Annotated in this window: 51 protein-coding genes (1 of these 51 running past the window's edge); 27 read left to right on the top strand and 24 right to left on the bottom strand. The window is 48.2% G+C overall.

Annotated features, from left to right (window positions below; translation table 11 throughout):
* Positions 1–3,973 carry the 5' end (the start) of a Calx-beta domain-containing protein gene (locus H6G46_RS18645; RefSeq protein ID WP_010872264.1) on the bottom strand. It extends 5,078 nt beyond the left edge of the window, so the window shows 3,973 of its 9,051 coding nt (coding positions 1–3,973); it begins with the start codon at positions 3,971–3,973; the stop codon falls past the left edge of the window.
* A 383-nt stretch (positions 3,974–4,356) separates the two neighbouring features.
* Here H6G46_RS18645 and H6G46_RS08545 point away from each other — a divergent pair, with 383 nt between their 5' ends.
* The 3 genes from H6G46_RS08545 (at position 4,357) to H6G46_RS08555 (ending at position 7,034) form a co-directional block, all read left to right on the top strand.
* The gene (locus H6G46_RS08545; protein ID WP_010872263.1) at positions 4,357–5,466 is read left to right on the top strand and encodes a TRAP transporter substrate-binding protein; all 1,110 of its coding nucleotides are present in this window, start codon (positions 4,357–4,359) and stop codon (positions 5,464–5,466) included.
* A gap of 127 nt (positions 5,467–5,593) precedes the next feature.
* Positions 5,594–6,583 (top strand): hypothetical protein, encoded by a 990-nt coding sequence (locus tag H6G46_RS08550; protein WP_020861640.1) that lies wholly within the window; start codon positions 5,594–5,596, stop codon positions 6,581–6,583.
* Between the two features lie 181 nt (positions 6,584–6,764).
* Positions 6,765–7,034, top strand: a complete 270-nt coding sequence (locus H6G46_RS08555) for a YciI family protein (protein ID WP_010872261.1) — start codon at positions 6,765–6,767, stop codon at positions 7,032–7,034.
* A gap of 45 nt (positions 7,035–7,079) precedes the next feature.
* On the opposite strand, the gene psbN is transcribed toward H6G46_RS08555, so the two are convergent.
* A complete protein-coding gene (gene psbN / locus H6G46_RS08560) occupies positions 7,080–7,211 on the bottom strand; it encodes a photosystem II reaction center protein PsbN (protein ID WP_010872260.1) in 132 nt (43 codons plus the stop codon).
* Positions 7,212–7,296: 85 nt separating this feature from the next.
* On the opposite strand from psbN, the gene psbH reads away from it, so the two are divergent.
* From psbH to H6G46_RS08600, 8 genes are all read left to right on the top strand, one after another.
* Complete coding sequence (gene psbH / locus H6G46_RS08565) at positions 7,297–7,491, top strand: photosystem II reaction center protein PsbH (RefSeq protein WP_010872259.1); 195 nt, start codon at positions 7,297–7,299, stop codon at positions 7,489–7,491.
* Positions 7,492–7,815: 324 nt separating this feature from the next.
* Positions 7,816–8,358 (top strand): cytochrome b6-f complex iron-sulfur subunit, encoded by a 543-nt coding sequence (gene petC, locus H6G46_RS08570; protein WP_020861638.1) that lies wholly within the window; start codon positions 7,816–7,818, stop codon positions 8,356–8,358.
* Between the two features lie 112 nt (positions 8,359–8,470).
* Positions 8,471–9,457 carry a cytochrome f gene (gene petA, locus H6G46_RS08575; RefSeq protein WP_010872257.1) on the top strand — a complete coding sequence of 329 codons (987 nt, stop codon included), beginning with the start codon at positions 8,471–8,473 and terminating at the stop codon, positions 9,455–9,457.
* 174 nt (positions 9,458–9,631) lie between these two features.
* Positions 9,632–10,048 (top strand): DUF3110 domain-containing protein, encoded by a 417-nt coding sequence (locus H6G46_RS08580; RefSeq protein WP_041425796.1) that lies wholly within the window; start codon positions 9,632–9,634, stop codon positions 10,046–10,048.
* Between the two features lie 157 nt (positions 10,049–10,205).
* Positions 10,206–11,123: an N-acetylmuramic acid 6-phosphate etherase gene (gene murQ, locus H6G46_RS08585; protein ID WP_010872255.1), complete on the top strand. Its 918-nt coding sequence runs from the start codon at positions 10,206–10,208 to the stop codon at positions 11,121–11,123.
* Positions 11,124–11,176: 53 nt separating this feature from the next.
* Positions 11,177–12,688, top strand: a complete 1,512-nt coding sequence (locus H6G46_RS08590; RefSeq protein WP_010872254.1) for a site-2 protease family protein — start codon at positions 11,177–11,179, stop codon at positions 12,686–12,688.
* A gap of 31 nt (positions 12,689–12,719) precedes the next feature.
* Positions 12,720–13,103 carry a hypothetical protein gene (locus H6G46_RS08595; protein WP_070097961.1) on the top strand — a complete coding sequence of 128 codons (384 nt, stop codon included), beginning with the start codon at positions 12,720–12,722 and terminating at the stop codon, positions 13,101–13,103.
* A gap of 180 nt (positions 13,104–13,283) precedes the next feature.
* Entirely contained in the window at positions 13,284–13,757 is a 474-nt protein-coding gene (locus H6G46_RS08600) for a M67 family metallopeptidase (RefSeq protein ID WP_010872252.1), read from the top strand.
* Here H6G46_RS08600 and H6G46_RS08605 read toward each other — a convergent pair.
* Complete coding sequence (locus H6G46_RS08605; RefSeq protein WP_010872251.1) at positions 13,740–15,515, bottom strand: N-acetylmuramoyl-L-alanine amidase; 1,776 nt, start codon at positions 15,513–15,515, stop codon at positions 13,740–13,742. The two genes, H6G46_RS08600 and H6G46_RS08605, sit on opposite strands and share 18 nt — an antisense overlap.
* A 119-nt stretch (positions 15,516–15,634) precedes the next feature.
* Here H6G46_RS08605 and uvrC point away from each other — a divergent pair, with 119 nt between their 5' ends.
* Positions 15,635–17,515, top strand: coding sequence for an excinuclease ABC subunit UvrC (gene uvrC, locus H6G46_RS08610; RefSeq protein WP_010872250.1), 1,881 nt, complete (start codon positions 15,635–15,637; stop codon positions 17,513–17,515).
* Between the two features lie 53 nt (positions 17,516–17,568).
* Here the strand turns inward: uvrC and H6G46_RS08615 are convergent, their stop codons facing one another.
* The 6 genes from H6G46_RS08615 to fabG form a co-directional block, all read right to left on the bottom strand.
* A complete protein-coding gene (locus H6G46_RS08615; protein ID WP_010872249.1) occupies positions 17,569–17,964 on the bottom strand; it encodes a clan AA aspartic protease in 396 nt (131 codons plus the stop codon).
* A gap of 76 nt (positions 17,965–18,040) precedes the next feature.
* Positions 18,041–18,373, bottom strand: coding sequence for a hypothetical protein (locus H6G46_RS08620; protein ID WP_020861632.1), 333 nt, complete (start codon positions 18,371–18,373; stop codon positions 18,041–18,043).
* An 87-nt stretch (positions 18,374–18,460) separates the two neighbouring features.
* Positions 18,461–19,687, bottom strand: coding sequence for an AarF/ABC1/UbiB kinase family protein (locus tag H6G46_RS08625; RefSeq protein WP_010872247.1), 1,227 nt, complete (start codon positions 19,685–19,687; stop codon positions 18,461–18,463).
* A 20-nt stretch (positions 19,688–19,707) separates the two neighbouring features.
* On the bottom strand, positions 19,708–20,214 hold the full coding sequence (locus H6G46_RS08630) for a hypothetical protein (protein ID WP_010872246.1): 507 nt from the start codon (positions 20,212–20,214) through the stop codon (positions 19,708–19,710).
* A gap of 228 nt (positions 20,215–20,442) precedes the next feature.
* Positions 20,443–21,252: an aminotransferase class IV gene (locus H6G46_RS08635; protein WP_010872245.1), complete on the bottom strand. Its 810-nt coding sequence runs from the start codon at positions 21,250–21,252 to the stop codon at positions 20,443–20,445.
* A complete protein-coding gene (fabG, locus tag H6G46_RS08640; RefSeq protein WP_010872244.1) occupies positions 21,252–21,995 on the bottom strand; it encodes a 3-oxoacyl-[acyl-carrier-protein] reductase in 744 nt (247 codons plus the stop codon). The genes H6G46_RS08635 and fabG overlap by 1 nt, the downstream gene beginning before the upstream one ends.
* A 117-nt stretch (positions 21,996–22,112) precedes the next feature.
* Here fabG and H6G46_RS08645 point away from each other — a divergent pair, with 117 nt between their 5' ends.
* The 3 genes from H6G46_RS08645 to aat all read left to right on the top strand — a co-directional run bounded on the left by H6G46_RS08645 (position 22,113) and on the right by aat (position 25,073).
* Positions 22,113–23,405: an aldo/keto reductase gene (locus H6G46_RS08645; RefSeq protein ID WP_010872243.1), complete on the top strand. Its 1,293-nt coding sequence runs from the start codon at positions 22,113–22,115 to the stop codon at positions 23,403–23,405.
* A 105-nt stretch (positions 23,406–23,510) separates the two neighbouring features.
* Positions 23,511–24,422, top strand: coding sequence for a lipoyl synthase (lipA, locus tag H6G46_RS08650; RefSeq protein ID WP_010872242.1), 912 nt, complete (start codon positions 23,511–23,513; stop codon positions 24,420–24,422).
* Positions 24,423–24,476: 54 nt separating this feature from the next.
* Positions 24,477–25,073, top strand: coding sequence for a leucyl/phenylalanyl-tRNA--protein transferase (gene aat / locus H6G46_RS08655; RefSeq protein WP_010872241.1), 597 nt, complete (start codon positions 24,477–24,479; stop codon positions 25,071–25,073).
* A gap of 173 nt (positions 25,074–25,246) precedes the next feature.
* Here aat and H6G46_RS08660 read toward each other — a convergent pair whose 3' ends face one another.
* Both H6G46_RS08660 and gap read right to left on the bottom strand, forming a co-directional pair.
* The gene (locus H6G46_RS08660; protein WP_010872240.1) at positions 25,247–25,822 is read right to left on the bottom strand and encodes a Uma2 family endonuclease; all 576 of its coding nucleotides are present in this window, start codon (positions 25,820–25,822) and stop codon (positions 25,247–25,249) included.
* Between the two features lie 623 nt (positions 25,823–26,445).
* Complete coding sequence (gene gap, locus H6G46_RS08665; protein WP_014407094.1) at positions 26,446–27,465, bottom strand: type I glyceraldehyde-3-phosphate dehydrogenase; 1,020 nt, start codon at positions 27,463–27,465, stop codon at positions 26,446–26,448.
* A 32-nt stretch (positions 27,466–27,497) separates the two neighbouring features.
* Between gap and H6G46_RS08670 the strand changes: the two genes are divergently transcribed.
* Both H6G46_RS08670 and H6G46_RS08675 read left to right on the top strand, forming a co-directional pair.
* A complete protein-coding gene (locus H6G46_RS08670; RefSeq protein WP_041428172.1) occupies positions 27,498–27,677 on the top strand; it encodes a hypothetical protein in 180 nt (59 codons plus the stop codon).
* 148 nt (positions 27,678–27,825) lie between these two features.
* Positions 27,826–28,254 carry an Npun_F0494 family protein gene (locus H6G46_RS08675; RefSeq protein WP_010872238.1) on the top strand — a complete coding sequence of 143 codons (429 nt, stop codon included), beginning with the start codon at positions 27,826–27,828 and terminating at the stop codon, positions 28,252–28,254.
* A 116-nt stretch (positions 28,255–28,370) separates the two neighbouring features.
* Here the strand turns inward: H6G46_RS08675 and H6G46_RS08680 are convergent, their stop codons facing one another.
* Entirely contained in the window at positions 28,371–29,816 is a 1,446-nt protein-coding gene (locus H6G46_RS08680; protein WP_010872237.1) for an LCP family protein, read from the bottom strand.
* A gap of 320 nt (positions 29,817–30,136) precedes the next feature.
* Between H6G46_RS08680 and H6G46_RS08685 the strand changes: the two genes are divergently transcribed.
* Positions 30,137–30,286 (top strand): hypothetical protein, encoded by a 150-nt coding sequence (locus H6G46_RS08685; RefSeq protein ID WP_158299072.1) that lies wholly within the window; start codon positions 30,137–30,139, stop codon positions 30,284–30,286.
* A gap of 26 nt (positions 30,287–30,312) precedes the next feature.
* On the opposite strand, the gene H6G46_RS08690 is transcribed toward H6G46_RS08685, so the two are convergent.
* Positions 30,313–31,497, bottom strand: coding sequence for an LptF/LptG family permease (locus tag H6G46_RS08690; protein WP_010872236.1), 1,185 nt, complete (start codon positions 31,495–31,497; stop codon positions 30,313–30,315).
* Between the two features lie 252 nt (positions 31,498–31,749).
* Between H6G46_RS08690 and H6G46_RS08695 the strand changes: the two genes are divergently transcribed.
* Positions 31,750–32,043, top strand: a complete 294-nt coding sequence (locus H6G46_RS08695) for a hypothetical protein (RefSeq protein ID WP_242018591.1) — start codon at positions 31,750–31,752, stop codon at positions 32,041–32,043.
* Positions 32,044–32,131: 88 nt separating this feature from the next.
* On the opposite strand, the gene H6G46_RS08700 is transcribed toward H6G46_RS08695, so the two are convergent.
* Positions 32,132–32,443, bottom strand: coding sequence for a hypothetical protein (locus H6G46_RS08700; RefSeq protein WP_010872234.1), 312 nt, complete (start codon positions 32,441–32,443; stop codon positions 32,132–32,134).
* Positions 32,444–32,528: 85 nt separating this feature from the next.
* On the opposite strand from H6G46_RS08700, the gene H6G46_RS08705 reads away from it, so the two are divergent.
* Entirely contained in the window at positions 32,529–32,741 is a 213-nt protein-coding gene (locus H6G46_RS08705) for a chlorophyll a/b-binding protein (protein ID WP_010872233.1), read from the top strand.
* A 157-nt stretch (positions 32,742–32,898) separates the two neighbouring features.
* Positions 32,899–34,047, top strand: coding sequence for a carboxynorspermidine decarboxylase (gene nspC / locus H6G46_RS08710; RefSeq protein WP_020861624.1), 1,149 nt, complete (start codon positions 32,899–32,901; stop codon positions 34,045–34,047).
* A 22-nt stretch (positions 34,048–34,069) separates the two neighbouring features.
* Here the strand turns inward: nspC and H6G46_RS08715 are convergent, their stop codons facing one another.
* The 6 genes from H6G46_RS08715 to H6G46_RS08740 all read right to left on the bottom strand — a co-directional run bounded on the left by H6G46_RS08715 (position 34,070) and on the right by H6G46_RS08740 (position 40,665).
* On the bottom strand, positions 34,070–35,842 hold the full coding sequence (locus H6G46_RS08715; protein ID WP_010872231.1) for an NFACT family protein: 1,773 nt from the start codon (positions 35,840–35,842) through the stop codon (positions 34,070–34,072).
* Positions 35,843–35,935: 93 nt separating this feature from the next.
* Positions 35,936–36,334 (bottom strand): glycine cleavage system protein GcvH, encoded by a 399-nt coding sequence (gene gcvH / locus H6G46_RS08720; RefSeq protein ID WP_010872230.1) that lies wholly within the window; start codon positions 36,332–36,334, stop codon positions 35,936–35,938.
* A gap of 97 nt (positions 36,335–36,431) precedes the next feature.
* Positions 36,432–37,328: a M23 family metallopeptidase gene (locus H6G46_RS08725; RefSeq protein WP_223211350.1), complete on the bottom strand. Its 897-nt coding sequence runs from the start codon at positions 37,326–37,328 to the stop codon at positions 36,432–36,434.
* A gap of 48 nt (positions 37,329–37,376) precedes the next feature.
* Positions 37,377–38,828, bottom strand: coding sequence for an Asp-tRNA(Asn)/Glu-tRNA(Gln) amidotransferase subunit GatA (gene gatA / locus H6G46_RS08730; protein ID WP_010872228.1), 1,452 nt, complete (start codon positions 38,826–38,828; stop codon positions 37,377–37,379).
* 127 nt (positions 38,829–38,955) lie between these two features.
* Positions 38,956–39,207: an RNA-binding protein gene (locus H6G46_RS08735; protein ID WP_010872227.1), complete on the bottom strand. Its 252-nt coding sequence runs from the start codon at positions 39,205–39,207 to the stop codon at positions 38,956–38,958.
* Between the two features lie 228 nt (positions 39,208–39,435).
* Positions 39,436–40,665, bottom strand: a complete 1,230-nt coding sequence (locus H6G46_RS08740; RefSeq protein WP_010872226.1) for an FAD/NAD(P)-binding oxidoreductase — start codon at positions 40,663–40,665, stop codon at positions 39,436–39,438.
* Positions 40,666–40,853: 188 nt separating this feature from the next.
* Here H6G46_RS08740 and H6G46_RS08745 point away from each other — a divergent pair, with 188 nt between their 5' ends.
* Positions 40,854–41,630, top strand: coding sequence for a TIGR00297 family protein (locus H6G46_RS08745; protein ID WP_010872225.1), 777 nt, complete (start codon positions 40,854–40,856; stop codon positions 41,628–41,630).
* 14 nt (positions 41,631–41,644) lie between these two features.
* Positions 41,645–42,280, top strand: coding sequence for a Holliday junction branch migration protein RuvA (ruvA, locus tag H6G46_RS08750; protein ID WP_010872224.1), 636 nt, complete (start codon positions 41,645–41,647; stop codon positions 42,278–42,280).
* 16 nt (positions 42,281–42,296) lie between these two features.
* On the opposite strand, the gene mscL is transcribed toward ruvA, so the two are convergent.
* On the bottom strand, positions 42,297–42,734 hold the full coding sequence (gene mscL / locus H6G46_RS08755; protein WP_010872223.1) for a large conductance mechanosensitive channel protein MscL: 438 nt from the start codon (positions 42,732–42,734) through the stop codon (positions 42,297–42,299).
* Positions 42,735–42,860: 126 nt separating this feature from the next.
* Between mscL and H6G46_RS08760 the strand changes: the two genes are divergently transcribed.
* The 4 genes from H6G46_RS08760 (at position 42,861) to H6G46_RS08775 (ending at position 52,917) form a co-directional block, all read left to right on the top strand.
* The gene (locus H6G46_RS08760; RefSeq protein ID WP_010872222.1) at positions 42,861–44,231 is read left to right on the top strand and encodes an AAA-like domain-containing protein; all 1,371 of its coding nucleotides are present in this window, start codon (positions 42,861–42,863) and stop codon (positions 44,229–44,231) included.
* Between the two features lie 305 nt (positions 44,232–44,536).
* Entirely contained in the window at positions 44,537–50,473 is a 5,937-nt protein-coding gene (locus H6G46_RS08765; protein WP_010872221.1) for a translocation/assembly module TamB domain-containing protein, read from the top strand.
* A 180-nt stretch (positions 50,474–50,653) separates the two neighbouring features.
* The gene (locus H6G46_RS08770; RefSeq protein ID WP_020861621.1) at positions 50,654–51,103 is read left to right on the top strand and encodes a hypothetical protein; all 450 of its coding nucleotides are present in this window, start codon (positions 50,654–50,656) and stop codon (positions 51,101–51,103) included.
* 296 nt (positions 51,104–51,399) lie between these two features.
* Entirely contained in the window at positions 51,400–52,917 is a 1,518-nt protein-coding gene (locus H6G46_RS08775) for a hypothetical protein (protein ID WP_020861620.1), read from the top strand.
* A gap of 102 nt (positions 52,918–53,019) precedes the next feature.
* Here H6G46_RS08775 and H6G46_RS08780 read toward each other — a convergent pair whose 3' ends face one another.
* The 3 genes from H6G46_RS08780 to H6G46_RS08790 form a co-directional block, all read right to left on the bottom strand.
* Positions 53,020–53,901 (bottom strand): phosphatidate cytidylyltransferase, encoded by an 882-nt coding sequence (locus H6G46_RS08780; RefSeq protein ID WP_010872218.1) that lies wholly within the window; start codon positions 53,899–53,901, stop codon positions 53,020–53,022.
* Between the two features lie 133 nt (positions 53,902–54,034).
* Positions 54,035–54,628: a precorrin-6Y C5,15-methyltransferase subunit CbiT gene (gene cbiT / locus H6G46_RS08785; RefSeq protein ID WP_010872217.1), complete on the bottom strand. Its 594-nt coding sequence runs from the start codon at positions 54,626–54,628 to the stop codon at positions 54,035–54,037.
* A gap of 241 nt (positions 54,629–54,869) precedes the next feature.
* Positions 54,870–57,401 carry a glycogen/starch/alpha-glucan phosphorylase gene (locus H6G46_RS08790; RefSeq protein ID WP_020861619.1) on the bottom strand — a complete coding sequence of 844 codons (2,532 nt, stop codon included), beginning with the start codon at positions 57,399–57,401 and terminating at the stop codon, positions 54,870–54,872.
* Between the last annotated feature and the right edge of the window lie 270 nt (positions 57,402–57,671).

Genomic DNA, 57,671 nt, shown 5'->3' on the forward strand with positions numbered 1-57,671 from the left:
TAATGCCATTGGCGGCAGAGTTGGCGGCGCTGATAATAAAGTCATCGAAACCGTCATTATTGATGTCGCCCGCATTGACCACGTTGGTGCCAGCGTTATCTGCAATAGTGAAGTCCGGCTGTAAATTCGGGTCAGAGGGGGTGCCTCCCCCCAGGTTGGACTGGTTATAAAAAGCTTGCCCATTGAGAATCAGACCATTACTGCCATTGAGTTGACCTAGGTTCAAAGAACCATTTAAACCGGTGCCACCAAAGGCAACATAGACCTGACCGCCATAGGCTAGAGGCTTACTATCCGCATCTTCGCTACCAGAATAATCTACCGGATTGGCCTGGGGTGCCCCCAATAATAGATCAAAGACACCATCGCCATTGATGTCAGCCACGCCTAATCCTGTTCCGATTTGGCCGATCCCTGTATTTAGAAGAAAGCCGTCACTGCCTAGATTGTCCAAATTCAGGGAGGGGGTGTTACTGTTCAGGGCATTTTTAATGGCCGACCCAAATACTACATAAATGGTATTAATGGCAGGGGCACTGATAATCACATCTGCTAGACCGTCCCCTGTCACGTCGGCGATCGCCGTTTTAAAGCCCGCCGCATTACCGGCTTGATTGGACTCCAAAACTAAACTAGAAGCCGTAGATAAATCAATAGTGCTTTGACCCTCGACGTTGCTACCCCGCAGAATATAAACTTTACCCGCAGAATTTTGCACTGAATTTTGAGGAGCTCCCAACACCAGATCACTCAACCCGTCACTGTCTAAATCCGCCGTCGCCATGGCCGTTCCCAATAGGCTTTGACTCGCTCCCTGGATAATGACCCCATTAGTACCATCAAGACTATCCAAGGATAGACCTTGATCCCGAATGCCAATGGTCGGATTACCATAGACCACATAGACGGCACCATTGCCCCCATTTTTGGCCGGTGCGCCTACCAAGAAATCATCCGTGCCATCACTATTTATATCTCCCCCTGGGGCGATCGCCATACCAGCTTGGGCTAGGGGATCTGCATTTAAGATGAAACCACTGTCAATTTCAGATAGGCTGGTTGGCTCATCCTCAATGGTTGTTACCGTTGCAACGAGTTCTAATCTGGTATTCCCCAAACGCAAACCATCTAGGCGGAGGTGAGCACCTTCATGGTCACTAGTGATGACCACCCGAAATTTTTCTGCCCGGCGTTCGGTAATGTCATCATCTAGGATTGCAATCCGAATCTCCTTGAAAACTTCCCCTGGAGCAAAGGTCAGGGTTCCAGCCTGGGCTACATAATCAGCCCCCGCTGTGGCAGAACCATCTACAGTACGATAATTAAAGCTCACCGCTTCTTGAATATTCCCGGTGCGACGCACAAGCAAAACAGCTTCGCCATCGGTTTCTTTTACCCGAATAGGTGAAACTTGGAGTTGACTGGAGCCTTGACTATTGTTGTGGGGAATTACTAAGCGCAAATCACTTTCCGCCACAACACTGTTGTGGGTTGGCTGATCAAAAGCAGAATTAACTGTTTGATTGCTGATGCTGTTGCTAATTTCGATCGCCTCCGCCACGGTTTGGAAAGTGGTGAGGTTTGATAAATCCGGCGCAAATAGAACCGCAGGAGTCCACTGGGCAAATTGCTGATTATAGCTACTATAAAAAATACTTATGCCATCATCGGCAGCAGGATTCACCTCTGTCCAGAATATTGTCGCTTCGCCGCCCACCGTTGCAGATACGGGCGTTTCTAATAAACGCAGGTCACCGCTAGCTACGATTTGAGCATTACTCCAGCTTGTTCCATTCCAAAAAGAACTGTAAAGTACATCATTCTTAGTGTCACCGCCATTGGTATATAGTCCGGTATCTGGTATCAGGGTATCCGCTACGACCCAGGATAGAAGTAATGCGCCATTCGCCAGTTGAGTTAGGGTCAAAGCCTGGGGAGTTTTAATGTCTGGGTTAATGGGTATGGCATCGCTCCAAGTAGCGCCATTATCATTGGAGGTTGAATAGAACAACGTACTGGCCGCAAGGGATTCAACAAACTCAGGCCGGTTAACGCTTCCATCGGGATTAAAAATATCAGGACTGGCATTACTCCAAACCACCAATAGTTGCCCCGTTACCGTTGTGCCGATGACCGGGTTAAAGTTCATGCCGGCACTGTTGGGAATCACTAAAGGATTGCTCCAGGTATTGCCGCCATCGGTGGATTTCGCCAGTAACACCTGGGACAGACTTTCATTATGGGTATTTTTCACCCAGGTAGCATAAAGATTGCCATCACTCGCTACAAGAATACTGGGGGAGGTGTCATCGGTCAGATTAGAACCAACACTAGTGCCATCAAGGGGATTGCCCGCATAGATCGCAGTACTTCCTTGGATAAAATCAGGGTTAATGCCAACTAGCAAATCATCGGCATTGAGGGTAGTCGACAAATTTTCTGCAATCAAGCTGGGATTATCGAAGTTTTGCTCAACTTTGAGGGTTGTGGACCATTTTTTACCAAAAAGATTTAGCCCTAGTGCGAGTGTTTCTTCTAAGCTATCAAATCCGACGTTAGGGAAAACTTCAAAGTTTGCCAGGATCTCTAGCTTGCTTTCAAAATCAAAAGCCGTAAAGCCAAGCAAGGCCAGCTTTAATTTGCCTGATAATCCAGTGCCAAAGCTAAGAAGACCAGTGTTTTCCACGCCGGGAATCAGTGCTAATTCCGCTGGACTTGGAGCTTCTAAACCAGGGGGCGGCGCAAGCAAATTGTCTGCGGCTTGGTCCGAATTGATTAGCCAGTAGAGTTGGCTGGGGTCATCTCCAGGCTGGGCCGGAGTGCCATCAGCCCGCACCAAGGAATACCAATATTCAACAGTTGTATTTTCTGTCTGAGTTTCAGCTAGGGTTGATCCCCCCGTGACTAGGGCTTGGGGGGTAAGATCAAAATCTGTACTCCATTTTTGTTTGAGCGTAAAAGCCAAATCAAAAAGCAATCCCAACTGAACTTCAGCATCGAGGAGAGAAATCGGAACTCCACCTACAGAAAAACCAATGTCATAGGTGGTTTTCCCTGGTAATAAATTACGTTCGTATTCTCCCCTGAGCCTCAGGGCATCGGATGCAGAAAAAGTATTGCCATCCCCGTTAAGTAAAAAATCTAGTTGGAGTTTCCCCTGTAGACGACCTTTGAGGGAAACCTTGTTTTTACCGAAGCTCAGTGCCCCGGACAGTTCATCCTGCAGTTGCAAAAAAGCAGATAGCCCTGGATCACCCGAATTAATCAGGTTCGTAAAGTTGATCCCCCCCCCTAGGGCAAGGGCATTTTTGAATTCCAATTTGCCGTTAAAAAAAGATAAAGGAAGTTGATACTCTTTTTTGTTTTCTTTCGTGATTAAAAAAGTTCCTGGAACTTGTATATCTCCATCTCCGAGGGCCAAGGTGGGGGAAGCATTGGGAGCAATAAAATTACTGGGATTGAGAGGCTTGACCTGGGTGAGGGTGTTATGGAGTGTTTCTCGGTTTCTGAGGTCTATGACTTGGCTGTATAAATCTCTGTCAGCTTGGGGATCATCTAAGTCAATTTTTTCGGTGATTAGGAGCAGATTACCGTCGGCAGTGGTCTGCAACCGCATATTTTCATCACTCACTGCGTCATCGGTGAGCTTGAATGTTTGGCCCCAGTTATATTGCCCTAGGCTATTGAGAATGCCGCTAGCGCCATGAATATCGCTGTTATTTCCTTCTCCTTCGATCCAAGAAATAAAAATCCCCTCTACGGAACTTCCTGTTTCTTCCCCTTGGCTTCGTACTCCTGTGGTAATTTTAAGTTCTTTGGCACTGACACTATTGGCGATCGGAGCAGATTCCCGCCACCGCCCGACAGAAGGGTCGTAGTAGGCGTGGTAAATGACGTTATTTTGGTTCCAAACTAAATGTGTAAAACCGTTCGAGTCAACGGCGATCGCCGGAGTCTGGGTAGAGGCAGCCATAAATACCTTATGTAAGACAGAGGAAAAACAGGATGTTGAACAAAGTAGAAAGTACTTATGTCTATGACCGGGAGGTGGAGGTCTTCGAGAAAATTATCCAGAGCCGTAGATAAATTATCATTATTCTTTAGGAAAGTCTCATAACCATTGCTTAACCATCTTCTGTGCCGATGCTACATTCCAAGATTTAAGCAGCAATTTCTAGGAAGCTAAACCCTTCATTTGTAGGGTTTTTCCCAGTAATTTCCCTTTCTGCTTCCAAAGCCGCCGCCTATTCCATCACCCAGGCATTATGGAAGCTTTGCCAAAAATGTGGTCGAGGTCAGCTTTGACTAGAAAATTACGCCTTATAATTCAGAGCTAAATAATGGGGAATATCAGTTATGAAACATTCACGGAGAAATTTTCTCGCTTTGGCAGGGGCCAGTTCCCTTCTGGCGATCGCCGCACCAAAACTATTAGCCGAGGGCATTCCCCAGGAAATTTTAAACAAAATTTTGCCTCTGCCTGGTAAGTATGGGGAGTATTATAGCCAAGCAAAAATTCGAGCTTTCCATCTTCATAATCAACCCGACACTAGCCCTCTCCATAAAGCCCTAGAAGAACTGTGGCTAGAAGTATTTAAGCAAACGGAGGGAGAACTTTTTGTTTCCCCCATTCCCCACGACGCTTCCATTCCCGCTGGCGATCCCCAAGCAGTACAGTTCATTACCGGAGGACGTTTTGAAATTGTCAGCGTTGCTGGGCCCATCATCGACAAAGTAGCTCCCGATGTCATTGGTGTGCAAAATATTCCCCTCCTTTATCAATCAGCCCAAGACGTTTTTGAAATTATTAATCAGTCCCTCTTTGCGGAAGCTCTTAATGGCTCGGTAGCCCAATATAATTTAACTTATTTACGGAATGGCACGTTTAACAACGGCATGAGAATTGTCACTTCCATTGCCAGTAAGCCAATTTATAAACTAGAAGATTTTCAAGGGTTAAAGATCAGGATTCCTCCTTCCAATGACATGGCAATGACCATGGAAGCTCTAGGAGCTGTTCCCGAAAAAATCACCATGAATCAAGTCTTTCGCGCTTTAGAAAATGGCACAGTGGAGGCCCAGGAAAATCCTTCATCTGTAGCATTAGGTTTTAAATTATATGAGGTAACCAAATATTTAAACATGACTAACCATGCTTGGTCTGGTTATAACACGTTTTTCAACACCAGTTTTTGGGAGAGTCTTTCCCCTACTGTTCAGGCGGTAATCAAGGAACTTCTGCCGGTTTATCAGGCCAAACAAATCAGAGCTCAGGAAGAATACAACCAGCAAGCTTACCAACAATTAATTGGTAAATTAGGCATGGTGCAAACTAAACCTAATTTATCCCAAGCTCCGCAAAAGCTAATTGAAGTTTATCGGTTTATATATAGTCAATTAAATTCCCAAGCTCAATCTCTGATCAAAAATAAGCTAGAAGAGAAAACTGGTATCAAGTTTGCTTGAAATTTTCAACAACTTCACGGCTAATTTATATTAACTATTCCCTGGTTAAAATCAAGGTATGAAGCATATATTTAGGTTTAAAAATTATTTTTTCCATTCTAAAAACAATCAATTGAAGCGTTTGCTGTTGGTTGCGTTTCTCTTAACTGGTCTATGGTTGACTCCCCAGCAAGGAAGAGTCTGGGGTCAAGAACAACCTTTTGTGGTTAAAAAAATTGATCTTAGTCAGTATGGAGCTGCGGCTTCCATTGCCCAAGATCCAGAGTCAAAACAGCTAGCCATTGGCTTTTATAATTGCAACTTGATTTTTCTCGATGCTAATTTAAACCAAGATCAGAAAAATAATTTATTTCTTAAAAACTGTAAACGTTTTTTTCGGGCTAGGTATGGGGAATTTGGCTCGATCCCTTTCCTTATTTCTTCTATCTACACTGGAAGCAGTGTTTTGCATAACTCCCAGGAAAATTTTGATATTCCCCTCCATAAAGCGGCGGTAACAGATTCATTAATTCTCCAAGATTATCTATTATCATCTTCTGATGATGGCTCAGTGACCATTTCACGATTAATCAGTCTTTCCCCCCCGGAGGTTAACACCTTCAAGCTTTACCAATCTATTGGTGTTGCTAGAAATCTAGCTTTTACCCACACCTCCAATCCAGAAGTTGGCAAAGTTGCTGTTAGTTACGATACGGGGGAAATTGCTATTTTTAATATTGATCATGATACAGCCCGTAACCCCGTTGAACCTAGCACCTTTAAAACAATTAACAGCCGCATCAACACTTTCAAATTTACTCCCGATGGCGCCAAGCTACTAATTGGTTACTTTACCGGAGAGTTAGTAGAGCTAGATTTAGCCACCGGTGCCCATAAAACCCTTGCAAAAGTAAACTCATGGCTGAACGCTTTGGATATTAACTCTGAAAATTTAGTGGCGATCGCCGATGATCAAGGCTTTGTTAAAATTATTTCCTTAACCACGGGAAAAATCGTCGAAGAACATAAAATTTCTACTACAGGTATTAACGCTGTCATTTTCACCGATGACCAGACAGTGGTTGCCGCCGATGCCACTGGCATGATTTACCAAGGAAAATTGGCCGGCTCCAATTAGGTAAGGCAACTGCCGTCTCAATGTGCAATGCGGTCTAGTGCTTGCCCAAAATTATTTTGGGAAACTCCCAAGCCATGATTAATGACGATAGCTGGCCAAGAAGGGAAACCTCCCTCCGTTATGATTTAGAATTCTTAGGTAACTTTTATGTATCTGTTGCTGAGAAAGGAGTGTGTAACCAGTGGCTAAGTATGTGCTTTGGGGAACCTATTGTGACAACGTGGAAGAAAAAAGAGCCCCCCACCGTCAAGCACACCTAGATGGACTGAAGGTCCAAAAGGAAAGTGGTGTGTTGGTTACCATTGGACCTACCAAAGATTTACGGCAGGTTTTTGCAATTTACGACGCGCCAGACCAGGACACGGTGGAAAAGTTGGTGCAAGGAGATCCTTACTGGCAAAACGGCATCTGGACAGAGTATGAAGTCAAAGAGTGGATTCAGGCTTTTTAACAGCGAACTAGTGTTTAAATTAAAGACCCTGACGGACTGGTCTGCTTAGTCTTCGTGGTCATCGAAGGGATCACCCAACTCAGCGGACGGAGGGCCAAAGGAAGTGTACACAGCCAGACCAGTGATGGCGATGAGAATGACAGCAAAAGTAATGCTAAGAACTGTTGCGGATTCCATGGGGTAAGATTGATAGTTGTTTCTGTTGTCTTATATTATTACAGAACATTACAAAAACTCATTTAGTCATTTTTACGGGAAGTCTATGGCACAGCGCACTCGGTTAGGAGATATCCTCAGACCCCTCAACTCGGAATACGGTAAGGTCGTACCGGGCTGGGGCACCACTCCTGTCATGGGGGTATTTATGGCTCTTTTTCTGGTTTTCTTACTGATTATTTTGCAGATTTATAACTCTTCTCTGATTCTCGAAGGCTTTAGCGTGGACTGGGCTGGTTAATGGGGGGTTGTTGACATATTCCTGACCCAATTTAATCCCAACTTAATTTTGGTTAACTTTCTTTAGATCCCGCCCCGCCGGGATTTTTTTGTCTTATGGAGCATAGGGGGCCACAAACTGTCATTGGCTAGTCAGGGAATATCGCCCAAAGCCTTGTCTAGATGGGCTGGCGCGTTTTCTGTCATAATCGAACAGGACTTGTTACATTTTTTATTGCAAATCCCCGGGGTAGCGGTAACTTAGCCGGCCTGCCTCTCTGTAACGATGTTGCCGGGGTTTCTCCGGTGAATGTTAGTAAAAATCCTTAAATTTAGACGGTTCATTATGACACAGATTTCTGGCTCCCCTGATGTCCCCGATTTGGGTCGGCGTCAGTTTATGAACTTATTGACCTTCGGTACGATCACTGGGGTGGCGGCCGGGGCCCTCTATCCAGCAGTAAAATATTTGATCCCCCCCTCCAGTGGTGGTTCGGGCGGTGGTGTAACGGCCAAAGATGCCCTTGGTAATGATGTTAAGGTGACGGAATTTTTGGCTTCCCATAACGCTGGCGATCGGGTGTTGGCCCAGGGGTTGAAGGGCGACCCGACCTATATTGTAGTCCAGGGGGATGACACGATCGCCAACTATGGTATTAATGCGGTGTGTACCCATTTGGGCTGTGTAGTGCCCTGGAATGCCAGCGAAAACAAATTTATGTGCCCTTGTCACGGCTCCCAGTACAACGCTGAAGGTAAAGTGGTCCGTGGCCCGGCTCCCCTCTCTTTGGCTTTGGCCCACGCTACCGTTACCGACGACGACAAATTAGTGCTCAGCACCTGGACCGAAACCGATTTCCGCACCGACGAAGATCCCTGGTGGGCTTAGGTTTAGCTTTGCTATCCGTTGAGTAAGCAACACTGTTGTAATTTTGTGTAATTGTCTGAGACTGGTCTTTTTCCCCTACTGTTCACCTAAACCTAATCCGTTCAACTTAACGATGAGAAACCCTGATACTTTGGGGCTGTGGACGAAAACCATGGTTGCTCTGCGCCGCTTCACGGTGTTGGCGATCGCCACAGTCAGCGTCTTTTTGATCACCGACCTTGGTCTGCCCCAGGCCGCCTCTGCCTATCCCTTTTGGGCCCAGGAAACAGCGCCTTTGACCCCCCGGGAAGCCACTGGCCGTATTGTTTGTGCTAACTGCCACCTCGCCCAGAAAGCGGCAGAAGTGGAAATTCCCCAGGCAGTTTTGCCAGACACCGTGTTTGAAGCAGTAGTCAAAATTCCCTATGATCTCGATAGTCAGCAGGTACTAGGAGATGGTTCCAAGGGTGGCTTAAACGTTGGAGCCGTGTTGATGTTGCCCGAAGGGTTCAAAATTGCTCCCCCCGATCGCCTGTCCGAGGGACTTAAAGAAAAAGTTGGCGGCACCTACTTCCAGCCCTACCGGGAAGACATGGAAAATGTGGTCATTGTTGGCCCCCTGCCCGGTGAGCAGTATCAGGAAATCGTTTTCCCCGTGCTATCCCCCGATCCTGCCAAGGATAAAAGCATTAACTACGGTAAATTCGCTGTCCACCTGGGGGCCAACCGGGGCCGTGGACAAATTTATCCCACTGGTTTGCTGAGCAATAACAATGCCTTTAAAGCCCCCAACGCTGGCACCATTTCAGAAGTTAACGCCCTTGAAGCTGGTGGTTACCAACTGATCCTCACCACTGCCGACGGTACAGAAACCGTGGACATTCCCGCCGGCCCCGAATTGATTGTCAGTGCCGGTCAAACTGTGGAAGCTGGGGAATTTTTGACCAATAATCCCAATGTGGGCGGTTTTGGCCAGAAAGATACGGAAGTAGTGCTGCAAAATCCCACCCGCATTAAATTCCTTGTACTCTTCTTGGCGGGGATTATGCTCTCCCAAATTCTGTTGGTGTTGAAGAAAAAACAGATTGAAAAAGTTCAAGCTGCCGAACTTAATTTCTAGTTCATTTCTCCACCGGATTATCCCGTCATAGGGGCGGAGCCTAGGTTCTCCCCTGGGGGCCATCGAAGAATGCTCAGCTTGAGTTATGTCGTCGGTGGCCCCATTGATTTTTGCAGAACTGCCCTAGCTCGATATGCTGGTAGGAATAGACAACTTTTAGATTTTGCTGACTCTATGCGTGTTTACGTTCTTTTATTCAACGCAGGTACGGATAATGAAGGCATCCACACCGTACAAATGGGGGGACGCAATAAAATTTTGATGTTCACTTCCGAGGACGATGCCACCCGTTATGCCCTGCTTTTAGAGGCCCAGGATTTCCCGCCCCCCTCCATTGAAGCCATGGATTCCCGGGACATTGAAGAATTTTGTCAAGAAGCTGGCTATGACTGCGAGGTTGTGGCGGAAGGCATGCTGGCCATTCCTCCGGAAAAAAATGTGGCGGAACCGGAATGGGACCCGGATGGGGTTTTGCAGGCGGCCCGGGAAGCCCAAAACACTGACCAAGGCGAGGGAGAAGAAAAGCCAGACAACGAATTTTCCGATGCTGAACTAGAAAATATTCGCCGTCGTTTGGAGGGGTTGTTGTAGAAAAATTGTGGACATGTCCTTTCTGGTTTTAACTAACCCTTTTACTAACCATAATTTTAAAGCTTAGTCCCAGTTAATTGACTAAATTTGGTTTGGTTGATTTTGTTTAATCTCTAATTTGTTTTTTCTTTCCCCGATCATCTTTCTCCCATCCCCCATGCCTATGGAAATCTTAGAAGAGCGCGGTCATTTATTAACAGAGCAGACCAATCCCCAAAGTCAAAATTTGGACCAGTTGTCCAGCCTGGAATTGGTAGATTTATTTAACCAACAGGATCAACTGACAGTGACGGCGATCGCCGGGGCGAGGGAAGATTTAGCGGCGGCCATTGAAATTATTAGTGATGCTTTGGCTAAAGGGGGGAGACTTTTCTACATTGGCGCAGGTACCAGTGGCCGGTTGGGGGTGTTGGATGCGGTGGAATGTCCCCCCACTTTTTGTACACCATCGGAGTTAGTGCAGGGAATTTTAGCCGGGGGAGCCAGTGCGTTACTCCGCAGTTCAGAAGGTTTAGAAGATATTGCGGCAGATGGGGCCCAGGCGATCGCCGACCATCGCATTACCCAGTTGGACGTGGTGGTGGGAATTACGGCCGGGGGTACGACTCCCTATGTCCATGGAGCGTTAGATGCGGCCAGGGCCCGGGGGACGAAAACGATTTTTATTGCTTGTGTACCGGAAAGCCAAGCTCCTTGCCAAGCAGACGTGAATATTAGACTTTTAACCGGGCCAGAAATTTTGGCCGGTTCCACCCGCTTAAAAGCGGGCACAGTGACCAAAATGGCCTTGAACATCCTGTCTACTGGAGCCATGGTCAAGTTGGGCAAAGTTTACGGCAATCGTATGGTGGATGTGGCGGTAACTAATCGCAAACTGGAAGACCGAGCCATTAGAATTTTGCGAGATTTAACCGATTTAAACCGAGAGGAAGCGGCTGAATTACTGGTCGCCAGTGGCCAACGGGTTAAGTTAGCTTTGTTAATGCACTGGTCTGGTTTAAGTGCAGAATCTGCCCAGGCTCAACTCGATCGCCATGGGGGAAATTTACGCCAGGCCATGGATGCTGCTCCCTAATCTTCATCAACCCCAGCTGAGAAATAATTCTAATTTCCACACTTGTTTTACCCATGCCCACTACCCTAGACCAGTTTTTAGTCCCCATTGTCTTCGCCATTTTTGCCCTGGCGATCGGTGTTTTAGTCTGGGGCTATCGGCGGGCTAAACCCTTTGGCAAATTGGGAAAACTGGCTTGGCTCCAGTCGGTGGTGCTGATGGCCCCTTGGCTATTATATTTTGTCCTTTTTAGTTTTGGTTTATCCATCAGTTTGCCCGCAGTGTTGGTTTTGCTTTTGGTGTCGGGGGGCATTTACATCTATCTGGGTCGGCAAATGCGGGAAGAAGGACAAGCGGAACTGTTGCGCCAAAAGGCAGCCCAACGTCTGCAAGATTTGGCCAATGGGGCAGATAAAACCACTGTGCTCGGTGACAGCACGGCCAACACAAACTTAGAAGAAACTTCCCCCATTCCCCCGGAAGATTTGGCCATTATTAAAGGTATTTTTAGCATTGATAGCTTTTTTGCCACGGAAACCATTGCCTACCAGGAAGGGGCAATCTTTAAAGGTAATTTGCGGACGGAAGCGGAGGATGCTTTCGGTAAACTATCGGGCAAACTGAAGGAATTAATGGGGGAAAAATATCGCCTTTTCCTAGTGGAAGGGAGTGAAGACCGCCCCGTGGTGGTGATTTTACCCAGTACTAATGACCCCCAACCCAGCACCTTGGCCCAGAAAAATTTGGCGGTGGTGTTACTGGTGGCCACCATTGTGACTACGTTAGAAGCCAGTGCGGCCCTGTTGGGCTTTGACTTAGTGGACAATTGGCAACGGGTGGGAGAAACAGTTCCCCTGGCGATCGCCGTGGGTATTATTTTGCTAGCCCATGAATTAGGTCACCTCTGGCAGGCGAAAAAATGGGGAGTCAGGTTGAGTTGGCCTTTCTTGCTACCCAACTGGCAAATCGGCTCCTTTGGGGCCATTACTCGTTTTGAATCCCTTTTACCCAGCCGCAATGCCCTCTTTGACGTGGCGATCGCCGGGCCGGCCATAGGGGGATTAGTTTCTTTACTATTTTTGATCGTGGGACTGAACTTATCCGGGGGCAATAATTTATTTCAACTGCCGGTGCAATTTTTGCAAGGTTCCCTGTTGGTGGGCACGTTAGCTAAATTAATTTTGGGCAGTGCTCTAAAAAGTAGTGTGATTTCCATCCATCCTTTGACGGTGTTAGGTTGGCTCGGTTTGGTAATTAATGCCTTAAATTTATTACCCGCTGGGCAACTCGATGGGGGCCGCATTGTCCAAGCCATCTACGGCCGTAAAGTAGCCCGCCGCACCACCATTGCCACCCTAGTTATTTTGGGGGCTGTTTCCCTATTTAACCCCGCCAATCCCATTCCCCTCTATTGGGCGATCGTGGTTTTATTTTTGCAACGGCAATTGGAACGCCCCAGCTTAAACGAGTTGACGGAACCGGACGACACCAGGGCCGGCTTGGGTTTACTAGCCCTATTGTTAATGTTGCTGACCCTGATTCCCTTTAGCCCCAACTGGGCCTTGAGGCTAGGCATTGGCGGTTAATGGACTTCCAATAGTGAAAATTTCAACATCCATGCCCCATCGTTTAATGCCCGACCAGTGTTTAAGTAAACCCGCCTATCGCCTTTACCAAGCGGGGGTCTATGGTCGTTGGACAGTGGTGGCCTTGCTGTGGCTAACCCTTGTTCCCTGGTCTATTTGGCAGTTTCGCCAAGATATTGCCCTGTTACAGGACCATTTCACCTGGGTTGCTATCCGTTATGGCTTTGCCTTTCAGTTAGTACCTGCTTTTACTTTGTTTGGCAGTATTGGTTTTACCGGGGCGGTATTGATTCGCCAAAGTTGCCATATTCTTTGGGGTCTATCCATTAAGGAAAGGAATAATCTCATTCGAGGTACGGCTAGAATTCGTAAAATTGGTCCCCGCCATCTCCTCTGGCGTTGGTTATTCCGTTAAAGCAGGCAGGATTTTTCAACCTTTTTGCAAAATTGTTGATAGTCTAAAAGCCTCTTTTAAAAGCCCCCAACCCACCCAACTTTGGGGAGAAACTGGGTAAAGTTTCCTCAGTATTACCGGAGTAATTTAGGGGCGGAATCAAACTTTCTGAAGACCTTCCAAAACGAAAAATTAGCAAAAGTGGTCCAACTAAGTCTGAGTCAAGTTCACCAAGACCAAATTTATCGCCATGGGGAACGGTGTTATCCGGAGGAATGTTGTGGTCTTTTACTGGGGAAAATATTAATTGGAGAAAATGGTCATCGCCATTGGCAAGTAGTCGAAGTACAGCCAACGGAAAATTGCTGGGGTGATGTGGAAGAATTTCAGCAGAATAATCATCAGGGAAATAAGTTACATTACTTTGCCATTGACCCCAAAGTTTTGCTTTCCGCCCAAAAAGATTGCCGCCAAAAAGGGTTAAGCATTATCGGTATTTTCCATTCCCATCCCCATGGCCAGCCCATACCGTCAGAATTTGATCGGGCCATTGCTTGGCCAGAATATATTTACCTCATTGCTTCCGGTGAAAATGGAAGGTTCAATACCAGTAGAAGTTGGTACTTAAACGAAGCAGGAAACTTTATGGAAGTGGACTCAACGTTGTTGCTGTAACCAGGTGGTAATGCCCGTCGCTAAAGCCTGCACCAATTGTTCCTGGGCTTGGGCATTGGTAATCCACTCGAATTCCTGGGGACTAATCATAAACCCCAATTCCAACAACACTGCTGGGGCAATGGTGGGACGGGTTAAAGCCAAATTATTCCAGTAAACTCCGTGGGAATTTCTGCCTAAATTTTCCACCAAATACCGCTGTAAAAAATTAGCTAAATCCGCTGCTTGGGCATTGTACCAAAATGTACTAATGCCATCGGTTTCGTTGGGATTACCGCTATCGGGTAAGGCATTGTAATGGATGGAAAGGGCGATCGCCGGTTGCACTTGGGCAATCTGGGTTTGGCGATCGACTAAAGAGACAAATTCGTCCCTGGTACGGGTGAGATGGACATTAGCCCCTTGGGATTTGAGGCGATTAGCTAAACGTTGAGAAATGAGTAAGTTAATGTCTTTTTCTGCATAGCCAGTGGGCCCCACTGCCCCCGCTTCACTACCCCCATGGCCCGGATCGAGCAGAATTTTTACTCCCTGCAAGTTACCGGGTTGGGAAGAAATACGGGGAGGATGACGCAAAGACAAAATTAGCGTAGTGCCCTCATAACGCAGATCGTAACCCCACTGTTGATCAGTCTTAAAAGTGAAATAATAATCAATCCGATCTGGACTAATTTGTTGCCAGGTCAAATTACGAATAATAGGATCATTATCGAGGCGGATAGTGTCAGTTTGGGCAGTGGTATTGTAAAGACTTAAAGTCAGTCCCATTTCAGTTTGATGTACTGTTACTGGCACCGGCAATTGCAAGGGAAAACGCATTTCTGTACGATCGCCAAAAACTTGGTAACCCACACTGCGAATTAGGGAACGAGGCGGAGCTTGGCTCGGTAAAGTACGGGTTTCATCTGCTTTAATCCAGCCGCCATAGTCTAACCGCAACCAGTCCCCATCCTGGCCAGTGACGCTAGCTTGACTACCCTGGGGTAAAGGAGTTAACCGGGAATAATCGGTGCCAGGGCCTGTGCGGGCAACCCCCGTTTGACTGGTAACCACAATTACCTGGGGGCGATCGCCATTGAGCAAAGTAACGCTACCGGGGCCAGGAGTGGAAAAGTTTTGTCCCCGCCATTGCAGATTAAATTGAGGCGTTCCCAATTGGGCAGGTAAGTTAGTCACGTTGAAACTTTGACAGCCTTTATACTGATCCGCTGCTGTAACTTGGGGCTGATTTTCTCCGTGCAAAATGGTGTTATTGGGCGGTAACTGTACCACATTGCCCTGGGGGGTGAGGGGAATGGTTTGGCCCGCCAAGGTCACCGTGGCCATGGCATCCGTAGGGGCGATCGCCGTAAAGCAAATTGGTTCGCCAGCAGGACGACTAATGGGCACAGCGGGGGTGAGGGAGCCGGCGGCAAAACCACCTTGGGGGGACAATGTGGGGCCAGTGCCAATGCGGGTAATGGTACGCTCAATCCGTTGGGACTCTGCTTGAAAAACAAACTGATTTTCCCCCATCTTGAGAGGGATTACAGGGGCAAAATTGCCTTGGGCACTGCGTTCAATGGGCTGGCCATTGAGGGTAACGGTCACATTTGGAGCGGCAGAACCAATGAAAAAAATCGTCGGGCTACTGGTTTGGTGATTTTGGGGTGGATAGGCCAAAAATAAGGGCTGACTTTGGGCTACAGCCGGCATAGTGAAAACCACCGCTGCCCCCACACCAATCATTGTTCCCAACCAAGATTCCATTGCCATCATTGCAAAAAATTCCCGTTTTAAATCAGCCAATTGTATTAATTAACCCAGCCCAGACGCAAATTGCCAAGCCCTAGTTTTCCCTTCTACCATAGAAAAACATTCGCTCTTTTGCTTAATCAATGGTTGCTACTGTTTCCTCTACGTCTCTTCTTGAACAACCAGAATTATTAGAACGGCGTCTCCAGGAAATTCCCCAAGAGCCGGGGGTTTACTTCATGGGCGATCGCCAAGGAGAAATTCTCTACATCGGCAAGGCAAAAAAATTGAGAACTAGGGTTAGATCCTATTTTCGGGATTCCCAACCCCACACTGCCCGCATTGCTTTGATGGTGCAACAGGTAGCGGAAATTGAGTTTATTGTCACCGATACGGAAGCGGAAGCTTTAGCCTTAGAAGCTAATTTAATCAAACAACACCAACCCCATTTTAATGTTCTGCTTAAAGATGATAAAAAATATCCTTATGTGTGTATCACCTGGTCAGAAACCTATCCCCGTATTTTTATTACCAGAAAACGCCGTTTAAACCAGGCTAAGGATCGTTACTACGGGCCCTATGTGGATAGTTTTAGTTTACGGCAAACATTGCGATTAATACAACGTATTTTTCCTCTGCGGCAACGTCGTCAGCCCCTATTCAAACATCGTCCTTGCTTAAATTATGACATTGGCCGTTGTCCTGGAGTTTGCCAAGAATTAATTACCCCAGAAGACTACCGCCAAACCTTACAAAAAGTCGCTATGGTTTTCCAGGGACGTACCCAGGAACTACATCAATTGTTAACGCAACAAATGGAAAAGGCGGCGGCAGATTTAAAGTTTGAACAGGCGGCTCTAATTCGGGACCAAATTAATTCCCTCGGTAAACTCAACGCTGATCAAAAAGTTTCCTTACCCCAGGACACCATTTCCAGAGATGCGATCGCCGTGGCCAGCGATGGACAAATTAGTGCCATTCAACTTTTCCAAATTAGGGCGGGAAGATTGGTAGGAAGGCTGGGATTTTTCGCCGATGGAGTGGAGTCGGAGTTGGAAAAAGGGGAAGTATTACAGCGGGTTTTGGAACAGCATTATCAACAGGTCGAAGCGGTGGAAATTCCCAGCGAAGTCATTCTGCCCTGTGCTTTACCTGATGGAGAATTGCTCAATGATTGGTTAACTAGCCAACGGGGAAGAAAAGTAACTTTTAACCTCCCCCAAAGACAAACCAAAGCTGAGCTATTGGAAATGGTGGAACGTAACGCCCAGTACGAGTTAGAGAGGTTACAAAAACAGACTGCTAAAAACGTTACAGCGCTAGAAGATTTAGCGGAAATTTTAAATTTAGAAACTTTGCCAAAACGCATTGAAGGTTATGATATTTCCCACATTCAGGGTTCTAATGCTGTAGCTTCCCAAGTTGTATTTATTGATGGAGTGCCAGCCCAACAGTATTATCGCCATTATAAAATTAAAAACCCGTCCATTAAAGTCGGTCACTCTGACGATTTCGCCAGTTTGGCAGAAGTTATTATCCGCCGTTTTCAATCCTCTGTAAAAGGCAAAAAAAATCAACAGGATTGGCCAGATTTAATTATGATTGATGGCGGTAAAGGTCAACTATCAGCGGTGGTTAAGGTGCTGAAGAAAATGGATTTGCTGGATAAATTTACGGTGGTCAGTTTAGCGAAACAAAGGGAAGAAATTTTTCTACCGGGAGAATCCCAACCCTTGCCCACCCACGCGGAACAACCTGGAGTGCAATTATTACGCCGTTTGCGGGATGAAGCCCATCGCTTTGCGGTCAGTTTCCACCGTCAACAACGGCTTAGTAAAAGTCGGCGATCGCGCTTGGATGAAATTCCTGGTTTAGGTTTTAGTCGCCAAAAACAATTGTTAGCCCATTTCCGTTCTTTGGATTATATTCGGGAGGCCAGTGTCAAACAATTACAGGAAGTACCAGGTATTGGTCCCCAGTTAGCCCAGACAATTTATGATTACTTTCATCCGGTTAATTCATAATCTTTGTTAGTCACATATTGCTTAACTAATTTAGCTATTAATTAATGATTAATTTAAATCTCCAGTGCAGTTTTTACCAGCGCCGCAGGAATATTAGGACTTTCAGGATTGACGGTAATGGTTTGTGAACGGGGACTAATAACTAAATCCATATCTTCCAAAGGAACAGCCCCTAGCAAAACTGCATCCCCTAAGACTAGGGCTCCAGTAAAACAATTACGATTACCAAACCTCACTTGCACTGGTCCCACATAATCAACTAGTCTTTTTTTGCTGTCGGCAGTAGTAACTTCCCGTTGTTCCAACGTTTCTAACTTAAGTTGAATCACAACATGCTCAGGAATACAAAGTGTAATCGCCCCTGTATCAACTAAGGCATTGACCTTCATTGGTTGTAGAGCCTGTTCTTTGGGATTGATAAGCTCAATATTGGCATAAACTAAACCCATTTTTTAACCTCAAGGTAAACTGTAATATTTTGACCCTAATCTGGCAAACATAACCTTTTTTCAGATAGTCTAACTACTATTTTAATCTTCCCGATCGCAGGATGCTAATTACCAACCAAAAACCAATTACCGTAGCTGCCACAAACAAAATATTGGCAATTAAAGTTAGCTGTTGATCATTGCCAGTGGAAAGAATTGCCGCCCCCATAATTAGAGAACCAAGCACAATACTAAAAGATAAACGGTTAGCGGACTTATCGATGGTGCGACGCACTGGCTCCAACCCCTCTAGCCGCACATTCCATTGCAAAGTTTCCGTAGTTAGGCGATCGAGTAACACGTCCATTTGCCTGGGGGTTTTAAGGGAAACTGCTTTAAGATCTAATACTGTTCTTAATGCTGTCTGCAAAGGATTAGTGCCAAACAGTTGCCGACGGAAAAGATCGGTAATGAGGGGATTAATTTCAGTGAATAAATTTAACTCAGGATTAAATTGTCATCCAGCGCCTTCTAAATTGGCTAAACATTTAGCATACAATCCTAAACAGGCGGGAACTTTGAGTTTATTCACTCTGGCAATGCGGAGAAATTCATAAACTACTTCACTGAAGTTAAATTCTGACAAACTTAAGTCATAATATTTCCGCAACATGCGTTCGTAATCCACCTCTAGCCGCTGGAAGTTAACGCGACCAACCGATTCTGATAACTCCACCGTTAACTGAGCACAACGTTTGGCATCCAAATCAACGATCGCCAATAGCATTTCCGTTAACAATTGCCGGGTGCGGGGATCAAGGCGACCCACCATGCCGCAGTCAATGAGGGCTAAACGACCATCTGCTAAGTAAAAAATGTTGCCGGGGTGGGGATCCGCATGGAAAAAACCATCCACATAAAGTTGTTGGAAAAAGGCCCGAAATAATAGGGTGGTAATTTCCTTTTTCTTTTCAGCAATGTCTTTATCACTGGGGGGTTGGGTTAAATCTGCGGTTAAGATTGGCACTCCATCCAGCCATTCCAACACCAGGAATTTTTGGTTTGTTAACTCCCAATAAACCTTTGGAATTACTAATTGATTGGGATCAAACCAGGTGGTTTTTGCTAGGTTAGTCCGCAAATTATTGGTATAAGCCGCTTCTGTATCAAAATTTAATTCTGCTTTGACCGTTTGGGTAAATTCATCGGCGAGTTTAACAATGTCGTAATTCTGACCAAATTCCGTCAAGGCCAATAATTCAGCCACATCTTTGATCAATAAACTATCCTGTTCCACAATCACATCAATGCCGGGCCGTTTAACTTTAATGGCAACGGTTTCTCCGCTTTGCAAAACCGCTCGATGGATTTGACCAATGGAGCCGGCGGCAATGGGTTCAGACTCAATTTCTTGAAACGTTTCCCCCAGGGGTTGGGGAAATTCCCTCTGCAACAAGTCCTCGATCGCCGACCAGGGCAGGGGAGGCACATTGGATTGGAGGGCGGTGAGGGCGTTGATATAACGGGGGGGTAAAAGGTCTGGCCTGGTGCTGAGCAGTTGCCCCAACTTGATATAAAACGGCCCCAACTCGACGAGGATTTTGGTGAGAACTTCCGGTGTCGGAATTTGTGGTTCCCCCACTTTCCCCAGGGTTAAGAGGCCGTTCATATAGTCCCAGCCGTTGCTGAGCAATACTTTAATGATCTCGCCACGGCGATCGCCGGCTTGAGGTAAGGCAAACATTAAATTTCACTAGAAATTGGTCAATGGCGCACTGCTCCCTTGTAAGACCAGCGTAGGAGAGTTAGTCCCACCGCCAATTTAACTAATTCTAGTCCCCAATAGAGCCAGTGCAAGGGCATCATGGCCGCCGGCATTTCCCCTGTACTGGTAAAGCTGGCCATATCAAAGCCCAAATCAGTGATAGCGGGGGTCAGAATATAGGTATAAACAATGGCGATCGCCAACAAAACAACGGCTAAAATGCGGCTGAAACGTTGCCCTGAGACCGAGAAAAATCTCTGTTGATGGAGCAAAAAGCAACCAGACAGCACTAAACCGGCAAATAATAGTTCTAAGTGATTAAAAACAGAAAATAGCAAATGGCCAGCACTGATAAAACCCGGCTCGGCCATCATCCCGGCGGCGGACAGACTGGGCACCACCAGCAAATCCATCACCAAGCTACCAGTGAGCCACATGGCCAAACTGCCCATCACGAGCAGGGGCCAATCCACCATGGCAACGGTTAATTTAGCGGTACGGTTCATAGATCACCTCACTCTGGTTTACAGAGTTATATTTAAAATTCAACTAAAATTCAACAACATTCAATCAAACTGGAATAATGGGGCAAAAATTACCCAAGAAATAATTGCAGATACCTTCATTATTGGCAGGGGATTTAGTTCCGAGGAAAAAATTGAGATGGATCTTTACAGAATCGGAATAAATTAGGTCTTTTCGTAATTTTTGTTTACGTTGTCTTGAGTAAAAATTCAGCAATTCGTTACCCAATACCTAGCTAATAGGTAATATTCCCTACTCCGGGCAGAAGCAAAATTCAACCATGGTTGCCCTTTCTCTCCCACCTGATTGATGGGGACAATTTCGACGCCGCTATTGCAGTAGGCCAACCCCTGAAAGGTACGGACCAAATCCTTTGACCACCGATCGCCGTGGATAGTTACGCCCTGATTCTCCAACCATGTCCGCAAATAGTGGAGAGTAATGCCTGGTAATTGTTGTCCTGTTAAAAGGGGCGTAAAAAATTCACCGTCCCGCCAACCCCAAAGATTACCCGTCGCGGTTTCCAACCAATGGCCATTAATATCGGTCAAAATGGCTTCCTGGGCATTATTTTCCTGGGCAATACGTTGGGCCAACCAAGGGGCTAAATAATTGCCCGTTTTCAATTCTGCGAGGGAACGTTGGTAACGACCGGGGGGCATCAACCAAGCTTTAATGCCTAATTGTTGCCTTTGTTGCAAATCCTCAGTCAATTCCCGCCCCGTAATTAATACTTGACCAGAAGGAAAACAGATTACACGCAGGATCGGGTAATGCTGACTCAAATGCCGAGCCGCTTGCTCTATCTGTTCCCAATCCGGTGCAGGCCATTGCAGGGCAAATAAACTCTGCTGTAGGCGATCGCCATGGTCAGCCCAGTGAGTGAGGGGATGGTCGAGCCATTGTTGGTAAACCCTCAGGGTGGTAAACACCGTCGCCCCATACAACAACCCCGGATCGTTAACTGGTAAAGAGATTACCTCCTGCTCAAACCATTGTCCATCCCACCAGTACAACATTAGAACATTACCATGCCGCCATCCACATTAAATGTTTGTCCCGTGATATAGGCCGCTGCTGGATCTGTGGCTAAAAAACGGATGGTGCCCGCCACTTCCTCCGGTTGACCATAGCGAGCCAGGGGAATAAATTGCAAAATTGGCTCTGCATTGAGATTTTCCGTCATATCCGTGGCAATGAAACCAGGAGCTACGGCATTGACAGTTACCCCCCGACTGGCCAACTCTTTGGCAACGGTTTTAGTAAAACCAATTACCCCAGCCTTAGCGGCGCTGTAGTTAGCTTGCCCCGGATTCCCCATCATGCCCGCTACAGAAGTGATGTTAATGATACGCCCACTTTTTTGCTTGAGCATTAACTTAGACACCGCTTTGGTGCAAAGAAACACCCCGGTTAAATTCAAGTCAATGACCGCTTGCCAATCTTCCAGTTTCATTCTCAACAACAGCGTATCCCTGGTAATGCCAGCATTGTTCACTAACACATCGATGCGACTAAATTTATCCAGCGTGGTTTTAATCAGTTGATCCACTTCGTCAGCATTAGCCACATTGGCCTGCACGGCGATCGCCTCTCCCCCGTTGGCAATAATTTCCGCTACCACAGCATCGGCGGCCGTACTGGATTGAGCATAGTTCACTACCACTTTCATGCCCGTGGCGGCCAGGGCCAAAGCCGTCGCTTTACCAATACCCCGGGATGCCCCCGTTACCAATGCCACCTGTGCCGTTAATGCCGTCATAAACTGTTCTCCTATAGGGACGTAATCAGCAGCCAATCAGCCATTACGCCGTAATTTCACAATGCAAACCGAGTTTTATTTTAAGGGCTTTGCGTATCCGTCGAGGAACTTACCTGGGTGCCCAGGGGGCTTTGGGTTACCCTAAAAAATAATCAAGCAATGACATTTCCCGATCGCAGTTCCGCAAATTTCCCCAACCCTATGCTTTATCGACGTTTTGGCCGTACTGAATTGTCCATGCCGGTTTTTTCCTGTGGGGGCATGCGCTATCAGTTCCAATGGCAGGATGCGCCCTTTGCCCAGGTTCCCAAGGATAACCAACACAATTTGCAAAGTACCATTGAGCGTTCCCTGGAGTTGGGCATTAACCACATTGAAACAGCTAGGGGTTATGGCACTTCCGAAATGCAGTTGGGAAAAATTTTGCCCCGGTTACCCAGGGAAACATTGATTGTGCAAACAAAAGTTAGTCCCAAGGATGACCCCAAGGAATTTCGTCGGGAGTTTGATAAATCTTTGGGCTATTTAAATCTGGAATATGTCGATTTGTTGGGTATCCACGGCATTAATAACCGGGAAACCCTAGAGCAAAGTTTACGCCCCGGCGGTTGTTTGGATGTTTGTCGGCAGTTACAAAGGGAAGGCCGAGTGCGTTTCGTGGGTTTTTCCACCCATGGTCCCACCGCCATCATTACCGAAGCCATTAATTCCGGGGAATTTGATTACGTCAACCTCCACTGGTACTACATTTTTCAAGATAATTGGCCGGCGATCGCCGCTGCGACAGCCCAGGATATGGGGGTCTTTATTATTAGCCCGTCCGATAAAGGGGGACAACTCTATAACCCGCCCGAAAAGCTAGTGAATTTATGCCAACCCCTCAGCCCGATCATATTTAATAATCTTTTCTGTTTATCCCATCCCCAGGTACATACCCTCAGCATTGGCGCATCGCGGCCGGCGGACTTTGATGAGCATTTAAAAACCTTATCTTATCTAGCGTCAGACCAGGAGACCGAAAAAGTTCTGCAACCAATTTTGGCAAAGCTCCATGGGGCCATGGTGGAAGCTTTAGGAGAAGATTGGGTCAACAGTTGGCGCATCGGCTTACCCAGCCCGGAGCAGACCCCTGGGGAAATCAATATCCCTAAAATTCTCTGGCTTTATAATCTTTGCCAAAGCTTCGACCTGGTGGAGTACAGCAAAATGCGCTACAACCTGTTGGGCAATGGCGGCCATTGGTTCCCCGGCCAACCGGCCAGCAACTTTGATCGACAACAGCTCTGGCAATGTTTAGCCCCCAGTCCCCATCGGCAGAAGGTGTTGGAAGTTTTACAGGAAACGGATCGTTTGCTTAAAGGAGAAACGGTGCAAAGATTGTCCCGTCAAGAGGTGGCCAAAACTAGCTAGTGGTGCTGGGAAAAATTGTTAATGTTTTGGTGTGTCGACCAATACTACCCACGGCGATCGCCATGACTTCCAGTCCGATTTAATAAGATTGACCTATTTTGCCCTGTGCCCCAACAATCATTTATGAATGGCTCTTCCTTGCCCCGTGAGTTCCCCCCACGCTTACCCAGTTGGTTGAAACGGCCCATTGGTAGAGCTAGTGAATTATCTACGGTTCAGCAGATTATTAAACAGCGCCAAATTCATACCATTTGCGAAGAAGGCCGCTGTCCCAATCGGGGGGAATGTTACGCCAACCGAACGGCAACTTTTTTATTAATGGGTCAAATTTGTACTAGGGCATGTGGTTTTTGTCAGGTGGAAAAGGGCCAGGCTCCCATGATGTTGGATCAGGATGAGCCGAGAAAAGTAGCGGAAGCAGTGCAATTGTTGGGTCTAAAATATGTGGTATTAACTTCCGTTGCTAGGGATGATTTAACCGATGGCGGTGCAGGCTGGTTTGTAGCGGTAATGGAGCGTATTCGCCAGGATAATCCTGCTACTCAAATAGAGGTTTTAACACCGGATTTTTGGGGCGGTATGGGTAGGGAAAGAAGCCAAAAAGAGCGAGTACTGACGGTGACTAAAGCCAAACCGGTTTGCTATAACCACAACTTGGAAACGGTGGCTAGATTACAGGGTAAAGTACGACGGGGGGCAAAATATCAACGCTCCTTAGATGTGTTGCGCTGGATAAAGGAATTTGATCCCGACATTTTCACCAAATCTGGGTTGATGTTGGGCCACGGGGAAACGGTGGATGAAGTGGTGGAAACCCTCAAGGATTTGCGCTCTGTAGGTTGCGATCGCCTGACGTTGGGACAATATATGCAACCATCCCTAGACCATCTGCCCGTGCAAAAATATTGGACTCCAGAGGAGTTTGATCAGTTGGGGGAAATTGCCAAGGATTTGGGTTTTAGCCATGTGCGATCAGGACCATTGGTGCGGAGTTCCTACCATGCCGGGGAAGATTAGCAAAAATAATGATTGACTCCCAGGAATTACCAGGCAATTGCGAGGAAATGAAGGGTGAAAATTGATGTTGACTATGCCATTGCTCAATATGCCCAGGGTCTATTTTTAATGGCCGACGACCGCCATGGATTGGGCTGGTATTCCAGCGATCGCCATGCCCTAATTCCCCTGGATGATCAATTTCGTTATCCCAAATCTTTGCAACGGGTGCTCAATCAAAATCGTTTCCAAGTCAAAATTAATCAAGCTTTCACCGCCGTTTGTGAAGGGTGTGCCGCTCGCCCTGAAACTTGGATTTCTCAAGAATTAATTGAGGTTTACCATACTTTTCATGTGGCTGGTTGGGCCCACAGCTTTGAAACTTGGCATGGCGATCGCCTAGCAGGGGGAATTTTAGGCATTGCCATCCGGGGGGCTTTCATTGGAGAATCGATGTTTTATACCATTCCTGAAGCTTCCAAAGTTGCCATGGTTAAACTGGTGCAACATCTACGACAACGGAGCTATCAATTATTTGATGCCCAGCTACAAAATCCCCATCTAAAACGGTTTGGTGCCTACGAAGTGGAAGAAAAGGCCTATAAAAAGCAATTAGAAAAAGCGCTCAATTATCGTTGTCACTTTACTTCTGAACCTGATCTTTATGATTAGATTATTAGTTTAGTTGTTTGATATTTTATCTTTCATAAAGGAACGATACTTCCTCCTACTCATAATTGATTCAATACTAGTCTGAACCTGACGAATAAAAATAGGTCTATGTAGTTGAAATCGATTTTCTTAAGCTTTTTTCTGAAAATCTTTTGAGTTGGGTAATGAAAAAATTATTCCCATAACCAGTCAATTTCTAAAACAAAGTTCAGTAAAATGTTCTCTCCTAATAATTGATTGGGTTTAACCAAGATTTCTTTGGGCAGATTACTGCGATAAACTTCCACTCGTTGACCTTGGGGGTCAATTAACCAACCTAGGCATAATCCAGAAGCTAAATATTCTTCCATTTTGGCTTGAGTTGCAGTTAAGGTATCGCTGGGAGAAAGTAGCTCCAACACAAAATCTGGGCAAATGGGTGGAAATTTTTCTCTTTCTTCTGTAGATAAATCCAGCCAACGTTCTTTTTTGACCCAAGATATATCCGGCGATCGCCGTCCCCCTTGGGGGAGCTGAAAACAAGTGGAGGAATCAAAAACAAAACCCAATTTATGTTTTCGGTTCCAGATAATAAAATCGCCAATTAGTTCTGCATTTTTGCGACCAGTTTCGCCACCCGTGGGGGACATAATCAGCAATTCTCCTTGGGCATTTTCTTCAATGATTAATTCAGGGTTCTGTTGACAGATCTGGAAAAATTTATCTGAATCAATGGCGATCGCCGGCTGTAGTTTAAGGGTAGTTGTCATATTCTCTCCTGGTTACAAAGGTGATGATTATGAGCCGTCTAGCTCCTCCTTTTAAGAGCATGTTTGCAACGTTTTAGTTTGCTTCCTCCATCGACCCACTCCGAGGACCACAGTGCTGGAGGCTTTTTCTCTGGCTTCTCCCAGCTTTGGGAACCGAAGGGCTTTTAAAACACCTCCTAACTGGAGTGCTTTTTCATCCAATATAGCTTCCTCTTTTTCAGGGTTTAGGAACAACTTCCTGATAACCTAGTTAAACTTTAGCCCATGGCAAGCAAACCATTTCCCCGAAAATGGTGAAAAATCAAAAATCTCCGTTACCATGCCCATAGGGTTTGTCCCTCACTTGGGCTAGTGGCCCAGGCATTGTGAGTTTTTTGAATTAGTGGAATTTTTACCATGACCGCCGATCAACTGTTGATGTTAGTTGTCCTCCTTGTCCCTGGTATTTTGCTATCCGCCCTAGTGATGGGTAGTTTTGCTAAAGGGGGTTAACTAAACATAAATAAAGTTACCGGGATTACTTTATTACCCCGGTAAATCTAGACTAACTGAGACAAGTCATAGGCTGTTGGACGATGACTGCTCTGATTTTCCTGGGCTTGATAACTTAACAAATACCAAACCTAGACCAAACCGTCTTTGCTCGCCATGGTCAACATTAAGTCAATGACCCTACAGGAATAGCCCCATTCGTTATCGTACCAAGAAACTACTTTAAAAAAGTTGCTGTTCAGACCAATGCCGGCCCCGGCGTCGAAAATACTGGAGCGAGGATCGGTACGGAAATCCATGGACACCACATCATCTGCTGTGTAGCCCAAAATTCCTTTAAGTTCCCCCTCGGCGGCGGTTTTCATGGCAGCACAAATTTCTTCGTAACTCGTGGCTTTTTCCGTTTTAAAAGTTAGATCCACCACAGACACGTTGGGGGTGGGGACCCGGAAGGCCATGCCGGTTAATTTACCTTTTAACTGCGGTAGCACTAAAGCCGCTGCCTTAGCCGCTCCGGTGGATGAGGGAATAATGTTTTGGGCTGCCCCCCTACCTCCCCGAAAATCTTTTTTGCTCGGGCCATCGACGGTGGGCTGGGTGGCGGTCATGGCGTGGACTGTGGTCATCAATCCTTCCACAATGCCGAAATTATCGTCTAATATTTTGGCGATCGGAGCCAGGCAATTGGTGGTGCAACTGGCATTGGAAACAATTTTGTCAGTGTCGGCGTTGTAGTTGAGATGGTTCACCCCCACCACAAAGGTGGGAATTTTTTCGGGATCCTTACTGGGAGCGGAAATAATTACCCGTTTGGCACCGGCTTTGAGATGGTTTTCAGCGGTGGCGTAGGTGGTAAATAGACCCGTGGATTCTACGACGTAATCCGCCCCTAGATCTCCCCAGGGTAATTGGGCCGGGTCCCGTTGGGAAAAACAAGGGATAAATTGGTCGTCAATGACAATGCCCTCTTCCTTGGCTACCACGGTGCCACCGTAGGAACCATGGGTGGAATCGTATTTAAACAAATAGGCCAGGTTAGAGGCTGGAACGAGGTCATTGATGCCCACTAGGGTCACTTGGGGATTGGCCATGGCGATGCGGGCCACAAGACGACCAATGCGGCCAAAGCCGTTGATGCCGATTTTTAACATTGAAAAACTCCTGGGGAATAAATAGCAAAAAAATGACCCGGTCACACCAGGACATCCGACTTGCCCTAACGTTAACCCAGCTCCTTGGCCGCAGGATTAGGGAGAATGGGAAAAAATACTTAAATCTTTCCTTGGCGATCGCCGTGGTTACCTGGGGAATAATTGGCAACAATGGTCGGATTTGGGCACAATGGGTAAATACGACCAAATAAGGCCAGGCAGAAGGATTTTGAATACTAGATTGTGGGTTGTGATATGTCCAGATTCTTTGACCGTTCTTAATTTTTTCCCGATACTGTATAGTCTTACCCGCCGATAAATCGCCTCTGTAAACTGCTAAATTTTTGACTTAATTTCGCCATGAACACTTTTTTGGCATCCCCTAAAGCATTAGCTGGTTACACTGCCCACACCTACAATCGGGCCCAAAGAGCTTTCCAGTGTTGTCCCTTTTATTTGAACTTATTTCGGGCTATGGCCCAAGCCAGTGTGCCCCTACCAACGATCGCCGGGGCTGGGGGAGTTGAGCAAGGTTTTTGTGGGCAAGCATTAACAGAAAATCGGGTGGAGCGGGAATTGATGTGGCTCATTCAGGTGGGGCTATTGCGACGGGAAGTGGACGGCCAGGGAATTACGGACAGTTTTCGCCTGACACCTTTGGCTAAGCAAATCCTCGCTCAATATCCCGGAGAGCAAAGGCAATTTCCATCCCCTTCCCTTTTAGATCGTTTACAAAATCGGTTGGCCCGCTGGCTGGCTCCCCTTGCGACCCTGTTGGTCCGGGGCTAATCTCAGTTCTTCTAGATTGATCTTCAGGCAAAATTAAATAGACAGAATATCCCAAGCTTCCCTGAAGCCAACCTCAATGGCGATCGAGTAGAAGAAAAAACCAAAAATCTGGAACATCAAAATTGAGGGGTGGAGTCGTCCACCGGGGTAGATTCCTTGAGCCATTGGTCAAGGTCCATGCCCACTTGAATAGTTAAATCCGAGCCTAGGTCGCCGACGGAGGAAGCTTCCACCACTCCTCCCCCCAAGGTTTGCCGCAGATAATGGGCTCCATCTAAGTCCCCCCGCTGTACCAGAATTTTTGTCTCTGCTAATAGTTGCGGGGATTCCGATGTTTCATAAAAATTGCGGAAGTCCTTGGATTGTAAATATTCCTTCACCCGTTCCAGGGCCTGGGGATCGTCAGTGGCATTTTGCAGGGCAATGCGTAAACTTTCCGGCGATCGCCCGGGAGTTTCAGCCCAAGTGGGGACTTCTTCAATGACATCAAAGTAGTTCCTGAGCACTTGCCTTTTGCCGACATCGGACATCACCCAATAGCTACGGCCATCAAATTCCGCCGGTTGGCTAAACCGCCCCGGTAACATTACCATTTGCACTTCCTGGCGATCAAGTTGACGCCCAAAATTAACCAGGGCCAGAATTTCCTCCATGGTTAAATTTGTGTCCACAGTTTTCTGCATAATGCCAATGGCCTTGGGAATGCGGGTGATCATACTGGGATGGCTAAGGCGATTTTGCAGGGCTTTGAGCAGGGTTTCCTGCCGTTGTACCCGGCCAATATCCCCATTGGCGTCGTAGCGAAAACGGACAAATTGTTCTGCCTGTTGCCCATTCAGGGTTTGCAGTCCGGCGGGTAAATCGATTAATAACTGCTGGGTTTTATCTTCGTAAAACATGGGCCGGGGTACAAACACTTCCACTCCCCCCACTAAATCCACCAATTCCTGTAATGCGTCGGTGGTGACTCTGACGTAACGGTCGATGGGGACTTCCCCCAAGTTACGGTTGATTACCCTTGCCGCCAACTGCGGGCCCCCATAGGCATTGGCATCGTTGATTTTGGTATAGCCCACATCGGGAATGAAAACCCTGGTATCCCGGGGAATGGAAAGTAATTTCAAACCATTTTCCCTCGGATCGAATCGTACCAATAGCATGGTGTCACTGCGGCCACCAAACTCATCCACATTGGGTTCTTCCTCTGTGGGTTCTACCCGGTCAATGCCCATCACCAAAATGTTGACAGGACGACTGATGTGATAGGGAAATAGATCTGCCTGACCGGCTTCTACTCCGGCCGACTGCCCCGGTATAACCTGCTGAACTAGCCCCTTTGGCCCAGGGGTAAAAAAGCCGATGCCCACCCCGGCGATCGCCGCTACAGTGGCAGTCAAAGTCACTAACCCCCCCCAAACCAAGCCCTTGCCTAGGGGAAGAAAACCCCTTTTGGGCCGGGGACGACCCCCGGGGGAACCAGTGCCATTGTTGGGTCGGTAATGGGAGCGAACCTTGACGGTGCTGGAGGACTGCAACGAACCAGACTCGGTACTATTCGCCATACAACCTCAACACCACACTGATTTTGGTAAACAAGCTGAAACTCAACCTATACAGATAACACCAAAGAGTCGATTGTTCCACCGATCTGCGCCGGATAGCAACGACCCCAGGACAGATTATTAAGTATTTTTGCCTAACAAAACGGTGGGTAAAGTTACCATTTTTATTCATCCCCCCAGGCAATCGCCCTGGTACCCTGGTTGACCTGGAGAGGGAGGGGAGGGGTTAATCGGAACATTGTCACAAAAGTTTGTGTTTTTTCATCGAAAAAATAGTATAATGCCTTCGCTTGATAAAACCCTTTATAAAAAACAACTCCATGAGCAAATCTGCCGTTCTTGCCAAACCCGCTGGCGATCGCCAAAAACAGGTTTACGCAACTCCCCAACAAGTGCAATACCTCTATTTAGAAGCGGAATTGGACGTACTCCTGCGTCAGCTCCAGACCTGTGGCAATAAGGACAACTAGAACTGGCAACGGGCATCGGCACAACTTCAACGCAGGCGGGAAGATTGCACCAGCAGAATAGTGCCCGCAATTAACCCCAGGAAATTAGGCAGCCAAGCGGCGGTGAACGGATCCAGGGCTCCCCAAATCCCCATAGACTCGCTTAAAAAAGAGAGTAGGTAATAGAAGAAAATTAAGCCCACACAGATGCCAAAGCTAGTAGCTTTGTTGGTATTCTGTGGCCGTACTCCGATCGCCGCCCCGATTAAACCAAAGACAAAGCAAACAAAGGGCAGAGCGTATTTCTTTTGGATGCGGACTTCTAGTTTGCGTACTTTCTTGTCGTCCCCGCTTAACCGTAGTACTTCCAGGTAACGGCGGGATTGGGCAATGGTCATCTCACCATCCTTCCGTTCCTGGCTAGCTAAATCCAGAGGGGCCCGGGGCAACGCCAATTGTTGGTGGCGAAAGCGGACAATATTGCGGTAGGAACCGTCGGGGGCAATGAGATACACGGTGCCATCGTAGAAATCCCAAGTATTTTCAGAAATATTCCAACTGGCCCTTTCCGCTGTTAGTACTTGGTTAACGCCGCTCTGGGTTCGATCAAGGATTGTTAGCCCCTTCATTTCACTACCGTTGAATTCTTCGGCATAGAACAAGCGCTTCAAAATATTTTTCTCGTTGCCGTCCGGTTGTCGCACCATGCCGTATTCCGGATAAATAATATTTTGCTCTTGACGGGGGGGGCGATCTTGATGGATGGCCCGGTCTAGGGTAGCTAACGCTTCATAACTAGCGGCGGGGGTAATACGGTCATTGAAAACAAAGGCAATGCCCGTAACTACTATGCCAAACAGTAGGGCAGGCACCACCAGGCGATAGATGCTAACCCCAATGCTACGCAGAGCAATTAATTCACTGTCGCTGGAAAGACGGCTATAGGCCATCAAGCTGGCCAACAACATTGACATGGGAAAGGCCAGCACCACAAACTCCGGCATTTTCAAGAACAGGATCTTCACCGCAATATCCATGGGAAGGCCTGATTCCGTTACCCGCCGCACCAGGTCAAAGAGGGTGCCAATGGACAAAGCCAGGGAGGTGAACATGCCCATGCCGAAAATGAAGGGCAGAAACAGTTCCACAAATAAATACCGATCCATGACGGAAAGGCGGGGCAAAGGGAGTTGAAATCTACTTTGTTTGAAGGTGCCAACGGCCATAGTCACAATGGGAGGTTACGACAAGAAAAATCAGTTAATTATCAGTTAATTGGTTGATTGGGATGGGGGAGACCTTACCATACCAAAAATCTCCAGCTAATAAGGGGGAGGGATTGCCAGTTAATCAAGCCAGACTCATTTTCCTGGCTCTGTTTTTCAATGGCTGGGGGCATTTTAAAGACTGGCAATCAGTTTTGCTCAATGGAATTAGAATTGATAATAAATTCCGAAAATCTTGAAAAATCCATGTTACTACCGATGAAATCCATTTTAAAATCCGCCGTCTTGGCACTGGCATGCACATTGACCACCTTTGCTTCTTTTTCTGGCTTATCTGCCCAAACCATGACAGACACTCCGGCTTCTCAAGTTAGTCCTGAAAAGCTGGAAGTACTAGAAAAATTAGGAGCAATTCTTAATGAGCAACAAAAAGGCAAACTTGAAGCCGGTTTAGCCCAAGGCCAAGAAGTCAAAGCCATTTTGCCCACTTTGGATTTGTCTCCCCAGCAAAAAATTCAAGTGCTTAAAGTCTTGGAATCAGTCAAAAAATAGGGAAATTGCCCGGCCTAATTGCTCTAAATCCCAGAGAAGCTGCTAGGGGGAATTATTGGCGGGTTAGTTTCCAGTGCCTGCCATTGCCCTAATAATGGCGATCGCGCTCCAGGTCAAAAATTGCCTTTTCCCAATACCAGTGCTCCGGGCGATCAGGATGTTTGGCCCGTAGATTGGTTACCAGTCTTTCCGCTACCTGGGCATTGCCCGCAATACGAATTAGATCCCGCCGTAACTTACCGGGCACCCTGGGTGATGTTGGGCGGGAAGCTTGGATGGCCTGCTTGAAACCTGATGAATGACGACGGCCTCTGCTCCAGGCAATTTTCCGACCTGATCTACGCCTAGCCCACCAGATCAAGCCCCACAACAGGGCGATCGCCAAAATTAGGGCCAACATTGCCTTGTTCTCCGAAGGTTAGTCACTTCTGTTCTGTTTGAGCCTAACATTATCCTCCCGTTGCCTTTTTCACCACAGACTTGCCATGGGCGCAATACTCTGTTACATTTATTTACATAGACAACCCTCCCAGCTCGTAATTACATTCTTAACCATGAACAACGAAAACTCTAAATTTGGATTCACTGCTTTCGCCGAAAACTGGAATGGTCGCTTGGCCATGATCGGTTTTTCCTCTGCCCTGATCCTCGAGCTTGTCTCTGGGCAAGGTGTACTTCACTTCTTCGGCATTCTGTAATTTTTCCATAGTTCCTAAATTTTTTAGGTTTTCTGGCCTGGGGTACCTGTAGTAAATCTCCCCGGCAACCTCCGTTAATCTCAAGACTTGATTGGGCTACTGTTTTATTGGCAGTAGTCTTTTTTCTTTATCTATAGCTAAAGTGAGCAGTTTTGCGGTGAACATTCTCGAAAACCCCAGGTTATCCAGCCTACCTTCCCCCTGTTTTGTGTTGGAAGAGGAATTGTTACAACAAAATTTGGCGATTTTCGAACGGTTGCAGCAATCCGCCCCGATTGAGGTGATGTTGGCCTTGAAAGGTTTTGCCCTCTTTCCTTGTTTTCCCTGGTTGCGGTCAGGGTTAGCAGGGGCGTCGGCCAGTTCCCTCTGGGAAGCACGACTGGCGGCGGAGGAATTTGGCAAAGAAGTGCACGTTTATGCCCCCACCTATCGCCCCGATGATTTGCCAGCCATTATTCCCTTGGCTAGCCACATTACCTTTAACTCCTTGGGACAATGGCATCGTTATCGGGAATCGTTGAAAAATACCGCGGTAAAAGCAGGTTTACGCATTAACCCGGAATATTCCCCCGTGCAGACCGATCTTTATAATCCCTGTGTGTCCGGTTCCCGGTTGGGGGTGCAAGCGGCAATGTTGGCGGGTAATTTACCGTCGGGCATTACGGGCTTTCTCTCCCACAACCTTTGTGAGAGCGATCATTTAGCTTTGGAAAAAACCCTAGGGCAGATCGAAAAATTATTTGGCGAGTATTTGCCCCAAATTGAATGGTTAAACCTAGGCGGCGGCCATTTAATGACCAGCCAAGGCTACGACATGGACTATGCCATTGCAGTAATTGGGGAATTCCACCAACGCCATCCCCATCTGCGGTTGATTATGGAGCCGGGGTCGGCGATCGCCTGGCAGACAGGATTTTTACTTAGTACGGTGGAGGATCTGATCGAAACACCGGAATTTACCCATGCCATGCTCGATGTTTCCTTCACGGCCCATATGCCTGACTGCTTGGAAATGCCCTATCGGCCAGAAGTAAGGGGAGCTAGAGTGCCGCAAACGGGAGATACTGTTTATCGCCTGGGGGGTTCCAGTTGCCTCGCGGGGGATTTTCTCGGTGATTATGCCTTTGATCAACCTTTACAGGTGGGAGATCGCCTAATTTTTGAAGACATGATGCACTACACCATGGTCAAAACCACTACCTTTAATGGAGTCCACCATCCCGCCATTGGTTGTCTGCGGCGATCGGGGGAATTTGAACTGTGGCGTACCTTTGGTTATGAAGATTATCGCAACCGCTTAGGTTAGCGAACCATTGGGGTCGTCAAAATCAATTGTGGGTCAACTTTGGATTAACCGCTCCAGGTTTGCCCCAAATAACCGTTTCCTGTTGATAAACCACCATGCCCGGTTTACTACCCTTGGGTTTAAAGACATATTTAGGCTGGGTATAGACCACCGGTACCTGTTCTTCCTCCCGGCCTCGGCTGTAGTAGGCCGCCCAATCCGCTGCTGATTGCAAATCCTGATCTTCGGCGATCGCCCCTGGGGGTAATCGGAGTAACACATGACTGCCGGCAATTTCCTGGGCATGGAACCACAGGTCATACTCGGTGGCAACCCGAAAACTAAGGTAATCATTTTGGCGATTATTACGGCCAATCCAGAGGGGAAAACCGGAAGGGGTTAGGCTCTGGTGCGGCTCAAAAGTTTCCGCTTCTTTACGGCGGGGGCGGCCATGGCTAAGGGCTAAATAGTTTTGTTCCGCCAACTCATCCCGAATTTCCGTTAACGTTTGCCAATCGGCCAGATCATCAAATTCGGTCAACGCCTGCACACTGGTTTCTACCTGGGTGAGGTAGGCCAACTCCTGCTCCACTTCTGCTAACAAAGGGAGAATGGCCGCCTCTGCCCGGTTTAATTTTTGTTGTTGTTTGTAAAGTCGTTGGGCGTTTTGGATTAGGGTTTTATCCGGCTGCAGGGAAATGGTAACGGGAGATTGGTCGTCAAAGTCCGGTAGGGTGATGGAGCTTAACCCTGGTTGCCCCTGGTGGAGATAGGCCATCAACAGATCCGCCTGCCGTTGATATTGCTGGGCATTGGCGGCCGCATTTAACCTTTGTTTAAACGTGTCGGCTTTTTGTTGCAGTTTAGCAATTAGATTATTTAGTTTTTGTTGAATTTGGTGTTGTAATTGCTGGAAATTTTCCCGCCCTAACTCTCTCCGGTAATATTCACTTACCAATTTATTAATGGGGAGCAAAGGGCGATCACCTTCTTCTTGAGTTGGCTTAACGTCATTAACAACAGTGGTTTCTGCCAAGACTATGTAGCCCTGGGGCAAACTTTTTCCCAAAAAATCTAATTTCTCCAGCCTCTGTAGCCAATTTTGCCAAGCAATAAAGATATTTTGCCATTGTTCGTCGGTTAAATCTTGGTTACTGACCTGGGAATCAAGATCCGCTTGGCCTAACAAATTTTTCACCACCATGGGACTAACTCCCCGGTAACTTTTCAGCAGTTGTTTACTTAATAAACCAGGGATTAATTGCACCCTTTCTTGCCAACTACTAAAGCTTTCCGTCAACGAAGGAGGTGTGGCCAATAAAGCCGGTGGAGATTGATAGGGTTGCCCCGTTTGTACCGTTCTAACCCTTGATTGTTGGGAGTTAACTTGGTGGGCGACGGTGATAATTTGCCGTTGGGCATCGGTCAAAATCAGGTTGCTATATTTGCCCATCACCTCCAAAAACAAATGGTATAGAGGTTCATCCCCTGGCCGTTTGGCGATCGCCAGGTCAATGACCCGTTCCCAGGGCTGTAGGGGTTTGAGAGAAATTAAGGCCAGTCCTTTAAGCTGATGCCGCAGTTGATCGCTAAAAGTAAACGTGTCCGGTTCCTGGGGCGGAGGAGGATCTAAACAAATTCTTGCCCCCTGGGGATGCCAAGCTAGGGTTAGCCAACCCCGTCTTTCTAACGTGCGCAGAGCGAGGGATAAACCATGGCGATCATGCTGATAAATCTGTTCGATGCGGGCGGGTAGCCAATCACCTTGGAGTTCAGCAACAATGGCCATCAGGGTAGTGTAATCAACAGCTTGCATAATGATTTCTTGCCCTGACGGCGAAAGTATGAACTGTCACAAAGTATCCATTAGGTGGGAAAAGGATTAACCTCTAACCCCCGCCCAGACTGCCTAATCTCCCGTCTCTAGGGTGGCGCGGTAGTCTCCGGCGGCCATCAATCCTTCTTTGGCATCTTCCACATCATCTAGGCGCACCTTGATCAACCAACCTTCTTCCCCGTAGGGGTCTTGATTGAGCAACTCCGGCTGATCTTCCAAAGCTGAGTTTTTTTCGATCACAGTGCCCGTCACAGGGGAATATAAATCCGAGGCGGCCTTGACCGATTCCACTGCCCCCATGGACTGCTCAAATTCCACTTTGTCCCCTTCTTCGGGTAACTCCACAAAGACAATATCCCCCAGCTCATCCACGGCAAAGGCACTCAGGCCAATGGTGGCCGTTTCCCCATCAAAGCGGACGTACTCGTGGGAATCCAAATAATAGAGATCGTCAGGATGTTCCAGTTCCATGGCAAAACCGCTAAAGGCAACAGCGTTGTTAGTTTACCAAAAATATGGCGGAGGCAGGGGTTGTTCCTGGGTCCACAAAGGACTGAAAATCGTTTAACTATGGGCGGGGTAAATGTAACTTCGGATCCTGGGCCGCCCAACCAACAGGGGATTGAACCCTTACTTCAAAATGAAGATGGGATGAAGCAATATCCGGTCGGCCAGTACTGCCTACATAGCCAATTACAGTACCAGCGGGGACTTTTTCCCCAGGATCCACCGCAAATCGACTCAGATGGGCATAGCGGGTTTGACGGCCATTGCCATGGTCAATGACCACCAGGAAACCATAGGCCCCTTCCTGGCTAACTAAAATCACCTCCCCGGCGGCAGCGGCCATAACGGGGGTATCCAAGGGGGCTAACAGATCTACGCCACTGTGAAAAAAGGCATCTTGCCCCGCGGCCTGATTTTGCCAGCCGTAATCTAGGCCAATTTTGGGAGTTGGTTGAATGGGCCATTGGGCCAAGCCCGTGTAGTTATCCACATTGCTAGGGGCATTTCCCCCCCAACTGATGCCGGGAATAAAGGCACGACTGGGCTTTTCTGTGCAACCGTTGATTTCAAATAAAATATCTGCCCGTAAACCATAGGCCGATGCTAAATCCCGCCAAGTGGCCCCCGCTGGTGCGGAAACAAAACGACCGTTAAAGGGGGGAATCAAAATCGTCTGCCCTGGGGTAACTTGACCACTGGACAACTGATTGTTCACACTGATCAGGGTGGCCGGCACTAGTTGATATTGGGCGGCGATGCTGTCAATGGTTTCCCCAGCTTTCACCACATGGGGAGTCATCCTTTCGGCGATCGGTTCGGGACACAGGTCAGTGAGAGGAACGGTTAACTCCTGGGCGGGGCTACGACCGCAGAAAAAAGGCCCAAGGAGCAGGAACGCCGAGAAAAAGACAATTATTTTCCTTGGCGATCGCCGTGGCGGTTTTGATTGCAGCTTCAATTTCAAAATATTGCTGGACCTGCGGAAAAGCAGCTAAACAATAAAATATTAGGCCGATAAATCCGGTTGGCGATCGTGCCATGTGGTGGCTTGTTCATAGGCATAGCCCACCCGGAATAGCATTTCTTCCCCTAACACATTGCCCACCAATTGCAGGCCAATGGGTAAATTATTGTCGTCAAAGCCACAGGGCACACTCATGGCCGGTAAACCAGCTAAGTTAACTGGAATGGTCATCAAATCGGAGAGATACATGCTGAGGGGATCATCGGTTTTTTCCCCCGCTTTGAAGGCCGTAGTGGGGGCAGTGGGGCAAACCAACACGTCCACTTTGGTAAAGGCTTGATCAAAGTCTTGTTTAATCAGGGTTCTCACCTTTTGGGCTTTGAGGTAATAGGCATCGTAGTAACCGGCGGACAGAGCATAGGTGCCGAGCATAATGCGCCGTTTCACTTCTGCGCCAAAACCCTTGGCTCTGGTGTGGGTGTACATTTCCATCAGATTATCCGCTTCCGCCCGCAGCCCATAGCGCACCGCATCGTAACGGGCCAGGTTAGCTGACGCTTCGGAAGGGGCAATGACATAATAGGCCGCAATACCGGAACGGAACCGGGGACAATGGATTTCCTCAATGGTGGCTCCTAATTCCCGCAGTTTGGCGATCGCCGTTTGCACTGCTTCATTGACCGTATCGTCTAAACCTTCCCCAAAGGCATCCATAATTACCCCCACTTTCACTCCCTTCAAATCTGGCTTCAGGGCTTGGGTGTAATCCGGAATGGGCACATCTAGGCTGGTGGAATCCCTACTATCATGGCCGGCGATCGCCTGGAGCAGAATGGCCGCATCTTCTACCCGGCGGGCAAAGGGACCAATTTGATCCAAAGAGGAAGCATAGGCCACCAAACCAAAACGGGACACTAAACCATAGGTGGGTTTCATGCCCACCACCCCACAGAGGGAAGCAGGCTGACGAATGGAGCCCCCCGTGTCAGACCCCAAAGCAATCAAACATTCATCCGCTGCTACGGCCGCCGCCGATCCCCCAGAAGATCCCCCTGGCACCCTGGTTAAATCCCAAGGATTAGCCGTCACTTGGTAACCGGAATTTTCCGTGGAACTGCCCATGGCAAATTCATCTAGGTTAGTTTTGCCCACCATGACCGCCCCGGCTTTTTGCAACTTCTCCGTCACTGTGGACTCGTAGGGAGGCACAAAACCCCGCAAAATTTGGGAAGCACAGGTGGTAACAATGCCCTTGGTGCAAAGGTTATCTTTAATGCCAATGGGAATGCCTGCCAGTAGACCAATGGGTTCCCCCGCTGCAATCTGGGCGTCAACCTTTTCCGCCTGGGCGATCGCCTGGGGAGCTGTCACCTGCAAAAAGCTTTTCAATCTGTCGTCCACCGCTTCAATCCGCGCCAAACTCGCCTGGGCCACGGCAACAGCGGAAATTTCTTGATCTATTAATTGTTGGTGCAGGGCACGAATAAGCGACATAGGGAAAGAGCCAGATTTACCTCCCCCAGTCTATCAGCAAGCCTGCCTAGCAAAAAAGGAAAGATGACTCAAACACCTTCCCTTCTACAACGAATGAAATCTTAAATTCAGGTAATTAGGCAAAAACTTAACGAGGGGTTCTCGGTCTTGCTTTATTAACTTTGAGATCCCGCCCCATCCATTCGGCTCCATCCAGAGCTTCAATGGCGGCATCTTCTTCCTTATCGGAAGACATTTCAACGAAACCAAAACCCCGCATACGACCGGTCTCCCGATCAGTGGGAAGTTGAACCCGCTTAACAGTGCCATACTCGGAGAAGACAGTCAAAACGTCATCTTCGGTGGCTTGGTAAGAAAGGTTCCCGACATAAATGGACATAAATTAGCTCCAAAACCAGAGAAAAGAAAGAGAGTGGGTTTCGGAGAGAAGCCTGCTAAGCGTAACCATAAACAATGCACTAACACTCATAACAAGTGCGTCTACCGATCCTTAATCTCACTGGCTGATCATAGCACCTGCCGCCAGAATTTGATGGCCAATTTGTCTAGATGTCTTCACAAGGGAAAATTTTAGCCAAAACCCTCCCCAGCGCCCGGTCAACTGACCCTAGGATTTCCCCAACAGGGGCTTCCATTTGTCCGGTTCAAAGGACTCTCCCTTGAGCATCCGATTCCAGTACAGCCAGGGCAAAACATAACGTTTCACTAGCCACATGCTCCACCGCTCCTGGGTGGGGTCAAAGGGAAAACTGGATTTGGGCTGGCCACCATAGTCAAATTCCGCCATGATGGTTTTGCCGTAGCCGGTAACCAGGGGACAACAGGTGTAACCACCGTATTCTGCAGACGGTTTTTTGCTGTTTAACAGACCCAAAAGGTTTGTTGCGACCACAGGAGCTTGTTTCCGCACCGCCGCTGCTGTCCGGGAAGTGGGCAGGGAAGAGGCATCTCCCAAGCTAAATACGTTGTCGTAGCGATTATGTTGCAGGGTGAATTTGTCCACATCGACCCAACCACCGGCCTCTGCGGCCAGGGGACTGTTTTTAATGAAATCCGGGGCGGACATGGGGGGGGTCACATGGATGATGTCGTAGGGTAAAGTCACTTCCGTTTTCCCATTGACAGTGAAAGTGGCTTCTTTCGCGTTGGGGTTAATGGCTTTGAGATTGTGGTGATAGCGTACGTCAATATTTTTCTTTGCCGCCACCTTTTCCAAAGATTCACAGTAGCCGGGAATGCCGAAGATTTTTCCCACTGCCACGCCATAGGTGATGTTGGTTTTCTCCCGCACGCCATTTTTGCGGAAGGTTTCGTCGGCTAAATACATGATTTTTTGCGGCGCTCCGGCACATTTAATCGGGGTGGCCGGAAAAGTGAACAGGGCATTGCCGCCTTTAAAGTTTTGCAACAGTTCCCAGGTGTAGGGGGCATAACGGCGATCGTAGTTGCTGGTGACGCCATTTTTACCGAGGGATTCCTGGAGCCTCGGAATTAGATGCCAATTGATTTGAATGCCGGGACAAACCACCAGATATTCGTAGCTGAGACTACGGCCGTCCTGGAGGGTAAGGCAGTTATTTTCCGGGTCAAAACTGGCCACACTGGCTTTGATCCATTTGGCACCGCTGGGAATGCAATCCTGCTCCGGTTTGATGGTATCTTCCATGGCGAAGGCTCCGCCCCCCACTAGGGTCCAGGCGGGCTGGTAATAGTGTTTATCGCAGGGTTCCACGATCGCCAGATCGAGTTTGGGTTTCTGCTTTAATAATTGGGCCGCCACGGTGATGCCGGCTGCTCCTCCCCCAACAACAATGATTTGATGGTTCAATGCACTCATGGTGTTTGACTAAAATCTGATAATCTCTTTTGCTTCAGACTGTTTTGGCACAGTTCAATCTTTATTCTGCCTTAGGGCCCGACTCCCGGAAAAATTTAATCCCTTTTCCTGGCGATCGTCGTTGGCATAGCTCGATCCTATGATCAACAAATGATCCACCAACCATCGATGCTTCTGGCATTTTTCCCATGGACAATTCCCTGCTCAGCGAAATTTGGCGGCAAAGTCTGGCGTTTCCCTGGCTTAGCGCTGTTATTCTCAACAGTTTTTTACTAGCCCTAGCGGCGATCGCCCCGAAGAAACTGTTAACCCCCTGGGGCTACGGCCATGCCTGGGTGCTGGGGGTGATTATTTGGGCGGCCCTGGGTTGGCGGGGTTATTTGGTGGTTTTAGCCTACTTTTTTGTGGGTTCCGCTGTGACCCGCATTGGCCAAAAAGAAAAAGAAGCGGCGGGCATTGCCGAAAAAAGATCCGGCCAACGGGGCCCGGAAAATGTTTGGGGTTCTGCTTTAACTGCTGCCCTCTGTGCCCTGGCGATCGCCTTTGGGCCGGAACCATGGCAACTCTGGTTAGCATTGGGCTATGTGGCTAGTTTTAGTACTAAGTTATCGGATACTACCGCCAGCGAAGTGGGTAAAGCCTACGGCAAAAACACCTTTTTAATCACCACCCTGCAACCAGTGCCCAGGGGGACGGAAGGAGCGGTAAGTGTAGAAGGCACCTTGGCGGGATTTGCGGCGGGTTTAGCCCTGGCAGTTTTAGGTTACGGCGTAGGTCTAATTTCCTTTGGGGGAATAATTTTTTCTACCCTGGCTGCTTTCATTGCCACCAATCTAGAGAGTGTAATTGGTGCAACTCTGCAAAATAAATGGCCCTGGCTCACCAATGAGGTGGTTAATGGTATCAACACGTTTCTTGGTGCGGCGATCGCCATTGGCATTGAAGCTACGGCCCAGTTGATTTAGATACGAAAATAGTTATGATTCAATTTCTTCAGGGCCAGGTTGTTACAGTCACAAAAAATATTCAGAACCGTTGGTTTTTGATTTTGTCCGTTAATGGGGTGGGTTATGAGTTGCAGGTGCCCCATTCCTTAGCCCAACAATGGACTCCGCCCCCCCCGGAACCCCAACAGGTTTTTACCCACCTCTTGGTACGCCAAGACCAGATCGCTCTTTTTGGTTTTGGCCGCCTGGCAGAAAGGGATTTATTTGGTCAATTAATGGGAGTAACCGGCATTGGGGCCCAGTTGGCGATCGCCCTAATTGAAACGTTGGGCTTGGAAGGCTTAGTGCAAGCGGTGGTAACGGGCAATGTCAAACAATTGTGCCAAACGCCGGGGGTCGGGAAAAAGGGAGCGGAAAGGTTAGCCCTAGAACTAAAAACTAAATTATCCCAATGGCACAAACTACAAATGGGGACCGGGGAAACTGACTCTACTCTGCCCACCACTGCCCTCCTGGAAGACCTGGAAATGACCTTGTTAGCATTGGGTTACACCCAAACGGAAATCCAGCAGGCGATCGCCATGGTCAGTCAAGTTCCAGACGTGGCCCAGAGTGAAGATCCAGAAGTGTGGATCCGCCAGGCGATCGGTTGGTTAAGTGATCACTGAAATGATCTTTAACTATCTATTGGGATGAAGATTGCTGATTTTCCAGTGTGGTAATTAAGCGATTGATGGAATCAGTTAAATTAGTTTGGGCTTCCAGCACCGGATCCGGTTGTGCTTCGGCCACAATTTCTTCCTCCACTGCTTTTTTTCGTTGCATTTTTTCGATAGCTTTAATGATGAGGAAGATTACAAAAGCAATGATTAAAAAGTTAATTATAGCAATAACTAATTCCCCCAAACCCAAGGGTAAATCCTGCAATTGACTGACACCGGCTTGATCCAGTACTGGCTGTAGCAAAACTGCCATTAACCAGGCCACAAAAGCATTGACAATACTGGTGAAAGCTCCACCAATTACTACCGCTACGGCCAGATCTACTACGTTCCCCCGCAGGATGAAATCCTTAAAGTCCCGCCAGAATCCGCCTGCCCCTTGCCTTGCACTTTTAACCATGGGCTTAACTCCTCTTTTGTACTAAAATATTGTTAATTAGTCAGTGGTATCATAGCAGTTTTCAGCGCTACCATTAAACAGGTTGAGCTAAAGCTTAGCCTCTAATTACCGAGACCATATTTGTCGATGAAACCAACTGGTTGGAACCAATTTTTACTGGACATTACCCACGACTACAATCTGCGAGGCAAGCTAAAAGAGGTGTTTTTGGCCCGCTTTGCCTATGAGCATTGGCGTAAGTCCGACCTGGAAGTGTGGGAAATTGCCGAAGCCGCCAGCCATGAAACCTACAAAAAGCAAATGACCCAAATTTATGGAGTTTTTGCCAATGATAAACCAGGGGGTTGTCCAGAATTAGATGCCAGTAGTCGTGGTCCGGGTAAATTTCAATTGTTGCGGGACTGGTTTAAGGAGGTGAAATATCCCCAATGGCAGAGTGAGCAGTTTGCCGTCGGCGTTAATGGCCTTACCCCCGCACTGACGGTTGGTCGTGGCAGTCCCCTGGGGGATAACGTTATCTATGTTCTACGGCTACCCACAGAACAACAATGTCTGGAGGAACTGACCAGGGGGGGAGCCCTCTTGCGCATTAAAGCCCCGGAAAAAATGGGTAAAACTTCCCTTCTACAATTTTTGCTGGCGGAAGTGGAAGCAACGGGCGATCGCCATATTTATCTCAACCTACAAACGGCGGAAAGCGCCATGTTTAGTAGCCTAGATAAATTTTTGCGTTGGTTCTGTGCCAACTTAAGTCGAGAATTGGGCATCAAACCCAATTTAGATGACTATTGGGATGAAGAATTATTTGGCAGTTTAGTTAGTTGTAAAACCTACGTACAGGATTATTTACTTAGTCAAACTGACCGGGCGTTAGTAATGGCCATTGATAACCTAGACCGCTTGTTTGAGTTTCCCGTTATTGCCCAAGACTTCCTGCCCATGTTGCGCTATTGGCATGAAGAAAGTAATAACCTGGCTCAATGGCAAAAGCTACGTTTAATTATTGCTAATTCCACCGAAGCTTACGTCAAACTAGATGCCAACCAATCCCCTTTTAATGTGGGTCGCCAATGGAAATTGACCGGTTTTACCAAAGAACAAATTCTGCAACTTAAAGCCGCCTATGGTTTTGATGACAATCAAATTGAAGAGGAAAATTTATTAACCCTCGGTAAACTGGTGGGGGGCCATCCGTATCTGATTCGTTTGGCCTTGGATGCGGTACAAAAAACCAATGTGGACCTACCAACCATTTTAGCCAACGCCGTCACCCAGAGTGGCATTTATAGCAATCATCTCCGTCGTCTGTGGGGCTTACTGACCGGGGCACCGGACTTAGCCGCTAGCATGAAGCAGGTGGTGAACAGTGAAAATCCAGTGCAATTAGACCCCCCCATTGCCTATCGTTTGGAAAGTATGGGTCTGGTGACCCTTAGTGGTGATCAATGTAGTGCCAGTTGTCCTTTGTACCAACGTTATTTCCATGAGCAATTGTGACGTTTTTTGCCGGCTTGCTGTGGTGGATGTTCAACTTTAACCCGGGCTTGTGTCCTAAAATATCGGAGTCAGTTTAGTTGGTTCTAGTCTGCTAATTACGGAGAAATGGAGCAAAAACTTGTCTAAGACGCCTGCTGTTCCTCCTCCAAAATCGTCAGTCCTGATTGGCTTGAATAATTTGTTCTAATTTCCCCCTAGGCCACTTTCTTCGCTAAAACAGAAACTAACCGTCCCCGGCGGTGGTCTAGTCCCTTTAGACCCCATGGTCAGTGAGTCGTGAACTGAGTTGATTTTGCCAAGTATCCATGAGCAATAATCCTTCCCCTCACAGTGCGGGGGCGATCGCCAAATTGAGACGTTGGCTAACTAGACCCAGCACCTTGATCACCCTAGGGGGACTGACGGTGGTTGGTACGGGCCTATATCTGGGGGGACAACACCTGGCCTACCGGGAAGCATCACCGTTTTTGGAGTCGGAATTATCCAGATTGTTGGGTCGGCCGGTGGACATTGGCCCGGTGGAAGATTTTCGTTTACTGGGGGTGCGCCTTGGGGCTTCTTCCCTGCCCCGGACCGTTGATGATGCCACGGCGATCGCCATTGAAGCCATTGAGATAGATGTCAATCCCCTCCCTTTCCTGGTGGGACAACCGGTGGAAGTTAGGGCCACCATCATTAATCCCCAGGTGAACCTGGAGCAAAAACCCACGGGGCAATGGACCACCATTAAGTTACCGGAGGGGGACAAACCCTTTTCCCTGCCTCTGGATTTAACGGTGGGAGTTAATGTACAAAATGCCCAATTGCAACTGTTACCCCAAGGTTTGCAACAGCCAGTACAAATCACTGCAGCCGGTCAAGGAGGTTATCAATATCGACGCCAAGGCGATCGCCAAACTGTTAGCTACGACTTGGGGGTGCAATCCCTGGGCAGTGATCTCCAGGCCCAGGGGCAAACGGTGCTCAACACGGGGGAAAGTCAAACCAATGTCACCATTAATCGCCTCGATTTACCGGCTTTAGCCAGCCTATTACCTCCTTTACCAGTGGCCTTGGAAACCGGAGAAATTTCTGGCCAGGTGCGGGGCAGTTTACCTAGTTGGCAACAGTGGTCCGCTTTACAAACTCTCGGCAATGTCGAGTTGAAGCAACTGCAGGCCCGCATCGATAAGGTTAAAGCTCCTTTGCAAGTGGGTTTAGACCTAGGTTTTACCGGACAAAAGTTGCAGATTAACCAGGGCCTGATCAACCTTGGCCCCCTTAATGCTGCTCTCCAGGGCACCATTGATTGGCGATCGGGCTACGATCTCCAATTCACCACCAAGGCCATTGACACTGCCGCTTTCCTCGACACCATTGCGGTGCCCCTACCATTACCCATCACAGGACAAGTCCAAGCCCAGGGACAATTGCAAGGAACCCTCACCAGCCCCCAACTCCAGGGCCAGTTAACCAATGTAGCTGCAGTAACTGTGGACCGGGTTCCTTTGGATCGCCTAGGGGTAAATTTCCAGGCGGATTTAGACCAAATTGCTTTAGTCAATGTCAGTTTACGCCCCACCAGTGGAGGAGAAATTCAGGCCCGGGTCCAGTCCCCTTGGAAACTGCGCCAATTGTTAACCCCAGAAGCAGACCAATGGCGATGGCAAACCATTCCCGTGGCCGGGCAAGTCTCCGGGGTGATCGCCACCATGGCTTTGTTAAATACCTATGACCTGAATTTGCAAGAGGTAGAAGTTGGTAACCTGGGTTTTTCGGGCCAAGCGGGGGGCACGTTGGGCAATCCCCGGTTCAATGTGCAATGGCAAACCACCAACGGCGATCGCCAGGGTCGTCTTAACTTAAGCACCAGGGGAGAAGCTAATTTGGCGGGCCCTCGATTGACCTTAACTGGAGCGCAGATAAGCACCAACGAAGGCTCTTTCAACGTGCAGGGCCAAGCCAATTTTGCCCAGGATCGTTGGCAAGCCCGCTGGAATACGACCCAGTTCCCCCTGCAACCTTTTTTGCAAACCCTTTGTGGCTTGGAAAAAAGTAATTTTTGTTTACCCCAACTGGCGGCCCAACCCCTCACCCTCAATCGGGGCGAAGGCAATGTGAGTGGGGAAATTTTTACTTTTGATCCCAACCGTTGGCAGGGCAATGCCGAACTGCAATTAACCAGTAACCAACAAACCGCCACCATCAATGCCAGTCTCCAAGGGGGTCAAATCCAGGCTGAGGTGGCAGCCAATAATATAGCCGTTAATAACTACTTGCCTGCTTTAGCCGCTCCGGTGGCCCTAAGCCAACTCACCGCCCAAAGCCAATTACCGTTAGCCCCCTTACTCGCTGGGCAATTACCCCTGGGACAGATAGAAGGTCGTACCCAGTTCACCGCCCTAGTGGACGATCGCCGAGTTACGGCCAATGCCCAACTGGCGGAGGGCACCGTGCAAACCAATGCCAATCTCGGAGCCATTTCTCTCAATACCTTTTTGCTCCAGTTACCAGTGGCGGCTAGGTTGAACAACGGAGAAATCCAAGCCCAAGCTTTTGTAGGGGACATTAACACCTGGCAAGCTTTACGCAGTTTTGACCTCAACCGTCTCCAAGGCCAAGGACAATTGAACCTAACCGTGGCCAATGGCCCCGTAGCGGTGAACGGTTCTTTGCTCAATGGCAACCTGGCGGCGATCGCCAATGTGGTGGCCATTCCCCTCAATGCCCTAGCTCCAGAAATTCCCTTCCCGGCCCAGGTGGAAAAGGGCCGAATTTCTCTGGGGGTAAACTTAGCAGATTTGGTGCAAGCTCAACCGGATCTGAGTCGAGTAGCGGCGATCGCCAATGTAGATTTGGAAGTTGCCGGAGGTACTGTAACCAGTGTCAGTGCTCTGAAAAATTTAGCCTGGCAAAGTCGGCTCACCGCCAAGGATATTAACCTCAATCCCGTTCTGGCTCAGTACGGCGGCACCGATGGAGTATCCCTTGCCCCAGTGGAGGGAGAAGTTAAGCTGGCGGGCAACTTGGGCAATGTATTTACCAATGATGGAAACTTGGAGGCCATTCCCGTCACAGTACAACAGGCGTTGTTCCGCAGTGGGGAGCAAACCGTTTCTGCCCAGGGCAAGATAAGTGTGGGCAGTTTTAATCAACGACCCGCATTAACCAATGTCAATCTCAATGTCCGCAATGGCCTGAGTTTTGCCCAACTGCCCGTTAATGCCCTGTTAACTCAACTACCCTTAGCACCGGAATTTCGTCCCCAAGCTTTGGCCCTGGAGGGTAGTAGTCAATTTACTGGCCAATTAACAGGACGCAATGTCACAGGGCTTGGGGATTTAAAACTGGCTGGTAATTTGGCGGTCAACAATTTAGCCGTTAATGGTTTTGGCTTTGAACCCCAATTGCGGGGCCCCCTGGCGGTGCAGTTAAACCAAAATGTCCTACTGGATCTCCAGGGACAAGTTGATCGCCTAGCAGTAAACCTCCAACCCTGCCGGGGCAATTGCCTCTTCCCCTATCTCCCCACCAGCTTTAATCTGCGCCAAGCCTATGAACGGGAAAAACCCATCCTCGCCCAGGGCAAACTCAACGGCGATCGCCTGGCCATGGAAGTGGCGGATTTTCCCGTCGCTCTGTTGGATCTCCGCCCGGGTCTACGTTATCAAATTGTCGAGCAACTGGGTGGCAACTTTAACGCCGACCTAGTGGTTAACCTCCGCAACGGCCACGGCCAAGGTAATTTAGCTATTGATGGCGTTACCCTTGGCACCACGGCGATCGGTGAAGTAACTGCGGCCCTGGCTTACCAAAATCAAACCCTACAACTCAAACAAGGCCAGCTTAAAACCGCTCTTGGCCAATACCAAGCCCAGGGGTCACTGAACTTCAGAACCGAAGCCATCGAAGCTAGGGTAAACGTCAAAGATGGTGATATTGCCCCCTTGCTAGCGGCGGCCAACATTTCCGATGTGGGATCCCTACTGCGGCTCACCGGTTTGGAATCTACCCCTAAAGAATTAGCGGATACCATTGGCCCTCTCAGTTTGGGTAACCCCGATGGGGCACTGGAAAATCAACTTAATCTCCTTTATGTCATTGACCAACGTATTATCGCCCTCGCCCAGCAGTACGAACGGGGGGGCGTACCGACCCAGTTAAATGTTCAGGGTAATTTCGATGCAGCCCTTAATCTGAATGGCACCCTGCGAGATCCGGCCCTTGCTCTCAAAGTACAGGGCAAAAATTGGAGTTGGTATCCCCAGGGGCCCTTCCCCAACATCGTGCCCCCCATTGGGCTAGTGATGAATGAAACCCGTTTTCTGCCCATCGAACAGTTTCAACTTGAAGCCAAATTTGCCGATGGCCGTCTGGCCTTACTACCTTCCTTTGTGCAGATTGAAGAATCTCGCTTGGGGGCCGAAGGAATTTTCTCCCTAGAAAAAAGTCAATTGCAATGGTCGATTAAGGATTTTAATCTGAATAATCTGGACTCCTTTGTGGAAATGCCCTCTGCCTTTGGGGCTCGCCTTAATGCCCAAGGAAGCTTTGCCCGAACCGCCGCTGGCCCTAACCTATCGGGGCAGTTTGAGTTTGACCAGATCACCCTCAACGCCAGGCCGGTGCCGGAAGAGGTGGGGGGCAGATTTGATTACCAAAACAATTTATTGCAATTGGTCACTTCGGAAGCTTCTCCCCTCTACCTAAGGGCCGATGTGCCTATTTATTGGAATCCCCAGGAAGCTAAAACTGCGGAAGGGCCAAATACTTTTAGTGCTGAATTCAAAATTCCCCCCAATTCCTTGGAGTTATTGGACGTGGTCAGTCAAGAGCAATTGGTCTGGCTTGGTGGGGAAGGATCCGCAGATCTGAAAGTGGAAGGGGAAATTGACCAAAGGAATGGCATTGGCATTTCTGACCTCAGGGCTTTGGGGAAAGTCAGTCTCAACGGAGCCCAGATCAGGAGTGCTGCCCTACCAACCCCGGTGCAGGTGGATGGGGAAATTCTGTTTAACAACACCACGATCGCCATTGAGCAATTAACAGGACAACTGGATCAAAGCCGTATTGAGGTGGCGGGAATTTTACCCCTGTTTGAGCCCCAGCCAGATTTGGAAAATCCGCTTCAGGTGAGCATTAAACCCACTAATATCACCATTCCCAATCTCTACCAAGGTAATTTGGCGGGGTTTGTCACCGTCCAGGGTTCTGCCCTGGCCCCCAGTTTGACGGGGGATGTGGCCCTGGCCAACGGCCGATTTTTTGTGCCCGATCGCAGTTTGGAGAATCAGCCCAGTCGCATTGCGGAACTACGTACTAGATTAGGTTGGTTCAAAGGGACGAGGCGATCGCCAATGGTGGAGCCCCAGTTAAATAATCTGCGTATCACCCTGGACAATCTGCATATCGAGCAGGAACCCCTCTACGTTTTTAACTTTGGTGGTGGGCTCACAGTTAATGGCCCCCTGACCAACTTCGATGATCTAAGGGCCGATGGCACCATTAGCCTCGACCGAGGTCGGGTCAGCTTTCTTGATACCCGCTTTTTGCTCGATCGCCGGGCCCCCAACACGATTACGTTTTCTCCCAACGAGGAGTTAATTAATCCCAGCTTGAACATTGCTATGCGTACTATTGTGTCAGACTTGCCCCAGTCGGCCCGCATGCGCTCCCAGGAAACCAATGAATATCCCGACGACAGCCTGAACCAAATTGAACGGATTGATGTGCGCCTGACCATTGACGGCAGTTTGAGCCAGATTTTACCCAACATTAATCCCCGCTACAGCGCTGTTTGTGACCCTACTGTTACTTTTCGGCCGCTGACGGGGGTGGGTAGTTTCGACGAATTTCAGCTCGATCGCCTTTCCCGTTGCCTACAAATCCTGGCCGCCCAGGGGGTGCAAAATGAGCAAATTTTCAGTAATCCGGCCCTGAGTTTGACCAGCAGTCCTCCCCGCACCGAAGGGGAAATTGTCCGCCTGTTGGGAGAACAGGTCATTGTCCTAGTGGATGCACTCCAGGGGAAAAACTCTAGCCAGTTATTACAGGTGGGCATTACCCAGTTAGCGATCCCGATGATTTTCCAGGGATTGGTCTACGATGTGGAAACCGCCATCAGCGACAAGATTAAAAGCACCGATTTCCGGGTGGTGCCTTTCCTCGAAGCGATCTATGAAGTGGAAGATAAGGGATATATGCGTTTTACCTACGATTACAATTTCAGCCAGTTCATCATCCGCTATGAGAAACAGTTCTAAAACTGGCACCCTAGAAGCCGGAGCTATTTTTTTGTTAAGGTGGGGCAAATTTCAACTTTTACGGTGCGGTGGTTTCCGATCCCCATGGGGCGCTTTGGTGCCCGGTTCAGGGAGAATGACCAAGGCCCAATTGCTATCCATAGTTCCATTTCCATAAATTGTGTTAGGAGAATTAGTCCCATGTGTGTTGGTTGCTTTGTTGTTTCCGCTTTTACCCTGTTTATGCCCCCCACGGAGGCTCCTGTCCCCAATGGTTTAAGCTTTGATGGGGCTCCGCTCACCATGGAACAGACCCAGGTAATGGCCAATCCTGTGGCCGAGCAAGCGGAACTGGAACAATTGCAAGTGGCGATCGCCGAGATGGTGGCCTCTTTTCCAGATAACGCCGAAGGACAGATGTTGAAAAATAAGTTTGGTGAACTGGAACGGCAACTCCAAGCCACCGATGATTTAGCTGAAGCTAACAATATTTTGGATGAGGGCTTTGAGGAAATTAAACAAAAAATCCTCGATTCTCCCCATGCCGACAGTTTAATCAGCCTAATGTACGAAATTCGGGAAGCGCAATTTGAACGACTCCAGGTTTTTGCCCCAACGATCCCTGGCACCAAAAATGGCTGGTTGAGCTAACCCCATTTGATTAGCTAATTTTTACCCTTCTTTCCCCTGGCGATCGCCTTTGGCCCTGCCTTTTCAGGCTATAGAAGTGGTCTGGGTCACCCAATAGTTGTGATCTAGATCACAGAGGGCCACGGCCTGGATCTCTACAATGGTCAATGGGCAGTATGCCTAATCTGCCTGTTTGGGGCCATGCAAAGGACATAGTTTTCTATGGTTAGTCCAGGTTTGACGCCTCTGCCAAAGTCCCTCCACCTGCTGGTTGCTTTTAAGTGAACACTGACCTTTGTAGGGATCGAAGGGTAATTATGAAACCTCGTTTTGTCTTAAATTTTCTCACCGCCGGTAGGAAAAAAGATTCCGCTGGTTTTGCCCTACCCCTAGTGATTATGGGTGGGTTGGTTATTACCGTGGCCGCGGCGGCGATTGTCATGAAGGGCATGAATGATCAAAATCAGGTCACAGCCCAAGCAGCTAAATCTACTGCTGACCAAGCGGCTGAAGCTGGATTAACTCAGGTTCAGGCCTTTCTTCTCAAGAATCCTGTTTTAGCTAAGAAACACTTTTCCCAATGGGGAAGTACAGCTAGTGGCTCTTTTGTCCCCAATGATGCATTTCTAACCGAAGCGGCAGCAGAGCTTCAGGGAGCGAGTTGTAATTATAAAAATATGACAGTGGATGAAGTCAAAGATGCTTTGGCAACTGAAATAACAGCTTTTTATGATCAGACTATGTCTGCTCCCAAAGCCCTGCCTAACCCGTCAGGTAATGGGGCCAAAGCTCCTAAATTTCAGATGGTGGATTATCGATTTGACGCCAGCCAACAAAAAGGAGTGGTTCACGTTCGAGGTCTAGCTGGTGAGGATAATAGTCCTAATCAAGCAAAAACCAATTTGGTTGCAAGTTTCCCCATAACGGACGGCAGTGCCCCATTTACTGGAGTTGTGCCTGGTTTATGGGTTAAAGGAACTATCACAGCAGGGCAAAATGTCAACAATCCCGGTTCTGTGAATGCTCAGGTCATATACGAATGTGACAAGCCAACCTTTACTACAAGCGCTGGCAATGGTCAAAATTCTGGCTATACCGAGTATGTTTCTGGTTCTCAGCGGATTGCTCTACCAAATTCAATGGATCCCCCGGGAGCCAGTCCCATTCCGATGCCCGATCCACCTACTTCTGCTCCCGCCGGAGTTACACCTGCTTCTTTGCCGACGGTTACAGGCAATCTCACTCTACCCCGTTCCGGCACAGACACGACAAGTTCTTCAAACTATAATTCTGCCAACCAAACTTATTACTACACAATAAATTCAACCTCAGGAAAGTCCGTATCTGGAAATGGAGTTAATCTTCAATTCACCCCCGGTCAGAAAGTGGTTTTGTTCCTCACAGGAAATGTGGATATTGGTGGTAACTCCCAAATTGTCCATGATTGCTCTGGGGTATCTGGCTGTGACGCAACTGATGTCCAGATAATTGGTCCAATAGCTAATGCTAGTGGAACCTTTAGCACCGGTGGAAATTCTGCTGTCTGTAGTATCTTTTTCTGGGGACCAACTTACACCCTTAACTTGAGTGGTGGTGGTAATGCTGGCAACTGTTCATCAGGGGCAAACCAGAACGGAATTTATTGGGCAAAAAGTTGGACTGGTGGAGGTCAGGGTTCCCACAACGCATTGCACCAAACTGGAACGACTTGGGAAGTGATTAATCCGATTGCCAATTTCAAGGTTAAAAATCGTCTTGGCGCAAATTCTGACTGGAAGACCATCGATGAGCAAGGCGCTCAGTCTTTGATGTCTAGTATTCAGGTTCCTAACTAAAAGTTCAGTTTTATCCTTGTTTGAGCATCAAAGAGCGTATTCCAGATTAGGGAGCGGGAATTTTTGCAAACTGATTTTCCCCTCAGTCAGAAGAGTTTCCAGTCACAAATTATTCAACACAGGCAACAGTAAAACGACAAAGTAATAGACCAGGGGAGCGGTGAAAACGTAGCTGTCGGTGCGGTCTAAAATTCCTCCGTGGCCAGGAATTAATTGCCCAGAATCCTTAACTCCCGCATCCCGTTTCATCATTGATTCCGTCAAGTCCCCCAGCAGGCTAACTATGCCAATTAATAGGCCCAGTAAAGCGCCGGTAATTTCCCAGTAGGGCCATTGCAAATACCAAGCTCCCAATACCCCCACCAGCAAACTGCCTCCTACTCCCCAGAGGGAACCTTCCACGGTTTTTTTCGGGCTAATGTCCGACAGACGGGTACGTCCTAACCATTTCCCCATAATGTAAGCGCCAATGTCCGCCGCCCAGATGCAAGCAAAGGCAAGGATAGTGACCAGTAAGCCCGTGGGAAAATTTTCCGGATGGGCCCAGGACTCCGGCCAAAAACCATTCAGGGGCAAGTGCAAACCCATAGGGTTAACGGCTCCATCCCCCAACCGCAGTCGCACCCAATAGCTGGGCAAATAGCCCCCATAAAACAGGCCCAGTAACGAAGTAGAAATGTCGGCAATGGTGGCCATTTTGGGTTGAAACAGCAGATAAAAGCAAATTAATGCCCCGGTTAAAGGAAAAAATGCATCAGTTAAATGGGGGGTAACCGTGGCCGACAGCAGCAACATTAATGACAGCACCATGGTGGTCTTAGCGGCTGGGGCAATGCCCTTAGCCCGCACCATTTGGAAATATTCCCGCAATCCTAAATAAATTACTAGGGCGATCGCCGCGCTAAAGTACCAGCCCCCCAAAATTAGTAGGGAAAACGCCAAGGCAATACCGATGACTGCACTAATAATTCGCTGGGTGGGCATGGTAAAGGTAAAAAAGACCAAAAATAAGGAAAAGTGTCAACTTCGTACTAAAAAGTTACTCTTTGTTAACCTTTTCTTAGTTTTTATTTTAGAACAGAAGCAAACCCCTAGGCCTTCCCTTACATCTCCCCGACTAAGACAACTTTTCTCCCGCCAAAATAAAAGTAGGGTCCACCGCTGCAAAAATCTGTTGTAAACCACGTTTTTCTAGACGATTTACCCCCGCTTGCACCACCTCCACGTTGCGGACCTGGAGTTCCGACAGGGTTTCAGAAATGCCATAGAGACTTTCCAAATTATTCGCTGTTGCCACTAAACGACCTCCGGGAGCTAAATGGGCCCAGGTTTCCTGCAAAATTTGCTTAATGGGACGCCCTCCCTCAATGCAAATATGGGTGGGGTGGGCAATTAACTGCGGTAAGCAATCCGGAGCACTGCCCTCATGGACAGTCACATTAGTTACCCCAAACCGTTCGCAGTTACGGCGAATTAAACCCGCCACCTCCTCATCCCTTTCCACCGCCACAATGCGACTGCGGGGACACAGTAGGGCTAGTTCCACCGGAATGGTGCCAGTGCCAGCCCCAATATCCCAAATGATGGATTCCTCCTTCAATTGCAAAGCGGAAATAATCAGCAGGCGTACCTCCCTTTTGCTGAGGGGAATGCCCGGTAATCGTTCAAACAGGCCATCTGTAATTCCTGGGGTCTTATAGGGCCAGAGCATGGACTTAGTTTCTCCGCTGACAGTTAAGCCACCATTGTCCCCCCATTTTTCCGCAGGGGTAAATGATGGCCGATACAATCCTAGTGGCATCCTAGGCAAAAAATGTTAACCAGATTTGGGATTTTCTGTTCCTAGAGCCGACTCAATCCCCCAATCCACCAGAGTTCCATATTACTGGTAAATTTTGAGGTAAATATCCCCCTAACTTTAGAATCAGGGGGCAGTCAAACCAGATCTGGGACTATAAATCGGCGTATTCGGGATGGTATTCATCCAGGGAAATTTTCACCGGGGGCACATCCCAAATTTCCTTGCAGTATTCCCGAATGGTGCGATCGGAGGAGAATTTACCCATGCGGGCCGAGTTGAGAATGGACATTTTTGTCCACCGGTCTTGGTCGGCGTAGGCTTTGCTGACTTCATCCTGACAGCCCACATAGGCTTGGTAGTCCGCCAGTAGCATATAGGGATCGTGGTGCAGAAGGGACTCCACAATGGGATGGAACAAATTGGGGTTACCGGGGGAGAAGTAGCCGTGGGCAATGCGGTCAATCACAGCTTTTAGATCAAAGTTATTGTCATAGTAGGTGTGGGGATGGTAACCGTTTTCTTTCATGGCATATACCTGTTCAGCGGTAAGGCCAAAGAGGAAAAAGTTTTCTGGCCCTGCCTCTTCCCGAATTTCGATATTAGCCCCATCTAGGGTTCCAATGGTGAGGGCGCCGTTCATGGCGAATTTCATGTTTCCTGTACCGGAGGCTTCCTTGCCTGCGGTGGAAATTTGCTCCGACAAGTCGGCGGCGGGATAAATTCTTTGCCCCAGGGAAACGTTGAAGTTAGAGACAAAGACAACTTTGAGCCTTCCCCGCACATCGGGATCGTTGTTGACCACCTCCCCCACAGCATTGATCAACTTAATAATCAATTTGGCCATGAAATAACCTGGAGCGGCCTTACCCCCAAAAATGAAGGTACGGGGCACAATTTCCGCATGGGGATTTTGTTTGATGCGGTTATAGAGGTGAATAATTTCTAGGGCCGCTAGGTGTTGGCGCTTATATTCATGAATCCGTTTGACCTGCACATCAAACAGGGAGTTAACGTCAATCTGAACATTGCGATACTTGAGCAAATAGGCCGCTAAGTTACGCTTGTTATTTTGCTTAATTTCTCGCCAGCGACGACAAAATTCCGGATCATCAACAAACTTTTCAATTTGTCGCATTTCATCCAGGTTCTTCAGCCAACCATCGCCAATTTTTTCCGTTACCAACGCAGATAGTTCAGGGTTGCTGAGCAAAATCCAGCGGCGGGGGGTAACGCCATTGGTTTTGTTAAAGAACTTCTGGGGCCAGAGCTTGGCAAAGTCCCGCAGGGTATCTTTTTTCAGCAGTTCGGTGTGGAGGGCGGCTACTCCATTGATGGCATGGCTACCCACACAGGCCAGGTTGGCCATGCGAATTTTTTTGCCATGGTTTTCTTCAATCAAAGAAAGGCTTTCCACCAGAGCTTCGTCGTTGGGGAACCAGGTTTGCAACCCCGTTAGGAAGCGGTGGTTAATCTCGTAAATAATTTCCAAATGACGGGGCAATAGTTTGGCAAACAAATCCACTGACCAGCGCTCTAGGGCTTCCGGCATGAGGGTGTGATTGGTGTAGGCAAAGGTTTTTTGGGTGATGTCCCAGGCCTTATCCCAGTCGTAGTCATAACGGTCCACAAACAGGCGCATCAATTCGGCGATCGCCACGGCGGGGTGGGTATCGTTCAACTGAATGGCGGTGAGTTCGTAGAAAGTATCGAGATTAGGGTGGGTGCGGAGATGAATCCGAATTAGATCCTGCAGGGAAGCAGAAACAAAGAAATATTGTTGGGCTAGGCGCAATTCTCGGCCAGCGGGGGTATTGTCGTTGGGATAAAGAACCTTGGAAATGGTTTCCGCATCCATCTTTTCCGCTACTGCCCGGTCGTACAGACCAGAATTGAAAGCTTCAAAGTTAAATTCTTCACTAGCTTCTGCCTTCCAGAGTCGGAGGGGATTGACCGTATTGGTTTGATAACCAGGTACCGGAGTGTCGTAGGGAATGGCCAGAATAGTCCTTTCGGGAATCCAGACCACCTTGGGTTGATTTTTTTCGTTATGGATGATCTCCGTGTGGCCCCCTAGCTTTACTTCCACCGACTCATCAGCCCGGGGGATTTCCCAGGGATTACCAAACCGTAACCAGTTGTCGGGCACTTCCACCTGCCAACCGTCCTGAATACGCTGGTGAAAAATTCCAAACTCATAGCGGATGCCGTAGCCGATCGCCGGCACTTCTAGGGAAGCAAGGGAATCGAGGAAACAGGCCGCTAGACGGCCTAAGCCACCATTGCCCAAGCCGGGGTCTGGTTCCTGCTCAATAATTTCGTTTAAGTCCAGGTCAAATTCTTTCATTACCTGGTCGATTTTGTCGTACAACCCCAGGTTAATGAGGTTATTGCCTAAATGCCGTCCCATCAGGAATTCCGCCGACAGGTAACAAACCACCTTCACTTTTTCCTGCTTATAGGTGGCGACGGTCTTGATGAAACGATGCAACAGGCGATCGCGGATGGTATAGGCCAGGGCAACGTAGTAGTCGTAGAGGGTTGCCTGGGAACGATCAATCCCCTGTAGATAAAAAAGGTTATCCAAAAAGGCCCGCTTCAAAGTGGCCACACTCATGCCGGTGCGGTCATCTTCAATTGTGATAGTGGGTTGAGGGGAAGTGTTTAGGGTAGATTGATCAATCATTGATTGTTCCTGATGAAAAAGTCGGGGTGACATCACCCAGGCTAGCCGACGCTAGCTCAAAGTACAGAAGCCCGATCGCCTTCTATAACCACCATTAGTTACTCCGGCAATCCAGGCTCACAACAGCGATGCTAACTTTAGAGTAGTGTAAGGTCTCTGCCAAGACTCTACACCTACCCCATCGGGCATTGTTAAGGACAGTTGACACAGTGACAGAAAACTAATCTGCCCTTTGCCATCAATTTCTAATCACCGTAGTGAACAGATTGT

Source organism: Synechocystis sp. FACHB-908 (assembly GCF_014698595.1).
Classification (GTDB): domain Bacteria; phylum Cyanobacteriota; class Cyanobacteriia; order Cyanobacteriales; family Microcystaceae; genus Synechocystis.

Coding starts and splice junctions, on each gene's coding strand:
- H6G46_RS08545 (WP_010872263.1), top strand. CDS start 4,357: ATGAAACATTCACGGAGAAATTTTCTCGCTTTGGCAGGGGCCAGTTCC.
- psbN (WP_010872260.1), bottom strand. CDS start 7,211: ATGGAATCCGCAACAGTTCTTAGCATTACTTTTGCTGTCATTCTCATC.
- psbH (WP_010872259.1), top strand. CDS start 7,297: ATGGCACAGCGCACTCGGTTAGGAGATATCCTCAGACCCCTCAACTCG.
- petC (WP_020861638.1), top strand. CDS start 7,816: ATGACACAGATTTCTGGCTCCCCTGATGTCCCCGATTTGGGTCGGCGT.
- petA (WP_010872257.1), top strand. CDS start 8,471: ATGAGAAACCCTGATACTTTGGGGCTGTGGACGAAAACCATGGTTGCT.
- H6G46_RS08580 (WP_041425796.1), top strand. CDS start 9,632: ATGCGTGTTTACGTTCTTTTATTCAACGCAGGTACGGATAATGAAGGC.
- murQ (WP_010872255.1), top strand. CDS start 10,206: ATGCCTATGGAAATCTTAGAAGAGCGCGGTCATTTATTAACAGAGCAG.
- H6G46_RS08590 (WP_010872254.1), top strand. CDS start 11,177: ATGCCCACTACCCTAGACCAGTTTTTAGTCCCCATTGTCTTCGCCATT.
- H6G46_RS08595 (WP_070097961.1), top strand. CDS start 12,720: ATGCCCCATCGTTTAATGCCCGACCAGTGTTTAAGTAAACCCGCCTAT.
- H6G46_RS08605 (WP_010872251.1), bottom strand. CDS start 15,515: ATGATGGCAATGGAATCTTGGTTGGGAACAATGATTGGTGTGGGGGCA.
- uvrC (WP_010872250.1), top strand. CDS start 15,635: ATGGTTGCTACTGTTTCCTCTACGTCTCTTCTTGAACAACCAGAATTA.
- H6G46_RS08615 (WP_010872249.1), bottom strand. CDS start 17,964: ATGGGTTTAGTTTATGCCAATATTGAGCTTATCAATCCCAAAGAACAG.
- H6G46_RS08625 (WP_010872247.1), bottom strand. CDS start 19,687: ATGTTTGCCTTACCTCAAGCCGGCGATCGCCGTGGCGAGATCATTAAA.
- H6G46_RS08630 (WP_010872246.1), bottom strand. CDS start 20,214: ATGAACCGTACCGCTAAATTAACCGTTGCCATGGTGGATTGGCCCCTG.
- H6G46_RS08635 (WP_010872245.1), bottom strand. CDS start 21,252: ATGTTGTACTGGTGGGATGGACAATGGTTTGAGCAGGAGGTAATCTCT.
- fabG (WP_010872244.1), bottom strand. CDS start 21,995: ATGACGGCATTAACGGCACAGGTGGCATTGGTAACGGGGGCATCCCGG.
- H6G46_RS08660 (WP_010872240.1), bottom strand. CDS start 25,822: ATGACAACTACCCTTAAACTACAGCCGGCGATCGCCATTGATTCAGAT.
- gap (WP_014407094.1), bottom strand. CDS start 27,465: ATGTTAAAAATCGGCATCAACGGCTTTGGCCGCATTGGTCGTCTTGTG.
- H6G46_RS08670 (WP_041428172.1), top strand. CDS start 27,498: ATGACCCGGTCACACCAGGACATCCGACTTGCCCTAACGTTAACCCAG.
- H6G46_RS08675 (WP_010872238.1), top strand. CDS start 27,826: ATGAACACTTTTTTGGCATCCCCTAAAGCATTAGCTGGTTACACTGCC.
- H6G46_RS08680 (WP_010872237.1), bottom strand. CDS start 29,816: ATGGCGAATAGTACCGAGTCTGGTTCGTTGCAGTCCTCCAGCACCGTC.
- H6G46_RS08685 (WP_158299072.1), top strand. CDS start 30,137: ATGAGCAAATCTGCCGTTCTTGCCAAACCCGCTGGCGATCGCCAAAAA.
- H6G46_RS08695 (WP_242018591.1), top strand. CDS start 31,750: ATGAAATCCATTTTAAAATCCGCCGTCTTGGCACTGGCATGCACATTG.
- H6G46_RS08700 (WP_010872234.1), bottom strand. CDS start 32,443: ATGTTGGCCCTAATTTTGGCGATCGCCCTGTTGTGGGGCTTGATCTGG.
- H6G46_RS08705 (WP_010872233.1), top strand. CDS start 32,529: ATGGGCGCAATACTCTGTTACATTTATTTACATAGACAACCCTCCCAG.
- H6G46_RS08715 (WP_010872231.1), bottom strand. CDS start 35,842: ATGCAAGCTGTTGATTACACTACCCTGATGGCCATTGTTGCTGAACTC.
- gcvH (WP_010872230.1), bottom strand. CDS start 36,334: ATGGAACTGGAACATCCTGACGATCTCTATTATTTGGATTCCCACGAG.
- gatA (WP_010872228.1), bottom strand. CDS start 38,828: ATGTCGCTTATTCGTGCCCTGCACCAACAATTAATAGATCAAGAAATT.
- H6G46_RS08735 (WP_010872227.1), bottom strand. CDS start 39,207: ATGTCCATTTATGTCGGGAACCTTTCTTACCAAGCCACCGAAGATGAC.
- H6G46_RS08740 (WP_010872226.1), bottom strand. CDS start 40,665: ATGAGTGCATTGAACCATCAAATCATTGTTGTTGGGGGAGGAGCAGCC.
- H6G46_RS08745 (WP_010872225.1), top strand. CDS start 40,854: ATGGACAATTCCCTGCTCAGCGAAATTTGGCGGCAAAGTCTGGCGTTT.
- ruvA (WP_010872224.1), top strand. CDS start 41,645: ATGATTCAATTTCTTCAGGGCCAGGTTGTTACAGTCACAAAAAATATT.
- mscL (WP_010872223.1), bottom strand. CDS start 42,734: ATGGTTAAAAGTGCAAGGCAAGGGGCAGGCGGATTCTGGCGGGACTTT.
- H6G46_RS08760 (WP_010872222.1), top strand. CDS start 42,861: ATGAAACCAACTGGTTGGAACCAATTTTTACTGGACATTACCCACGAC.
- H6G46_RS08765 (WP_010872221.1), top strand. CDS start 44,537: ATGAGCAATAATCCTTCCCCTCACAGTGCGGGGGCGATCGCCAAATTG.
- H6G46_RS08770 (WP_020861621.1), top strand. CDS start 50,654: ATGTGTGTTGGTTGCTTTGTTGTTTCCGCTTTTACCCTGTTTATGCCC.
- H6G46_RS08775 (WP_020861620.1), top strand. CDS start 51,400: ATGAAACCTCGTTTTGTCTTAAATTTTCTCACCGCCGGTAGGAAAAAA.
- H6G46_RS08780 (WP_010872218.1), bottom strand. CDS start 53,901: ATGCCCACCCAGCGAATTATTAGTGCAGTCATCGGTATTGCCTTGGCG.
- cbiT (WP_010872217.1), bottom strand. CDS start 54,628: ATGCTCTGGCCCTATAAGACCCCAGGAATTACAGATGGCCTGTTTGAA.
- H6G46_RS08790 (WP_020861619.1), bottom strand. CDS start 57,401: ATGATTGATCAATCTACCCTAAACACTTCCCCTCAACCCACTATCACA.